Annotated in this window: 55 protein-coding genes and 1 pseudogene (1 of these 56 running past the window's edge); 45 read left to right on the top strand and 11 right to left on the bottom strand. The window is 64.3% G+C overall.

Annotated elements, in window-relative coordinates; all coding sequences use genetic code 11:
• From ASJ79_RS00270 to ASJ79_RS00210, 13 genes are all read left to right on the top strand, one after another.
• Positions 1 to 664, top strand: partial view of a MaoC family dehydratase N-terminal domain-containing protein gene (locus ASJ79_RS00270; protein WP_067952248.1) — the 3' portion only. 503 nt of this gene lie to the left of the window's left edge; the window shows 664 of its 1,167 coding nt (coding positions 504-1,167); the start codon falls outside the window, past its left edge; its stop codon occupies positions 662 to 664.
• An 11-nt stretch (positions 665 to 675) separates the two neighbouring features.
• Entirely contained in the window at positions 676 to 1,938 is a 1,263-nt protein-coding gene (locus ASJ79_RS00265; RefSeq protein WP_156448218.1) for an acetyl-CoA hydrolase/transferase C-terminal domain-containing protein, read from the top strand.
• A gap of 16 nt (positions 1,939 to 1,954) precedes the next feature.
• Entirely contained in the window at positions 1,955 to 2,257 is a 303-nt protein-coding gene (locus ASJ79_RS00260; RefSeq protein WP_369803597.1) for a hypothetical protein, read from the top strand.
• Positions 2,258 to 2,312: 55 nt separating this feature from the next.
• Positions 2,313 to 3,476, top strand: coding sequence for a CaiB/BaiF CoA-transferase family protein (locus ASJ79_RS00255; protein ID WP_082753566.1), 1,164 nt, complete (start codon positions 2,313 to 2,315; stop codon positions 3,474 to 3,476).
• Positions 3,473 to 4,705 carry a CaiB/BaiF CoA-transferase family protein gene (locus ASJ79_RS00250; RefSeq protein WP_067952245.1) on the top strand — a complete coding sequence of 411 codons (1,233 nt, stop codon included), beginning with the start codon at positions 3,473 to 3,475 and terminating at the stop codon, positions 4,703 to 4,705. The genes ASJ79_RS00255 and ASJ79_RS00250 overlap by 4 nt, the downstream gene beginning before the upstream one ends.
• Positions 4,706 to 4,750: 45 nt before the next feature.
• The gene (locus tag ASJ79_RS00245) at positions 4,751 to 6,115 is read left to right on the top strand and encodes an LLM class flavin-dependent oxidoreductase (RefSeq protein ID WP_067952244.1); all 1,365 of its coding nucleotides are present in this window, start codon (positions 4,751 to 4,753) and stop codon (positions 6,113 to 6,115) included.
• A 36-nt stretch (positions 6,116 to 6,151) separates the two neighbouring features.
• Positions 6,152 to 6,571, top strand: coding sequence for a Zn-ribbon domain-containing OB-fold protein (locus tag ASJ79_RS00240; protein ID WP_082753563.1), 420 nt, complete (start codon positions 6,152 to 6,154; stop codon positions 6,569 to 6,571).
• A 20-nt stretch (positions 6,572 to 6,591) separates the two neighbouring features.
• Entirely contained in the window at positions 6,592 to 7,800 is a 1,209-nt protein-coding gene (locus ASJ79_RS00235) for a thiolase family protein (RefSeq protein WP_067952242.1), read from the top strand.
• Entirely contained in the window at positions 7,797 to 8,399 is a 603-nt protein-coding gene (locus tag ASJ79_RS00230) for a MaoC family dehydratase (protein WP_067952241.1), read from the top strand. Before ASJ79_RS00235 ends, ASJ79_RS00230 begins: the two co-directional genes overlap by 4 nt.
• Positions 8,400 to 8,415: 16 nt before the next feature.
• Complete coding sequence (locus ASJ79_RS00225) at positions 8,416 to 8,871, top strand: hypothetical protein (protein WP_197420023.1); 456 nt, start codon at positions 8,416 to 8,418, stop codon at positions 8,869 to 8,871.
• Positions 8,868 to 11,291 carry a CoA transferase gene (locus ASJ79_RS00220; protein ID WP_082753561.1) on the top strand — a complete coding sequence of 808 codons (2,424 nt, stop codon included), beginning with the start codon at positions 8,868 to 8,870 and terminating at the stop codon, positions 11,289 to 11,291. Before ASJ79_RS00225 ends, ASJ79_RS00220 begins: the two co-directional genes overlap by 4 nt.
• A 426-nt stretch (positions 11,292 to 11,717) precedes the next feature.
• Complete coding sequence (locus tag ASJ79_RS00215) at positions 11,718 to 12,107, top strand: nuclear transport factor 2 family protein (RefSeq protein ID WP_067952238.1); 390 nt, start codon at positions 11,718 to 11,720, stop codon at positions 12,105 to 12,107.
• Positions 12,108 to 12,739: 632 nt separating this feature from the next.
• Positions 12,740 to 13,348: a TetR/AcrR family transcriptional regulator gene (locus ASJ79_RS00210; protein ID WP_197420022.1), complete on the top strand. Its 609-nt coding sequence runs from the start codon at positions 12,740 to 12,742 to the stop codon at positions 13,346 to 13,348.
• 25 nt (positions 13,349 to 13,373) lie between these two features.
• Here the strand turns inward: ASJ79_RS00210 and ASJ79_RS00205 are convergent, their stop codons facing one another.
• On the bottom strand, positions 13,374 to 14,393 hold the full coding sequence (locus ASJ79_RS00205) for an NAD(P)-dependent alcohol dehydrogenase (protein WP_067952236.1): 1,020 nt from the start codon (positions 14,391 to 14,393) through the stop codon (positions 13,374 to 13,376).
• Between the two features lie 322 nt (positions 14,394 to 14,715).
• Between ASJ79_RS00205 and ASJ79_RS30590 the strand changes: the two genes are divergently transcribed.
• The 3 genes from ASJ79_RS30590 (at position 14,716) to ASJ79_RS00195 (ending at position 17,619) form a co-directional block, all read left to right on the top strand.
• The gene (locus ASJ79_RS30590) at positions 14,716 to 15,117 is read left to right on the top strand and encodes a TetR/AcrR family transcriptional regulator (RefSeq protein ID WP_082753558.1); all 402 of its coding nucleotides are present in this window, start codon (positions 14,716 to 14,718) and stop codon (positions 15,115 to 15,117) included.
• Entirely contained in the window at positions 15,117 to 16,688 is a 1,572-nt protein-coding gene (locus ASJ79_RS00200; RefSeq protein WP_067952268.1) for an AMP-binding protein, read from the top strand. Before ASJ79_RS30590 ends, ASJ79_RS00200 begins: the two co-directional genes overlap by 1 nt.
• A 109-nt stretch (positions 16,689 to 16,797) precedes the next feature.
• Entirely contained in the window at positions 16,798 to 17,619 is an 822-nt protein-coding gene (locus tag ASJ79_RS00195) for an alpha/beta fold hydrolase (RefSeq protein WP_067952235.1), read from the top strand.
• An 82-nt stretch (positions 17,620 to 17,701) separates the two neighbouring features.
• Here ASJ79_RS00195 and ASJ79_RS00190 read toward each other — a convergent pair whose 3' ends face one another.
• Positions 17,702 to 18,304: a TetR/AcrR family transcriptional regulator gene (locus ASJ79_RS00190; protein WP_067952234.1), complete on the bottom strand. Its 603-nt coding sequence runs from the start codon at positions 18,302 to 18,304 to the stop codon at positions 17,702 to 17,704.
• Positions 18,305 to 18,727: 423 nt separating this feature from the next.
• On the opposite strand from ASJ79_RS00190, the gene ASJ79_RS00185 reads away from it, so the two are divergent.
• The 4 genes from ASJ79_RS00185 to ASJ79_RS00170 all read left to right on the top strand — a co-directional run bounded on the left by ASJ79_RS00185 (position 18,728) and on the right by ASJ79_RS00170 (position 23,695).
• Positions 18,728 to 20,524 (top strand): acyl-CoA dehydrogenase, encoded by a 1,797-nt coding sequence (locus ASJ79_RS00185; RefSeq protein WP_067952233.1) that lies wholly within the window; start codon positions 18,728 to 18,730, stop codon positions 20,522 to 20,524.
• Between the two features lie 156 nt (positions 20,525 to 20,680).
• On the top strand, positions 20,681 to 22,105 hold the full coding sequence (locus tag ASJ79_RS00180) for an aldehyde dehydrogenase family protein (RefSeq protein ID WP_067952267.1): 1,425 nt from the start codon (positions 20,681 to 20,683) through the stop codon (positions 22,103 to 22,105).
• Positions 22,106 to 22,160: 55 nt separating this feature from the next.
• Complete coding sequence (locus tag ASJ79_RS00175; protein ID WP_067952266.1) at positions 22,161 to 22,898, top strand: 3-oxoacyl-ACP reductase family protein; 738 nt, start codon at positions 22,161 to 22,163, stop codon at positions 22,896 to 22,898.
• 11 nt (positions 22,899 to 22,909) lie between these two features.
• On the top strand, positions 22,910 to 23,695 hold the full coding sequence (locus ASJ79_RS00170) for an enoyl-CoA hydratase-related protein (RefSeq protein WP_197420021.1): 786 nt from the start codon (positions 22,910 to 22,912) through the stop codon (positions 23,693 to 23,695).
• Positions 23,696 to 23,766: 71 nt separating this feature from the next.
• On the opposite strand, the gene ASJ79_RS00165 is transcribed toward ASJ79_RS00170, so the two are convergent.
• Both ASJ79_RS00165 and ASJ79_RS31825 read right to left on the bottom strand, forming a co-directional pair.
• Positions 23,767 to 24,237 carry a MaoC family dehydratase gene (locus tag ASJ79_RS00165; protein WP_067952231.1) on the bottom strand — a complete coding sequence of 157 codons (471 nt, stop codon included), beginning with the start codon at positions 24,235 to 24,237 and terminating at the stop codon, positions 23,767 to 23,769.
• Positions 24,234 to 24,461: a hypothetical protein gene (locus tag ASJ79_RS31825; RefSeq protein WP_156448217.1), complete on the bottom strand. Its 228-nt coding sequence runs from the start codon at positions 24,459 to 24,461 to the stop codon at positions 24,234 to 24,236. The genes ASJ79_RS00165 and ASJ79_RS31825 overlap by 4 nt, the downstream gene beginning before the upstream one ends.
• 339 nt (positions 24,462 to 24,800) lie before the next feature.
• Here ASJ79_RS31825 and ASJ79_RS00160 point away from each other — a divergent pair, with 339 nt between their 5' ends.
• From ASJ79_RS00160 to ASJ79_RS00105, 12 genes are all read left to right on the top strand, one after another.
• The gene (locus ASJ79_RS00160) at positions 24,801 to 25,670 is read left to right on the top strand and encodes an oxidoreductase (RefSeq protein WP_067952230.1); all 870 of its coding nucleotides are present in this window, start codon (positions 24,801 to 24,803) and stop codon (positions 25,668 to 25,670) included.
• A gap of 661 nt (positions 25,671 to 26,331) precedes the next feature.
• The gene (locus ASJ79_RS00155; protein ID WP_067952229.1) at positions 26,332 to 27,147 is read left to right on the top strand and encodes an ABC transporter permease; all 816 of its coding nucleotides are present in this window, start codon (positions 26,332 to 26,334) and stop codon (positions 27,145 to 27,147) included.
• A 10-nt stretch (positions 27,148 to 27,157) separates the two neighbouring features.
• Positions 27,158 to 28,003, top strand: a complete 846-nt coding sequence (locus tag ASJ79_RS00150; protein WP_067952228.1) for an ABC transporter permease — start codon at positions 27,158 to 27,160, stop codon at positions 28,001 to 28,003.
• Between the two features lie 5 nt (positions 28,004 to 28,008).
• The gene (locus ASJ79_RS00145) at positions 28,009 to 29,208 is read left to right on the top strand and encodes an MCE family protein (RefSeq protein ID WP_067952227.1); all 1,200 of its coding nucleotides are present in this window, start codon (positions 28,009 to 28,011) and stop codon (positions 29,206 to 29,208) included.
• The gene (locus ASJ79_RS00140) at positions 29,205 to 30,230 is read left to right on the top strand and encodes an MCE family protein (protein WP_082753556.1); all 1,026 of its coding nucleotides are present in this window, start codon (positions 29,205 to 29,207) and stop codon (positions 30,228 to 30,230) included. Before ASJ79_RS00145 ends, ASJ79_RS00140 begins: the two co-directional genes overlap by 4 nt.
• 1 nt (position 30,231) lies before the next feature.
• Entirely contained in the window at positions 30,232 to 31,317 is a 1,086-nt protein-coding gene (locus tag ASJ79_RS00135) for an MCE family protein (RefSeq protein WP_082753554.1), read from the top strand.
• Positions 31,314 to 32,555: an MCE family protein gene (locus ASJ79_RS00130; RefSeq protein WP_067952226.1), complete on the top strand. Its 1,242-nt coding sequence runs from the start codon at positions 31,314 to 31,316 to the stop codon at positions 32,553 to 32,555. Before ASJ79_RS00135 ends, ASJ79_RS00130 begins: the two co-directional genes overlap by 4 nt.
• Entirely contained in the window at positions 32,552 to 33,775 is a 1,224-nt protein-coding gene (locus ASJ79_RS00125) for an MCE family protein (RefSeq protein ID WP_156448216.1), read from the top strand. The genes ASJ79_RS00130 and ASJ79_RS00125 overlap by 4 nt, the downstream gene beginning before the upstream one ends.
• Positions 33,775 to 35,412 carry an MCE family protein gene (locus ASJ79_RS00120; RefSeq protein WP_067952224.1) on the top strand — a complete coding sequence of 546 codons (1,638 nt, stop codon included), beginning with the start codon at positions 33,775 to 33,777 and terminating at the stop codon, positions 35,410 to 35,412. Before ASJ79_RS00125 ends, ASJ79_RS00120 begins: the two co-directional genes overlap by 1 nt.
• Entirely contained in the window at positions 35,409 to 35,912 is a 504-nt protein-coding gene (locus ASJ79_RS00115) for a redoxin domain-containing protein (protein ID WP_231750664.1), read from the top strand. Before ASJ79_RS00120 ends, ASJ79_RS00115 begins: the two co-directional genes overlap by 4 nt.
• Positions 35,909 to 36,481 (top strand): hypothetical protein, encoded by a 573-nt coding sequence (locus ASJ79_RS00110; protein WP_156448215.1) that lies wholly within the window; start codon positions 35,909 to 35,911, stop codon positions 36,479 to 36,481. Before ASJ79_RS00115 ends, ASJ79_RS00110 begins: the two co-directional genes overlap by 4 nt.
• Positions 36,482 to 36,524: 43 nt before the next feature.
• The gene (locus tag ASJ79_RS00105; protein ID WP_067952221.1) at positions 36,525 to 36,893 is read left to right on the top strand and encodes a DUF732 domain-containing protein; all 369 of its coding nucleotides are present in this window, start codon (positions 36,525 to 36,527) and stop codon (positions 36,891 to 36,893) included.
• A 32-nt stretch (positions 36,894 to 36,925) separates the two neighbouring features.
• Here ASJ79_RS00105 and ASJ79_RS00100 read toward each other — a convergent pair whose 3' ends face one another.
• Together ASJ79_RS00100 and ASJ79_RS00095 are read right to left on the bottom strand one after the other, a co-directional pair.
• Positions 36,926 to 37,327, bottom strand: coding sequence for a hypothetical protein (locus ASJ79_RS00100; protein ID WP_197420020.1), 402 nt, complete (start codon positions 37,325 to 37,327; stop codon positions 36,926 to 36,928).
• A 703-nt stretch (positions 37,328 to 38,030) separates the two neighbouring features.
• The gene (locus ASJ79_RS00095; RefSeq protein ID WP_067952220.1) at positions 38,031 to 38,609 is read right to left on the bottom strand and encodes a TetR/AcrR family transcriptional regulator; all 579 of its coding nucleotides are present in this window, start codon (positions 38,607 to 38,609) and stop codon (positions 38,031 to 38,033) included.
• A gap of 230 nt (positions 38,610 to 38,839) precedes the next feature.
• Here ASJ79_RS00095 and ASJ79_RS30585 point away from each other — a divergent pair, with 230 nt between their 5' ends.
• From ASJ79_RS30585 to ASJ79_RS00070, 5 genes are all read left to right on the top strand, one after another.
• Positions 38,840 to 39,526 (top strand): methyltransferase domain-containing protein, encoded by a 687-nt coding sequence (locus tag ASJ79_RS30585; RefSeq protein WP_082753573.1) that lies wholly within the window; start codon positions 38,840 to 38,842, stop codon positions 39,524 to 39,526.
• Positions 39,523 to 40,452, top strand: coding sequence for an LLM class F420-dependent oxidoreductase (locus ASJ79_RS00085; RefSeq protein WP_067952218.1), 930 nt, complete (start codon positions 39,523 to 39,525; stop codon positions 40,450 to 40,452). Before ASJ79_RS30585 ends, ASJ79_RS00085 begins: the two co-directional genes overlap by 4 nt.
• Before the next feature lie 103 nt (positions 40,453 to 40,555).
• On the top strand, positions 40,556 to 41,383 hold the full coding sequence (locus ASJ79_RS00080) for a crotonase/enoyl-CoA hydratase family protein (protein WP_082753549.1): 828 nt from the start codon (positions 40,556 to 40,558) through the stop codon (positions 41,381 to 41,383).
• A gap of 153 nt (positions 41,384 to 41,536) precedes the next feature.
• Positions 41,537 to 42,022, top strand: coding sequence for a flavin reductase family protein (locus ASJ79_RS00075; protein WP_067952217.1), 486 nt, complete (start codon positions 41,537 to 41,539; stop codon positions 42,020 to 42,022).
• 195 nt (positions 42,023 to 42,217) lie between these two features.
• The gene (locus tag ASJ79_RS00070; RefSeq protein ID WP_067952216.1) at positions 42,218 to 43,708 is read left to right on the top strand and encodes a coniferyl aldehyde dehydrogenase; all 1,491 of its coding nucleotides are present in this window, start codon (positions 42,218 to 42,220) and stop codon (positions 43,706 to 43,708) included.
• On the opposite strand, the gene ASJ79_RS00065 is transcribed toward ASJ79_RS00070, so the two are convergent.
• The 3 genes from ASJ79_RS00065 to ASJ79_RS00055 form a co-directional block, all read right to left on the bottom strand.
• Entirely contained in the window at positions 43,695 to 45,347 is a 1,653-nt protein-coding gene (locus tag ASJ79_RS00065) for an acyl-CoA synthetase (RefSeq protein WP_067952215.1), read from the bottom strand. The two genes, ASJ79_RS00070 and ASJ79_RS00065, sit on opposite strands and share 14 nt — an antisense overlap.
• Before the next feature lie 66 nt (positions 45,348 to 45,413).
• A complete protein-coding gene (locus ASJ79_RS00060; protein WP_067952214.1) occupies positions 45,414 to 46,028 on the bottom strand; it encodes an isochorismatase family protein in 615 nt (204 codons plus the stop codon).
• A complete protein-coding gene (locus ASJ79_RS00055) occupies positions 46,025 to 47,059 on the bottom strand; it encodes an aromatic ring-hydroxylating dioxygenase subunit alpha (protein WP_067952213.1) in 1,035 nt (344 codons plus the stop codon). Before ASJ79_RS00055 ends, ASJ79_RS00060 begins: the two co-directional genes overlap by 4 nt.
• A gap of 94 nt (positions 47,060 to 47,153) precedes the next feature.
• Here ASJ79_RS00055 and ASJ79_RS00050 point away from each other — a divergent pair, with 94 nt between their 5' ends.
• The 6 genes from ASJ79_RS00050 (at position 47,154) to ASJ79_RS00025 (ending at position 53,467) form a co-directional block, all read left to right on the top strand.
• Entirely contained in the window at positions 47,154 to 48,782 is a 1,629-nt protein-coding gene (locus ASJ79_RS00050) for an NAD(P)/FAD-dependent oxidoreductase (RefSeq protein WP_067952212.1), read from the top strand.
• A complete protein-coding gene (locus tag ASJ79_RS00045) occupies positions 48,779 to 49,888 on the top strand; it encodes an esterase (RefSeq protein ID WP_067952211.1) in 1,110 nt (369 codons plus the stop codon). Before ASJ79_RS00050 ends, ASJ79_RS00045 begins: the two co-directional genes overlap by 4 nt.
• Positions 49,889 to 50,018: 130 nt before the next feature.
• Complete coding sequence (locus ASJ79_RS00040; protein WP_067952210.1) at positions 50,019 to 51,107, top strand: phosphotransferase; 1,089 nt, start codon at positions 50,019 to 50,021, stop codon at positions 51,105 to 51,107.
• Entirely contained in the window at positions 51,104 to 51,478 is a 375-nt protein-coding gene (locus ASJ79_RS00035; RefSeq protein ID WP_067952209.1) for a nuclear transport factor 2 family protein, read from the top strand. Before ASJ79_RS00040 ends, ASJ79_RS00035 begins: the two co-directional genes overlap by 4 nt.
• Complete coding sequence (locus ASJ79_RS00030; protein WP_067952262.1) at positions 51,475 to 52,518, top strand: TIGR03857 family LLM class F420-dependent oxidoreductase; 1,044 nt, start codon at positions 51,475 to 51,477, stop codon at positions 52,516 to 52,518. The genes ASJ79_RS00035 and ASJ79_RS00030 overlap by 4 nt, the downstream gene beginning before the upstream one ends.
• Before the next feature lie 91 nt (positions 52,519 to 52,609).
• On the top strand, positions 52,610 to 53,467 hold the full coding sequence (locus ASJ79_RS00025) for a type IV toxin-antitoxin system AbiEi family antitoxin domain-containing protein (RefSeq protein ID WP_067952208.1): 858 nt from the start codon (positions 52,610 to 52,612) through the stop codon (positions 53,465 to 53,467).
• A 45-nt stretch (positions 53,468 to 53,512) separates the two neighbouring features.
• On the opposite strand, the gene ASJ79_RS00020 is transcribed toward ASJ79_RS00025, so the two are convergent.
• Positions 53,513 to 55,009, bottom strand: coding sequence for an acyl-CoA carboxylase subunit beta (locus ASJ79_RS00020; RefSeq protein ID WP_067952207.1), 1,497 nt, complete (start codon positions 55,007 to 55,009; stop codon positions 53,513 to 53,515).
• Between the two features lie 74 nt (positions 55,010 to 55,083).
• Between ASJ79_RS00020 and ASJ79_RS00015 the strand changes: the two genes are divergently transcribed.
• Together ASJ79_RS00015 and ASJ79_RS00010 are read left to right on the top strand one after the other, a co-directional pair.
• Positions 55,084 to 56,115, top strand: coding sequence for an LLM class F420-dependent oxidoreductase (locus ASJ79_RS00015; RefSeq protein ID WP_197420019.1), 1,032 nt, complete (start codon positions 55,084 to 55,086; stop codon positions 56,113 to 56,115).
• Between the two features lie 13 nt (positions 56,116 to 56,128).
• The gene (locus tag ASJ79_RS00010) at positions 56,129 to 57,367 is read left to right on the top strand and encodes a cytochrome P450 (protein WP_067952206.1); all 1,239 of its coding nucleotides are present in this window, start codon (positions 56,129 to 56,131) and stop codon (positions 57,365 to 57,367) included.
• 90 nt (positions 57,368 to 57,457) lie between these two features.
• On the opposite strand, the pseudogene ASJ79_RS32970 reads toward ASJ79_RS00010, so the two are convergent.
• Positions 57,458 to 57,671, bottom strand: a pseudogene (locus tag ASJ79_RS32970) (amidohydrolase); the annotation flags it as partial.

Raw genomic sequence — 57,671 nt, 5'->3', positions numbered from 1 at the left:
CACCAAATACGCCCCGCGCGACAAGTACGCGTACTCGCCCGAGGAGCTCGACGAGATCGAGTACACGATTCTCACCGAAACGCCAAGGGGCGCAACACCGCGCCTGTTCGAGGACGTCGCCGTCGGTGAGGAAATGACTCCAATGGTCAAGCCTCCGTTGACCACCAACGATCTGGTCGCCTGGTATTCGGGTGTGAACGGTGCCCGTGCCTATGGCGGCGCCTACGGCGATGTCGTGCGATACCACGCCCGCCATAAGGACTACGAGATCTCGAAGACCACCGGGTTGAAGCAGTCGACGGGCCGAGCGCACATGGAAGCTGAGCTCGCGAAAGACGTTGGTATGGGAGGCATGTACGACATGGGGCCGCAGCGCATCTCGTGGTGTGCGAATGCGGTCACGCACTGGATGGGCGACAGCGGCTTCCTGCACCGGCTGTCGATGCGTGTGTTGCGTCCGAACCTCGTCGGCGACACGTGTTGGACCAAAGGCACAGTCACCGGCAAGTCCGTGCTCGACGACGGTCATGCGGCTGTCGACCTGGAGCTCTGCGCGGTCAACCAGCGCGGTGAGGTCAACGCGACCGGCACCGCGACCGTACTGTTGCCTAGTACTGAACACGGCGAGGTCCGGCTTCCGCTGGCTGGGGCGCAAGCGGAGTGATCGGGTCCACGGTGCCCATCGTCACTCCGGACGAGGCCGTCCAGTGTGTGGGCAAGGGCAGCCATATCGGGCTTCCCATCGGCATCGAAGCCACCGATCTCATCGATGCGATTGTGCGGCGCGCTGGCGTTGTTGGCGGGGTAGAAGTCACGGCGTGCGGCCCGCAGCAGTCCTGGGCTTCTCTACAGAGGGCTGTCGCGGGCGGACACGCCACCGTCGTCCTGGACATGATCACTGGTGCCGCGGGTGCGGCGCTGGCGGACGGCCGGGTCGCCTACGGTCCGACAGCGTTCTCGGCGCTCGCGGCACCTGCACCATCGCAGCGGCGGTGCCGCTTCGACGTCGTACCGGTCGTCGTGTCCGAGCCCGACCAAGACGGCTACGTCAGTCTGGGTCACACCCCGTTCAACAAACTGACCTACATCGAGCAGTCGCGGCACGTCCTCGGCGAGATCGATTCCAAGCAGCGCGACATGTTCGGGTCCGCCAGGCTTCACGTCTCACAGTTCTCCGCGCTTGTTCAGCACTCTGGCGGGCCGAGTTCATATGCGCCGGCCCGGGTTCCAGCGCAGTCAGACGTTGCCAGGCAGATCGCAGACTGGGTGCGGTCGCTAATTCCCGACGGCGCGACAGTGCAGGTAGGTCCCGGAAAGATCCTGTCAGCACTGGCCGGATTCGGCGTGTTCGACGACGCGAACGACTTGGGCATCCATGCACCGGTCATCGACGCCGCGCTGCTGCCTCGAGTCCTTGCCGGACACTTCCCAGGCTCCGCCAAAACCGTCAACAAAGGAAAAGTGACCACTTCGGGTCTGCTGTCGACGGTCGATGCCGACCTCGATGCGGCGAGCCGTACTCCCTCCCTCGAACTACATGACATGCGCTACGTCGTCGACATCGGGCGGATTGCATCGCAGCACCGCATGGTTGCGATCAACGGTGCCCTAGGCGTCGACCTCAAGGGGCAGATTGCCTCTGATTCGTGGGGACAACGCGCATTCGGCGGAGCCGGCGGACAGGTCGAGTTCACGATAGGCGCCGCCCTATCTCCCGGTGGCCGCTCGATCATCGTGCTTCCATCCACTGCGCTCGGCGGATCAACCATCGTCGAGAACCTCCCGACAGGCACCGGAGTGACCGTCACCTCGGCGTGGGCCGACACGGTGGTCACCGAGTTCGGCGTCGCAGAGCTTCGTGGGCGAAGCGCAAATGAACGTCGGGATGCGCTGATCGCGATCGCACATCCCGATCACCGGGCTTCGCTCGGCCAATGATCAACAGGAGCGTCAGTTGAAGCTGAAAGCCGGAGCACGGTGGTATAGCGCAGCATGCACCACCGAGGTCCTCGTCATCCGATCCGTGGACGGCGATCACGATATTCGTTGTGGCGGCAAGTCGATGCTGCCCGAACCGAGCGCCGAATCGTGCCCGCCGGCACCCCCATTCGACGGCGGATCACTGTTGGGAAAGCGGTACGTCGACGCCGCCGAGCAGATCGAGTTGCTGTGCACGAAAGCGGGCGCAGGTTCTCTGTCGCTGGCCGATGAACCTCTCAACGTCAAGGTAGCCAAAGCCCTGCCGTCTTCGGACTGACCAGTGGCCGACCGATCCATGTGTACAACGCCGATTAGCAAAGGAGGCCGTCACATTGCTCGACTCACTACGCGTCGTTGAGCTCGGGGCGCTTGTCTCCGCGCCCTACTGCACCCGGTTGATGGCCGACCTCGGCGCCGACGTCATCAAGGTCGAGGATCCCGCAGGCGGCGATCCGTCCCGCCGACACGGTCCGTTCCCACACGGCGTGTACGACGAAGAGCTTTCCGGGCTGTACCACTACCTGAACATGAACAAGCGTGGCGTCACACTCGCGCTCGAAGACCGCAGTGACAGGGACGCATTGCTGAATCTTCTCGATGAGGCCGATGTGTTGGTCGAAAACCTCGCAGTGGGGTATCTGTCCTCACTCGGCCTTGGCTACCGGGAACTGCACGAGCGCAACCCAAAGCTGATCGTCACCTCCATCAGCCCGTTCGGTCAAACCGGTCCCTACGCGGGATACAAGGGCGAAGACATCAACGTCTGCGCCATGGGTGGCATCTCATTTTCCGTGGGTGCCCCCGGCCGACCGCCGCTCGCGCTGCCGCTTGCTCAGGCGTCCTACCAGGGCGCACTGGCGGGCGCCGCCGGAACGATGGCTGCGCTGATGGCCCGCCGCACCATTGGGCACGGCCAGCACGTCGACGTCTCCTGCACCGAGGTGTTCGCGACATTGCACCAGGCCGGCGCAGTACTCACGTTCTTGACGGAGGGTCTGGCCAACTTCAGAGACGGTCACCGGCGCCGTGACACCTACCCGTCGACGATCCTTCCCTGCAAGGACGGCTACATCTGCCTCACCGGCCCCGACGCCGGCACCTGGAACCGCTTTCTGGACATGATGGGCGACCCCCAGTGGCGCCACGACCCCCGGTTCCGGAGGCGCCGCGACATCGCGGAGAACCACGCCGATGAGGTCGATGCGCTCGTGATCGACCTGTTGCGAGACATCACTCGTGACGAATTCGAGCAGATGTGCATGGATTGGAAGCTGCCGATGGCGCCAGTTCGCCTTTTTCACGAGGTTCTTGCCGACGAACAACTCGCCGCAAGGGACTTGTTCGCCGAGATCGAAGTCGGCGAAACCACGGTGAAGGTTCCCGGTCGGCCGTACGCGATCTCGGGTGCACAGCTTCCGCGATTCCGGCGAGCTCCCATGCTCGGCGAGCACAACCGTGAATTGCTTCCCCGCGCCGATTCGGAGGTGCCGTCGTGACCGCTGCTCTCGATGGGATCCGGGTCCTCGACCTCAGCTGGGTGTACGCGGGACCGGTGCTGACCTCCATCCTCGGCGACTTCGGCGCCGACGTCATCAAGGTGGAGTCCGCCAAGCGGCTGGACTACGGCCGCCTAGGCCGGCCGCTGAACGCCAGTTCGGAATCCGGAGATACCGGCAACGCCCCGAATGCGATCCCCCTGTTTCACACGATCGCCCGCAACAAGCGAAGCGTCTGCATCAACTTCAGTTCCGACGCCGGACGCGAACTGGTTCGGCGCCTGGTTCCGCACTGCGATGTGGTCGCGCAGAATTTCGCGCCGGGCGTGATGGACCGCCTCGGATTCGGCTATGACGCTCTGCGCGAGCTCCGATCGGACCTCGTCATGGTGTCGATCTCCGGGATGGGCCAGACGGGTCCGCGAAGCCGTCGTCCGGCATATGCACCTACCACCAGCGCGTATTCGGGGATGGAGAGCCTCATCGGCTACCCCGGGGAAAAGGTCCTGGGTGCGATGGGCCTCAACTACGGCGACCCGATGGTCGGGCTGTGGGCCTCGTTCGCGGTGATGGCTGCGCTGAACCAGCGTGCGGAGACCGGAACCGGTGCGCATATCGACATCTCGCAGATGGAGGCGACGACCTGCCTGGTCGGCGAGGCGTTCCTCGATCTGCAATTGTCCGGGACCACCCCGTTCCTGATCGGCAACACACACCCGCACCTGGCGCCGCACGGCACCTATCCATGCGACGGTGTCGACTCCTGGATCTCCATCGCGGTCGGCGGCGACGACGAGTGGGCAGCGTTGTGTAAGGCGATTGGCGATCCAGAATGCGTTGACGACGAACGTTTCTCGTCTCGGCCGGCGAGGGTCGCCAACGCCGGTGATCTCGATGTGATCGTGTCAGCCTGGACGCGCCGGTTCGATGCAGAGTCGGCGGCGCTCACGCTGCAGTCCGCGGGAGTGGCGGCCACACCCGTGTACTCGGTCGAGGACCAGTTCTCCGACCCTCACTTCCTCGAGCGCGGCGTGTTCACCCCGGTGGAGCACCCAGTCATCGGTACCGAATGGCTCCCCAGATCGCCATGGGTGCTCAGTGAGACCCCTGGTTCCATCCGAGCACCGGCGCCGGACCTGGGTGAGCACACCGATGAGGTCCTGACCGAGATCCTCGGCCTCTCACCGGACGAGATCGACAAATTGCACGCAGACGACGTCCTCACTTAGCGGCCCAACCCGCCACCGAACCGTTTATCTGACAAGGGAGTTGAGATGATCAAGAACTTTTCCTGGAACTTCTTCGGATGGGTCGACCTGGAAAACATCGGATTCTCGGGTACGCCGGTCGATGATCGCTACTTCACCCCGGAGTACCTGGCAACTGCCTTGACCAGCGCGGAGAAGATGGCCAAGCTCATGGACGGCTTGGGCTATGACGCGTTTTTCACCACCGAGCATCACTTTCAACACGAAGGCGTCGAGGTGGTCCCGAACACTTTGCTCCTCGCATTACACCTGGCCGGGCAAACGTCCAACCTGCGGGTCGGCAGCCTCTTCAACATCATCCCGCAATGGCATCCGATTCGGCTCGCCGAGGATTACGCGATGGCCGACATTCTGACCAAAGGACGGATCATCTTCGGAGTTGGGCGCGGAAGTCAGACCCGTGAAGTCGAGTCATTCGGCGCACCGATGCTCGACCAGGAGAAGAATCGGGACCTGTTCGAAGACCAGATGGAACTACTGTTGAAGGCATTCCGTGGGGACAAGTTCTCCCACCACAGCGACAATTACGACGTCCCGAATGGAGTGCCGTATCGGACCACGACCGTTTCCGAAGTTACGGTTGTCCCGAAGCCGTTGTACAACAAGGACGTGTGGCAGGCCATCGCCAGCGCCAAGCCGCGGGGGATCGAGTTCATGGCCAAACACAACATCAAGGGAGTGTTCGCCCCGTCGCTTCGCGAGGACGGTGGCCCCGCAAGTAGTTCCGTCATCCATACCGGTACCGCCGTTGCCGAGCTCTATCAGGCGTCGGCCGCCAAGTACGGACGTGACCTCGAGTTCGGTGAGAACCTCGCTGCTTACCTGTGGTGCCACGTGGCGGATTCCAAGGAGCAAGCAGCTCAGGAAACTGAGAGCTTCTTCGAGGAAAATTTCAAGCGGGCCGCGGGAATCAGCGGCGTTGAACTGGACGCGTACCTCAGACAGACCAAAGGGGAAGGTCTGGACTACAAAGGCACCACCCTCGACCAACTGCGCCGCCTCGGCGATCCCAAGACAGCCGCACAGACGGCAGCCGAGATGGGGTACGTGCCCGGCTCGGAACGCGTCAAGAAGGATCGCGCCCATCTCTTCGGGCCCGCCGACGAAATCATCGAAACTCTCAAGGAGTTCGAGGCGCAATATCCGGGAATGGACACGGTGATCCTGCACCCGGTGGGCCTGCTCCACTCCGACATCCTGATGGAGCAGATGGAGCGGTTCGCCAAGGAAGTCATGCCGGCATTCCCCAATGCCATTCACACCAACCGCACGTGGCCGGATCTCTACCCCGCCGACAAGATTGCCAAATACCACCCCGAGTTCCACCGCGGTCCCGAGCTCGTCTCCACTGAAGCGGCGGATGCCTCGTGACAGCAACCACATTCAGCGCGGAGGGCGGAGCTCGTCGTGGCTGCTGACTCGACGACAGTGCAGGGCCAGCGGCCGGTCCCTCGCCCGGATGACCTCAGTCAGCCGTTCTGGGATGCGACGCGCGACAAGCGCTTTCTACTGCAGCAGTGTTCGACATGCAGTAAGTACTGGTGGATACCGGAACTGGCCTGCCCGCACTGCCGAACCGAGACACTGAATTGGGTCGAGGGCTCAGGTCGCGGGGAGGTGTATAGCTACGTGGTGATGCACCACTCGCTGACGCCGGGGCTTGCCGCGCCGTACGTGGTCGCCGTGGTGACTCTCGCCGAAGGGCCTCGTTTCCTGACAAACATCGTGGACATCGCCCCAGACGAGGTCGAAATCGGCATGCCGGTGCAAATCAGGTTCGGCCGGGCAGAGCCTTATCGCTTACCCGTGTTCGCGCCGAGTCGTTGAGTAGCTCGAAAGGCAAACCCGTGTCGCACAACCCCTTTCGGGACGCCCGCATCGTCGGCGTACACACGACTGAGCAGGCCAAGCGGCTGCCGGGGCGGACTGGGGTCTCGGTCGCCCTGGAAGCGCTGCACGGTGCGCTCGCTGATGCCGGTCTGACATTCGACGACCTCGACGGTTTCGCCGCGCAGGTTCCGGATGGACCCGCCGATGACCGCGACTGGGGCGCCCTTTTCAACCGACAGTTCAAGTGGTGGGGCAGAAGCGTCAGTCTGTTATCCCTCACCGACGCGGCCTTGCAGATCAGCAGCGGCCGGCTGCGTGCCGTTGCACTCGTCACCGGGGGCGTCCGCCCTACCCGGACAGCGGTCGCGCCCTGGCTCACTCGCGACAGCCAGTACACGGCGTGGGCCGGCGCGCTGCCCGAGCAACCGGTCCAGTTCGGCCTCGTCGCCCAACGCTATATCCACGAGGTCGGTCCCCGAGCTCTCGACGCCATGGCCGAGGTGGCGGCGTCAACGCGCACGTTCGGCGGCCTGAATCCGGATGCCGTGATGTACGGCAAGGGCCCATACACCGCCGCCGAGGTGCTCGCGTCTCGCCCAGTGGCCGGTCCGCTGACACTGCTGATGTGTTCCCTGGTGAGCGACGGCGGAGCCGCAATAATCCTGGCCCACAAGGATCTTGCGGACCGGTCGGAAAAGACGAACGCGACCGTCTTGTGCGGAAACGCTATTGCGCACTACCTGCCATACCATCGTCCACCGGTGCTGGAGGGCTACCACGAGTTGACGCAGCGTTACCGCGACACGATCGCCGAAGCCGGTCTAGGCGTCGACGATATCGACTGCGTCGAGTTCTACGACCACTTCGCCAGCCACAACCTGCTTCAGTACGAGATGTTCGGTTTCTGCGGTAAAGGGGAAGCGGCGGATCTTGCGCTGTCCAAGGAAATGCGGCTAGGTGGGCGATGGCCGACATGTACCGACGGCGGCAACCTGGCTTTCAGCCACCCGGGAAACCCCATCCTCCTTCGCTACATCGAAGCGGTTCGACAGCTGCGCAACGAGGTGAAGGACGACTGCCCCGGATGGCAACAGGGTGACCACACCTACGACCCTGCTCGTTGTCGTAAAGTGCGCGACGCTCAGATCGCTCTGGTGTCGTGTGCCGGCACGCCCACCCTGCACGGATCGTTCGCGGTACTCGCGGCTGACGGGGTGTCCCCGTGACTGCCCCGGCCGGGGACCTCAGTTGGGCCGACCGAGACGATTGGCAGGAGGCATGGCAGCCGCTCGCCGACCAGATCGGCACCGACTTCGCCGACGGTGCCGTCATCAAAGCCGCTGACGCTGTCGAGCCGGGTGCCGTGCGCCGCTACCTGGAGCCACTTGAGTTCGACTGCCCGCTTCACCACGACGCCGAGGTTGCGCGCGCCCACGGCTACGCAGGCATTGTCGCCCCCTACAGCGGGTTGGCCACGTGGACGTCAGCTGCGCTGTGGTCTCCGGGGGAGGCTCCGGTGTACACGTCGGCCGAGCGTGATGCGCAGCCGCAAAAGACCAGCGTTCCCTTTCACCACGTCGGACCCGCCACCAATGGTGGGTTCGCCACCGATGTCGAATACGAGTTCGCCGCCCCGGTCCTCGTCGGCGATCACCTTGAGATCCGCGGTTGCCGACTGCTGTCGGTGACCCCGAAGGAGACCAAGGTCGGCCGAGGGGCCTTCACGACGTGGGAGTTCCTGGTGCTGAACCAGCGGAGAGAACTCGTCTGCACCCAGCGTAGGACTCTTTATCGCTATGTCGCGCGCCGCACTGTCCGGCCATGATCGAAGGAATCGCTCGGTGACCGATTGGTCTGTGCAACGCTCTTGGGAAGATGTCGCCGAAGGCGACGAGATCGGGTCCATCGAGTTCCCGCTGACCGTCCATCGGCTCATTGTGCATGTCGCGGCCAATAGAGATTTTGGCCCCGTTCACCACAACGAAGCGCTCGCTCGCGCAGGCGGCGCTCCTGATATGTACGCCAACAATGTGTTCCACCAAGGAATGTGGGAACGAGTAGTGCGTTTGTTCATCGGTCTCGACGGCGTCATAAAGAAGATCGGACCGATGCGTATGAAGCGTTTCGCGGTCCCGGGCGACACCGCGATCGTGTCCGGTAGCGTCACGGCGAAGTGGCGCGAAGGCACCGAACACCTCCTCGAACTGTCGATGCGCTCGACGGACTCCATCGGTGAGACAGTTGTCGGTTCGGTCACGGTGGCATTGCCCTCCAACGCGAACGCGGCGCACCGATGACGCCGCCAGCGCCGGCTGACCTTCCCTTGCACGGAACGCGTGTCTTAGAAGCGGTCGGCAAGTTCGACCTCGTTGGGCGCATCCTCGCCGACCTCGGTGCCGACGTTGTGAAGCTCGAGCCCGTCGACGACACACGTGCGCGTAAGAAACCGCCATTGGCCGCAGATGGTCAGAGCATCGCGTTCCAGATCAGAAACGCGAACAAACGCAGTGTCAGCCTGCCGGCCGGGGAAGCCGAGAATGATTCTGTCGCCCTGCTTTTGAGTGCAGACGTTCTACTGTGCGACGACAGCGAGACGGGCCGATATGCCCGTGGTCAAGCGTCTGACGTCCGCCGCAGCAATCCCGGCTTGATAGTGATGTCGATCTCCGACTTCGGATCGACCGGACCCAGTAGTGGTCTGGCAGCTACCGACGCCGTCCAGTTGGCCATCGGCTCACAACTGAGCAAATCCGGAATTGCCGGCCATCCACCGCTGATTCCACCGGGCGCTATGGCTTACGACACCAGCGCGGTTCTGGCCGTATGGGCGGTGTTGGTGTCGCTGCACAATCGCAAAGTCACCGGACGCGGTGACACCGTCGACTTTTCCGCACATGAGGCCACGGTGCAGGTCATGGATCCACCTTTTGGCACGATCGGCACCGCAACGCAAGGCATCGCCAAGCGGCAGCAATACTCGCGTGCTGCGCTCGAGCGCGGCCGGCCCGCCACCTCCATATATCCAATCTTCAAATGTGTGGACGGGTACGTGCGTGTCGCCGTGCTCGCTGCACGGCAGTGGCACAGCATGCGGCAGTGGCTCGGAGAGCCCGACGACCTACAAGATCCGCATTATGACACCATCCACGGCCGCCAAGACATTCGCGAGCTCCTCGATGCGCGATACGCCCGGCACTTCGAATCGATGAGCATGCATGAAGCCGCGCGGGAAGGACAGCGCCGCGGGATTCCGGTCAGCCCGGTCCTTTCCGTCCTCGATGTGATGGCCGAGGAACACTTCGCTCAGCGTGGCGTGTTCACCGACGCCATCCTTGCCGAGAATCTTCCCTGTCGCCTCCCCGCTGGATACTTCGAACTCGACGGAACGCGAATCGGATACCGCCATCGCGCTCCGAACCCGGGGGAGCACACCAAGAGTGTTCTCTCGGAATGGGCTGCCAACCCGCCCGTGGTCGCCGATGGTCGCGCCACCGTGCCCCGACGCCCACTGGAGGGCATTCGCATCGTGGACTTCGGGATCGTGGTCGTTGGCGCCGAACTCGGACGAATGTTCGCCGACCTCGGAGCGGAGGTCATCCGAATCGAGAGCGCGCAATTCCCCGACAATGTGCGGGTCGCGGATCATTGGGAGACCGGTGTTGGTCCAGGCTTCGCAATCGGACACCGCAACATGAAGAGCTTCGGTGTGAACCTACGCACCGCCGAGGGCGTTGCTCTGGTGAAGGAGCTGGTGGCCACCGCCGATATCGTTGCCTCGAATTACAAGCCGGGAACCCTCGAAAAGCTCGGCTTGGGTTACGACGATCTGCGCGCTGTGAAGCCTGACTTGGTTTGGGTATCCAGCAGCGGGTTCGGGCACACCGGCCCGTGGAGCAAATGGCTCGGGTACGGTCCGCTCGTCCGCAGCGCATCTGGGCTGACGAGCTTGTGGTCCTATGAGGATGAGCCGGGCGCGTTCGGCGACTGCGTCACCGTTTACCCGGACCATCTGGCAGGGTGCTTCGGTGCGGTCGCGGCCCTTGCCGGGCTGCTCCGACGCGACCGGACGAACGTCGGCGCCGAACTGCGGCTGGCGCAGTGCGAACTGGTCATCAATCAGCTCACCGACGCCTATGTGGAGGCCGCGCTCTCGGGTAGGCCGCCGAAATCCTCCCTGGTGCAACCACCGTGGGGAGTCTTCGAGTGCGACGGAGACGATGCCTGGTGTGTTATCGAGGCAACCGACGACGAGCAATGGACGGCGTTCTGCGATGCCATCGGCCAGCCCCAACTTGCCGGGGAGCCGCGCTACCAATCGCAGCCGGCGCGCGCCGAACACGCTGACGAACTCCGTGCCCTCATCGGCTCCTGGACGCGACAGCACGTTCCCGAGGACGTCGTAGACATCCTGCAGGCGGTATCCGTGCCTTCTGGAGTAGTGCGGCGAAAAGATGAGGTCGCGAAGGATCCGCAACTGACGTCGGCCGGTTTCTTCGTACACCTGGTCCAGCCGAGCATCCCGCAGCCGCTGCTGAGTGCCGGCCGGCCATTCCATTCCGATGGGATCATCGATCCTGACGTTCGCCCAGCCCCAGAACTCGGCGAACACAGCTCGTGGGTCTGCACCGAACTTCTAGGCAAAGCCCCCGCACAGGTTGCCGACCTCATCGACCGCGGAGTGGTCGAGGTCGCCTCCTACCCGCCCGCGTTGATCTGACCCCGTCGGCGGATTCGCGCGCGTCGAGAGCGGGCGTAGCGGTCGACTCATTTCATCCTCGTGCACGAACCATGGTCCATAGCCGTGTTGGCGAGAAGAACCTTCGGGATCTCGTTCAGCTCCATGAGATTTCGCATTTGATTCAGGGGACGTCGACAGCCCACTTCCCGTGCTTAGCGAAGGCTGCCGTCGCTCCGGGACACTTTTCGTGATTCGTTGACAACACCCAAACGGAAAAGTAAGTTCAACTTTGCCAAGTTAGTAATCGCTCACTGTGTATCGGCGGACCTCGAACGCTAGTCCGATCGGAATGGGCGCTCTCTAGCCAACCCGCCGGGACAGTGACAACGACCAACAGCGGAGGACATCTATGATCTCGACTTCGACCCTCGCGGTCTGTCGACCTGCCACCGTCCGGGGGTTCTGATGAGCAACCGCGAGAAGATAAATCGCAGCATGACGCTCGCCTCTGACGGTGATCTCGAAGCTGGCATGCAGGCTCTCATGGACATGTTCGCTCCCGACTTCATCGTCCACGAATCGCCGATGACCCCGTTCGCTGGGGATTATCAGGGGATGGAAGAGTACCTGCCCAACTACGAGAACATTCTGCGGCACACGATTCCCACCGAGCTGAAATTGATCCGAGTGCTCGGCGACGACGAATACGTATGCGCCATGTACACCATTCCGTGGCGGGCGACCCTCGAGTCGGAACCGGTCAGGATTCGCGTCAGCGAATGGTTCCGCTTCAACAGCGATGACAAGATCGCCGAGGTCTGGCCCTTCTTCTTCGAAGTACCCACTGCCCCGTGAGAAAACCGGGTCCCAGGGCGACAGGCGTGCACAGATTCTGAAGCGAAACTCGAGCGTACCCATCGCATTTGATGACTGGCAGCGACAAGGTGCAGGGCAATATGGCCAAGATGTCGGGGCTGCCGTGGTTGTGAGCAATTCTGGTCTCGACCAGCACGCGTGGGTGAAGGATTTGTGCACGGCTACGGTGGTCCGACTCTTGACCGGCATCGGATTCGTCGCGGCTTCGCTGTGCGACCGCGCGCTGAGCACGGTCTGGCCGATGAACGATCTGGGTATGTCTCGCGGCGAGCTGTAAGAAGAAGCTCTACTTGCGAGCCGATCCACCTCGCGATCCGGTGCCATCGGCTTGAATTCCGAGCCCACGAGCACGTCGGATAGCGGTGCGGTTGGCTGCGAAACCGAGAGCCGCACAGTAGCTTCGCCCAAAGCGTGGCTTACGCGACCAGCCCCCAGGGGCAACACGCCCCAGGCTGTGTACCGAACCGCAGTGGCGGACCGCTCAACAGCTGAATGACACTCACCGATCGGAGCCCTGGTAGAGGGCAGAGCCCTGATCCGCAACCGGCGTGAGGCACTGGGCTGTGCTTGGTTAAGATGTCCCGATGGTGTCAGGGGCCGGAAGACCTCGGGTGCATTCGCCTCCCAAGCAGGAGCGTTCGCAGCTGTCGACGCGTCGTCTTTTGGATGCTGCGGCGCATTTGATCAGCGAGGTCGGGTATGACCGTGCGAGTCTGGCGGCGATCGGTGCTCGGGCTGGTTATAGCCGGGGCCTGGTGACTCGCCGCTTCGGGAACAAGGAGAACATGCTCGATTGGCTGGTCCAGTCGATGACCAGTTCTCATGTGGAAGCGATCGCGTTGTATCCGGATGGCTCTGATGGCGGTGACGGGATTGCGCAGATGTTCGACACGACGATCGAGGCATTGGAGCGTTCGCCCGAAGCGATGTGGGCGTTGTATGCCTTGGAGTTCGAGGGTCTGAAGCAGATTCCGGCGTTGCATGACCGGATGGTCGACATTCATTCGAAGCTGCGCGCTGATGCCACCGACCTTGTGCGGCGCAGCGTGGAGTCGGGCTCGATCGAGATTTCTGTCGAGGAGTCGGTGATCGCGGCGCTGTTGGTCTCTGTGATCCGGGGTGCGGCCTATCAGTGGCTGCTGGATCCCGAGAACTTTGACATGGTCGCCGCCATGAAGGCGTTCAAACACTTCTTCCTCGAGGCGCTGCACCCGAGCTGAGAACTGCGCCGGCGTCACGTTGGCTTTACCGCGCGGTTACTACGGCTCGGAAGCGCACGTCACCCGATCGCACTCGGGCCATTGCCCGGTTGATGTCGGAGATCGGGAACGTTTCGATCAGCGGTCGCACTCCGGTGCGGGCCGCGAATTCGAGCATCTGCCTGGTTTCCTGGTTTGACGCCGGTAAGCCTCCGGAGATCTTTTTCTCCGCCATCAACAGGGAAATCGGGTTGACCTGTATCGCGCTGTCGGGCATCCCGACCATCCACAAGGTGCCCTGAGGCTTCAATGCGGCGAGGTACTCGTCCCACGGGAGGTCGCCGGTAACGGTGTTGAGGATGAAATCGAATCTTCCTGCGGCCTGGGCCAATTCGTTGGCGTCACGGCTCACGATGAAGTGGTCGGCGCCCAGCTTGCGCGCCTGGTCGCGTTTGCCAGGCGACGTGGAGATGGCGGTGACCTCGCAGCCCCAGGCGCGGGCGAACTGGATCGCCAGATGCCCGAGTCCGCCGATCCCGACGATCGCGACGTGGTCGGTGGGTTTGATGTCGTACCGGATGAACGGCGCAAAGACGGTGACGCCTGCGCATAGCAAGGGGCCGGCGTCCTGTAGTTCGATGGCGTCGGGCAGCGGGTAGGCGAAGCGCCAGTCGCTGGCTCGCACGGAGGAGGCGAAGCCACCGCGGTCACCGCGCATCACGGTGTCGTCCCTGCGCGCGCAGAGGTGGTGGCGGCCCGTCAAGCAGAACTCACAGCTCATGCAGGACCCGGCGATGGCGCCCACCACCACGCGTTGCCCGACTGCAAGCCGCTCGGTGTCGACCAGTGACCCCACGGCGGACACGATGCCAGCGGCTTCGTGTCCGGCAACCAAGGGAAAGTTCCCGTAGCCCCAGTCGTTGTCGATCATCACGACATCGGTGTGGCAAACCCCGCAGTGAGTGACGTCGACATCTACTTCGAGCGGTCCGAGCTCGCCGGCCTCGTACTCATACGGGGTGAGTTCGGCCCCTGCGGCGGGCGCAGCGAAAGCGTTGACGCGCATGTATCTTCCTTTCGAGGTCGCTTGGCAGAGATCGGCTAGCTGCGGTTATTTAGTTGTGCTAGGTGGACCGAGCCACGTGATCAGCGGCTCGAGCAGTCCGACGACGGCGGTCAAGGCCCACTGCAGTCGAGGTGAAGTGAACCTGCGATGAAGACCGAATGACCGCTACCTGGCTGCACGAGCTTGGGGCGGCGAGGTGGTTGCGTAGGGCGCTCAAACGTGCAGGCTCGAATCTCGTGCTCCAAACTAACTAGTTCGTTACTGGCAAAGTAGCGTTGCCCGAGCGCCTTGTCAAACAAACCAGTTGGTTTACACTCACGTTGTGAACGACGGTCCAGCCACCAGCCGCCGTATTCTCGATGCGGGGACCGCTGAGTTCGCTGCTTACAAAATGACCGGTGCTCGCGTCGACCGCGTCTCTGCTAACGCACAAGCGGACAAAGCTCAGCTCTGTGCATACTTCGGCTCCAAAGATGGGTTGTTCAAGCAAGTTCTTGGTGAGCTTGCCGAGGCGGCAAGGCTTTTCGATACTCGCCTCGCCCGTGATGCGACCGAGGAACCAGCCCACGACATGGTCCGTTTGCATGATGTCTCCGCGTGCCGGTGGATTGTCGGAGCGCCATGGCCATCGGCACCGAAGCGTGGCCCGTCAACATATCTGGGGCGAAGCGTGGCCAGATCGGCTGCTGCTCTATCCATATGTCGAATGTCAGGTTGGGGTTGATGACGCTGTCTGCCGAAGTGGATCAAGACGCAGAATTTTTTGATTTCACCCCGCTATCGCCGGGAGCCTTTTTAACGCGGGCGGCGCAGGTCTTCGCCGGCCGGACCGCCATTGTCGACGAAGCGCGATCGTTTACCTACGGTGAATTTCATGCGCGAGTCTTGCAATTGACGGCGGTGCTCGAGTCGCTCTCGGTGAGCGTAGGGGATCGCGTGGCAGCGATGTGCGCCAACAGCCATGTCATGCTCGAGATACACGCCGCCACGCCTATTCATGGTTCGGTGTTGGTCCCACTGAACGTCCGCCTGTCAGTGCCCGAATTGGAATACATTGTTGGCCACAGTGGCGCCAAGGTACTGATCGCAACTGCCGAATTCGCCCAAGCAGCGGCTCAAGTCGCGACGGCATGCGGAATACGTGTGGTGATCGCAGGGGGCGGCGACGATGAGTACGAACGACTCCTCCAAGCCAGCGCCGCGCCTGTGGTGCGTGAAATAGACGAACGAAGCTTGCTGGCCATCAACTACACGTCCGGCACTACGGGCCGGCCCAAAGGCGTGATGTACCACCACCGCGGAGCATACCTCCAGTCGATCGCGATGGCCTATCACACACAGCTGGTGCCGGCATCGAATTACTTATGGACTCTGCCGATGTTCCACTGCGACGGCTGGTGCTTCACCTGGGCGGTGACCGCCGCCGGCGCGACCCACGTGTGTCTGCGGTCGGTCGATACCGCGCGAATCTGGCATCTGCTCAAGGAAGCCGGCATAACTCATTTCAGTGCAGCACCCACAGTGCTAAACATGATCTCAGCGGATCCTTCCGCTGCGCACCTACCGGATGGTGTGAACGTCACCACCGGAGGAGCACCGCCGTCGCCTACCCAGCTCCGGCGGATGGCTGAATTGGGAATGAGCGTCACGCACCTTTACGGTATGACCGAGACCTTCGGACCCATCATGGTGAACCAATGGCAGCCTGAGTGGGACGAACTGACGCAGGACGAGATCGCCTCGAAACAGGCCCGTCAGGGCATAGGCAACATCATTGCGCGACAACCGCGAGTCGTCGCGTCGGACGGCACGGACGTACCCGACGACGGCATTACGCCTGGCGAGCTCCTGGTTAGCGGCAACGATGTCATGTTGGGCTACTACCGAGATCCCGACGCGACTCGCGCCGCGATGGTTGATGGCTGGCTGTCCTCGGGCGATCTTGCCGTCAAACATGCCGACGGTTACGTCGAACTCAAAGACCGCATCAAGGACGTCATCATCACCGGTGGTGAGAATGTCGCCTCTGTCGAGGTCGAGCGAGTGCTCGACGCACATCCGGCCGTACTCGAGTCTGCCGTCGTCGGACGTCACGACGATCGATGGGGTGAGGTACCGGTCGCCTTCGTGACCCTTCGCGGCGATCCCCAAGTCACCGACGCAGACCTCATTGAATTCGCCAGAGGTCATCTGGCACGGTTCAAGATTCCCAAGCAAATTGTCTTCGGCGTGCTACCCAAGACGTCCACCGGGAAAATACAGAAGCACATCCTGCGCGACCGTCTGAAGAACTGATGTCCGCGCCAGGCGCACGCAGCCAGGTGGTGAGCTCGGCAAGGCCGTGGGATCGCAAGGTGGTGCGAATGCGGCACGCACCGATGACGTTGTGCCATAGAATAATTCAATGCTCAAGTTCATGTTGCCTGACGGCGACACACTGGCCTATGAAGCGTACGGCGACGGGGAACCGTTACTGCTGGTGACCGGAACGACCCTGGCAATACAGCACTGGCCGCAGCCGCTAATCGATGATCTGGCAGTTGATTACCGGGTCATTGTTTACGACCACCGCGGTATGGGCGCCTCCTCACCATCTGACGGGGACGTGTCCATGCGTTCTCTGGCCGAAGACGCGGCCGCCCTCTTGGACCATCTTGAAGTCGGCGCGTCGCACATCATCGGCTGGTCGTTGGGTAGCGCCGTGACTCAGGAACTGGCCCTGGCCCGTCCCGATTTGGTTGCATCGCTTGTTCTGTACGCGACGTGGGGTCGGTCCGACAGGTTTCTTCGCAGTATGTTGGCCGCGATGCGCACGCCGTGGATCTATGGCGACACGGCAAATGCGCTCGCAGCGCTCGGTTTATCGCAATCGCCCGAAGGGCTGGAGAAACCGGAACTGATCGCCGCTTTGGCTGAGGCGCGCCCCTTCATGCCCCATACTCCCGAACAGATCGCAATGACTGTGCGGCAGTGGGCCGCGAACCTCGCGCACGACTCCCTTGATCGGCTTGCAGACATCTCCGCGCCGACGACGGTGATCGCCGGCGAGCAGGATCTCCTCACCCCACCCAGACACGGCCGCGCCGTGGCTGAACGTATTCCCGGAGCCCGGCTCGTGCTCATCGAGGGTGTCGGCTCGAGCCACGGAATGATCTACGAGCGGCTCGACGACTGGCTTCACCATGTCAGGGAACACCTGCGTCGAACTCATGCTGAGCACGCGTAATCGACTGTGCAGCAGGGTGAGATTCGCACCTGAAAGCGCCGAATTGGACAACCGACGGCTTCGGGTTGGATCGACGGTCAGCTCACTCACGTGTTCCCGCCATGAGCAGAGCCAAGTCTGCGTATCTACGAGCCAGATCGTCGGGGTCTGCAAAGGCGTGGGTGGGAAACCAGCGACTGACGTCGAGGCCCACGGAGGTGATCGCGAGAACGGTGGCCTCGGGATCTTGGCAGGAGAACGAGCCGCTTTCGCGGCCGGCGAGCAGGATTTCGCGGAAGGTCTCGGTCGTCTGGCGGCGCAGTTTCACTATTTCGCGATAGTGCTCGTCTGACAGTGAGCGAAGTTCGTACTGTACGACTCGTGCCAGGGCGTTGTTGCGCGCATGCCAGGCGACGTAGGCGGTCACCGCGTGCCGCAGCCTGTCGACGGGATTTTCGAACGGTGCGATTGCATCGGTGACCGCTCGTAGGGACTGTGTGTGACCCCGCAGGCTGATCGCGAACAGCAGAGATTCTTTGGTCTTGTAATGGGGGTAGACGGCCCCGGGACTGAGGTCGAGACTGGCCGCGATGTCTCGCAGAGACGTTGCACCGTATCCCTGCTCGGCGAATAGCACCACTGCCGCAGCCACGATACGAGCCGCGGCCTTCGATGGTGCGACAGGTGTCGCCGGCTGCCTCGTCATGACTCAATCATTACTGCTTGGGCCGCCTGGTTGACAGGCTGCCCTCGAGCGTCGAAGATATGCAACTGCATAGAAAATATGCGTACGCATAGTTCTGTGGCCGCGGGCAAACTGCGCGGCCGCCGTCGAAACAGGAGATCAGGACGTGGCCCAAGCCGTGATGCTTGCTTGTTCGCAAGGAGATCACTCCTGTCGTGCTTGCCGATGGCACGGTCGTCGTCGCCACCGGCGGCGGACCGCGGTTCGGGACGACGTTGGTCGCAGTGAGCAGTGCAAGTCCTCGGCAGCGCCCGAGAACTAGACATTCGGCAAGGTCGGCTCAACGTCTGCGGTGGTGCACCTGCCCTCGCCCCGTCGAGCGACTGTCTTGACGCGCCTCCCCCCCATTCGCCCTGGCTTCCCATAGGACTCGAAAGAATTCTCTTGCCCGAGTTGATCTCTCGCCGTGACCTCGATTTCCTGCTCTACGAGTGGCTCGATGTCGAATCGTTGACCGAGCGGCAACGCTTTGCCGCGCACTCACGCGAGACGTTTGACGCGGTGCTCGACCTGAGCACCGACATTGCCGAGCAGTGCTTCGCGCCACACAACAAGAAGGCGGATGCCAACGAGCCGATCATGCGCCCGGACGGCTCGGTAGAACTGATCGACGAGATCGCTGAAGCGCTGCGGGTATATCAGTCTGCAGGCCTCACCGCGGGGACGTTCGACGACGACCTCGGTGGCATGCAGCTACCCGTCACCATTGGGCGCGCATCGATGATGTGGCTGCAAGCCGCAAACGTCGGCACCGCGAACTACCCCTTCTTGACTATCGCCAATGCGCAACTGCTTGCCAAGTACGGAACGGCCGACCAGGTCCGCCACTACGTCGTACCGATGGTGGAGGGTCGTTACTACGGCACGATGTGCCTGTCCGAGCCACAGGCTGGCTCGTCGTTGGCCGATATCACCACCAAGGCGGTGCCGCAAGGCGATGGTTCCTACCGGATCACCGGAACCAAGATGTGGATTTCGTGCGGTGAACACGACCTCGGCGAGAACATCGTCCATCTGGTGTTGGCCAAGTCGCCGGGCGGCGGCCCGGGCGTCAAGGGCATTTCGCTGTTCGTCGTCCCGAAGTTCCTTCCCGGCGAGGACGGCATAGGCCTCGGCGAGCGCAACGACGTCACCTTGATGGGCCTGAACCACAAGATGGGCGTACGCGGTACAACCAACACCTTGCTGGCGTTCGGCGATGGTACTCACCAACCGGGTGGCCGCGGGGGCGCAGTCGGCTATCTGGTCGGGCAAGAGCATGCTGGCCTGTCGTGCATGTTTCACATGATGAATGACGCCCGGATCGGAATCGGCTTCATAGCAACCGCATTGGGCTACGTCAGTTACCTGAAGTCGTTGGACTACGCGAAAGTGCGTACCCAGGGCCGGCCGCCCGGTGCCAAGGATCCGTCCGCGTCTGCATTGCCGCTGACCGAACACGCCGACGTCCGCCGCATGCTGCTGGCGCAGAAGTCCTATGTCGAGGGCTCGCTCGCACTCGCGCTCTACTGCGCCCGGCTCGTCGACGAACAAGTCACCGGCAATCCCGAGTCGATTCGCGAAGCGTCGGCATTGCTCGACGTCCTGACGCCCGTGGTCAAGAGTTGGCCCTCCGAGTGGTGCTTGAAGGCCAACGATCTGGCCATCCAGATATACGGAGGTTACGGCTACACCCGAGACTACGACGTCGAGCAGCACTACCGCGACAATCGACTGAACCGAATCCACGAGGGTACGAACGGCATTCAGGCAATCGACCTGCTGGGGCGGAAGGTGACGCTGGACAGCGGGTACGGGTGGACGACGCTGCTGGCTCGTGTCGAGAACACCGTCGATCGCGGCCAATCGGCCGGAGGTGATGCCGCACTTCACGCTGCGACGCTGCGTACCGCTTGGTCGACGTTAGCCGAGGTGACAACCGAACTGCTCGCGGAACCCGATGCGCGTCTGCGCTTGGCGAACGCTTCCATCTACCTGGACGCGGTGGGAATGGCGGTGACCGCCTGGATGTGGCTCGAGCAGCTGCTCGCCGCGGAGGGCGGGACGGATGACTTCTACGAAGGAAAGCGCCGAGCGGCGGAGTACTTCTTCACTTACGAGCTACCGCAGATCAACTCGCACATCGGCGTTCTGCGCGCTGGTGGTCAACTCCTACTCGACACCACACCGGAGTGCCTCTGATTCGACTCGGGAACGCGATTCCAACGCCGGTGGTGGTCAACGATCCACCCGCGGGTCTGTTGGTGTCCACTGGTCGCCGACTACGCCTTCGAAAACGCGCGTATTATGTTGAGCAGCAATTGATCTCACGCCGCACAAATATGTATGCTGAATCGCATGTCGAATGAGCAGGGCAAGGTCTGGGCTCCCTACGTCAACGGGAAGTGGTTGTCTGATGACGCTGACGTGATCCGGTTGGTGCACCCCTTTGGGGGTGCGGAGATGGCACGAGTCCGGGTGGCTACCGGCGAGGAAACTGACGCGGCGGTTACCGCGGCGTCGGCGGCGTTCGACGACTGGAGTGGCCTCGCACTCGATGAGCGGACGGCGATACTGGAACGGTATGCCGACGAAATCGACGCTCGTGCAGAGCAGTTCGCACAGGTGATCACGGCCGAGGTCGGCACGCCGATCAAGCTGTCGCGTCGCGTGCAAGTGGGTCTGCCACAGACGACGCTGAGGACCACCCTGCGTCTGGCCGCCGAGTTCGACTGGCAAGAGACTGTAGGCAACTCGCTGGTGGTCTCCGAGCCGATCGGTGTAGTCGCAGCGATCACTCCATGGAATTACCCGCTGCACCAGGCCATGTGCAAGGTCGCGCCAGCGTTGGCGGTGGGCTGCACGGTGGTACTCAAGCCCGCCAGCCTCACTCCCATCCATGCCCTGCTACTTGCCGAGGCCGCCGACGCGGCCGGACTGCCCTCGGGCGTATTCAACGTGCTGCCCGGTGGCGGGGGCACGCTCGGGGAGCGGTTGGCCACTCACCCGGGCGTCGACATGGTGACCTTCACGGGCTCAACAGAGGTGGGCCGTCGGATCGGGGCGCTGGCCGCCGAAACCGTCAAACGCGTTGGATTGGAGCTTGGTGGGAAGTCGGCGTGCGTCATCCTCGACGATGCTGACCTCGAAGTCGCCGTCAAGTCCGCGGTCCGTAACGGACTGCTGAACTCCGGCCAGACGTGCAGTGCGTGGACCCGGATCATCGTCGCGCGTGACCAGCTGCGCGATGCCGAGGAGATCGCACGCGCCACCGCGGCCAAGATGGTCATCGGGGACCCGCTTGACGAGGGCACCCATCTTGGACCCCTGATCTCGGCGGCCCACAAGGCGACAGTGGTCGCCCACATCGAGCGCGCTCGGCAGGACGGCTTGACCGAACTCGAGATACCGTTCGATGCCTCGGCTTTCGAGGGCACCAACTTCGTGGCACCCCACATTTTCACGAACGTCAGCAGCCAGCATGGCCTGGCTCAGGAAGAAGTGTTCGGCCCGGTCTTGGCCATCCTGCCGGCCGATGGTGACGACGACGCCGTGCGGATCGCCAACGATTCCATCTATGGGCTGGCCGGTGGCGTCTTCTCGGCCGACCCGGACCGAGCAATGTCGGTCGCGAAGCGGATGCGTACCGGACAAGTCGACATCAACGGTGGACGATTCAATCCCGAAGCGCCGTTCGGGGGCTACCGGCAGTCGGGCAACGGCCGCGAACTCGGCAAGCACGGATTGTGGGAGTTCCTGGAAACCAAAGCGATCCAACGTTGACCGACGAAATTGCGGCGTGCCACGCCACGGCGCGCCAGCCGAATAGGAGGACGTGGTGAGCGAAGTCGAATTCGACTTCTCCAAGCGAGTCGTAATCACGACCGGTGCGGCGCAAGGGATCGGTTGCGCGATCGCGGACCGGTTCGCGCGCGCCGGCGCCACCGTGGTGATCGCCGACGTCGACGACGTCGTCGGTCCGGAAACGGCCGCCGCCGTCGGAGCCTCCTACATACGCACCAACGTCGCCGACAGCGAATCTGTGCAGGCTCTGGTCGAGCGGACCGTGGCGGATCACGGCCGGGTGGACGTCGTCGTGAACAACGCCGGTATTTTGCGAGACGGAGTGCTGTGGAAGCTTTCGGATCACGACTGGGATGCGGTATTGGCCGTGCACTTGGGTGGCACCTTCCGCTTGACGCGGGCTTGCGTGCCGCACTTCCGCGCTCAACAGTACGGGCGTGTCATCAATGTCACGTCCTATACGGGGTTACACGGCAACCTCGGTCAGTCCGCCTACGCTGCCGCCAAGGCGGGCATCATCGGCTTCACCAAGACGGCGGCCAAGGAATTGGCGCGGTTCGGTGTCACCGTCAACGCGATCTCACCCAACGCCGAGACTCGAATGATCGCCGGTATTCCCGACGAGAAGCGGGCCGAATTCGAGGCGATGACGCCGATCGGGCGATATGGCACGCCGGAGGAGATGAGCGAGGCAGTGGCGTTTCTGGCCTCAGAGCAAGCGAACTACATCACTGGAGTGGTTCTCCCCATCGACGGAGGGTTGGCAATCTAATGACGCACGACATGGCGAAGTACGACGTGAGGGACGGCGTCGCGACAGTGACGATGAACCGTCCTGACCGACTGAACACGATGACCGATGCGTTCCTCGATGACGTCCTGTGGGCGGTGGAGCGGGCTGCCGCCGACGACACGGCCCGCGCGGTGGTATTCACCGGCGAGGGGCGAGCTTTCTGCGCCGGCGGCGACTTGCGCGAAGGCATCGGTGGCGGAGTCGGCGGGGACGGATCGCTGATCGAGGCTAGCGGCAGACTACGGCGCTATATGCGGATTTCCCAACTGCTACACGACATGCCGAAGCCGACGCTGGCGGCGGTGCGTGGCGCATGTGCGGGAGCCGGATTCTCGTTGGCGTGCGCCGCCGATCTACGCATCGTGGGCGAATCGGCAGTCTTCGCCACCGCTTTCGTGGGTGTGGGTTTGTCGGGCGACTTCGGCGGCACTTGGTTGCTGACCAAGCTGCTTGGGTCAGCCAAGGCGCGCGAAGCCTATCTGCTGGGTGGCCGCATCAACGCCGCGCAGGCCCTGGCGATGGGTTTGGCAACCGAGATCGTCGCCGACGACGAGGTAGCAGGACGTGCACACGATGTGGCGGCGCGATTGGCCGCCGGCCCCGACGTCGCAACGCGGTTGATCAAGGCAAACCTCAACGACGCCGAGCACGTCGGATTCAGCGAGGCACTGGAACGAGAAGCGCAGCGCCACATCACCGCAAGCCGTGATCCGCAGGCAAGCGAGGCCACTCAGGCGTTCTTGGAGAAGCGCACACCGGTGTTCGATCGGGGCTGAAAGCCGACAAAGACCGCCCGTCGTCTGTTCGCAGGCAGTAACGGCGCCGACGGGCGGTCTTCGTCTCGGTGTCAAGCCTCGTCGGCCGGGTAGAACAGGCTGATCTGATCGGCGACGCATGCCGGCTTGTCTCCGTCGTCGACCTCGATGGTGAGCCGCGTTGTGGTGCGAATGCCGCCGCCCCGAGCGGTCGCGTCAACCAGTAGCCCATGGGCGCGGACTCGTTGTCCGACGAGCACTGGTCGCGGAAAGCGCACTCCGTCGAGACCGTAGTTGACGACCATGCCGCTGCCGGGTACCGAGAGTAGTTGGTAGAAGAACTGCGAGCACAGCGACAACGTAAAGAATCCGTGCACCACCGCCGCGCCGAACGGACCGGTCTTGGCGCGGTCCGGATCGACGTGAATCCACTGTGTGTCGTGGGTGACCCGGGCGAAGTCCGACACCGAATCCTGTTCGAAGCCAAACCAATCCGTCGCACGAAGCGTGACATCTGAGGCGGTGGCCAGATCCGCGTAGGCGATGGCGGTCGGGGTTCTCATGCCAAGGCCTCTTCGGCAAAACCAACTGCTTGGTAAGCATTTTCGTAAGTCGAGACGGCGAGGACGGCTTCCGTGACGGCTGTTTTGTCCGCTGCAACATTCACAAGACCATCATTCGCACACCGAATGGCGTGCGAATGATGGTTGATCACACGATCTTCTGCGGACGGGGAGTCGATCAAGCGAGCTGACGCGGCGTCGACGACTGACGCATCGTCAACCAAGTCGGGCAATCTCGAGCGCGCAAGCCTTTGTAGTAAGAGGGCGGGACATCGACGCGCACTGCAGTGCTGGCGCCCGCCGTTGAACGCACTTCTGGGTTCCTGCCGGAAAAGACCCCTTATCGGGCGGGTCGGGCACAACTCAGGCTCATGTGGGGCGGAGTCTCCACTAAACCACTTGCGACGGTGAGGTTTTGCACGCTGGGGATTCCAAATCGAGTACAATCTCGTCGGAAAGCGTGCGCACGCGGCGGTGCAAGCCCGATGCGAAGCCTGGCATTGTCCGCGTTCGTCTGTAAGGGCGGTTCAACGTGACGACTGATTTCCGATACGCTGGGCGCCATGAGTCAATGGACCGCTGCCGACCTCCCGAGTTTCGCCGGACGGACGGTCATCGTGACCGGGGCCAACAGTGGGCTGGGCCTGGTCACCGCGCGTGAGCTCGCCCGTGTCGGGGCGAAGACGATTCTCGCCGTGCGCAATACGACCAAGGGCGACGAGGCCGCCGAGTCCATGAGCGGTGATGTCGAGGTACGCAGGCTCGATTTGCAGGACCTGGCATCGGTGCGCACCTTTGCTGACGGGGTGGACAGCGCCGATGTGCTCGTGAACAACGCAGGCATCATGGGGGGCCCGTACGCCCTGACGGTCGACGGGTTCGAAAGCCAGATCGGCACCAATCATTTCGGCCACTTCGCCCTGACGAACTTGCTGCTTCCGAAGCTCGCCGACCGCGTCGTTACCGTCTCCTCTGGAATGCACATGTTCGGCAGAATCAACCTCGAGGATCTGAACTGGAAGGCACGGCCCTATCGGCCATGGCAGGCCTACGGGCAGTCCAAGCTGGCCAATTTGCTGTTCACTCGCGAGCTGCAAAAACGTCTGGATGCGGCGGGGTCAGCGCTGAGGGCGCATGCCGCCCACCCCGGCTATTCGTCGACCAATCTGCAAAGCCACACCGGCCGCAGATTGGCGAACGCTTTCATGGTGCTCGGCAACAAGATAAATACTGACGCAGATTTCGGCGCCCGTCAGACGCTGTACGCGGTGTCACAAGACCTGCCCGGCGATTCATTCATTGGCCCGCGGTTCGCGGCGTGGGGTCCGACCGGCGCCACTTCGTTACGGACCCCGGCGTCGCGTGACGACGCGAAGGCTGCGAGCTTGTGGGAGCTGTCCGAAGAACTCACTGGGATCCGGTTCGGGCTTTGATTTGGGTTGCGCAGCCGCTGTGGCTATCTCGACTGCTAATCACGGCGTGGGTCGCCAGCCACCGTCATTGAGGTATTCGCCTTCACCATGATAGGGATGGCCGTCAGCGGCGGAGCACGCATTCGCCGCCACGCGACGACTGTCCTGACAATTGTTCACCCTCGAAAGTGTTGCGCCACAGCCGCGAAACTCGAACTACGACGTCGAGGCAGCATGGTTGATTAGCCGTCCCGGCATGGGTCCATCGACTTGGCCCATTAGCCATTGTCGCTGACCGAACCCGTTCTCATCGAAGGCGCTTCCAGCGGAGTGCAGGGCATCGAGTCCGCAGCCGTCCCAAAAGCATGGTCACCGCCACCCGCGCACCTCCGCGGCCGCCAACGCCGCCACACTCTTTGCGCTGGGACGACGCCGGCAGTCGACCGCAGCACGGAAACCTCATCTTGTGCCGCCTTGGGCCGGATCGCTGAGTCTCTCGCCGACACAAGGCGACGATCGACTACGGACCCGGCAGACCTATCAGATACAAGACGTTGTTACTCGACAAGGTATTGACGGTCACTTCGCCAGTGCGTTACCGTAGCAAACGTGACCAACCGACAACAATTTGTGACAAGTAGTCACTGGCACACCAGCGGTTGTCCGGGAGGTCAGGACGTTGATGGCTTGGGCTAGCGGTGCCGATCGGTGGAGTTCGGGATTGCCGTTGCTGCAGAAGAACTTGCGTACGCCGATGAGAGTCGTCGGTGGCTTCTTCTCGATGTCCTTCGACGCCGTGCGCTACATCTTCCGCCGACCGTTCTACGCTCGCGAGTTCTGGGAGCAGGCGTGGTTCGTGGCGCGGGTGTCGTTGATGCCGGCTTTTTTGGTGGCCATCCCGTTCACGGTGCTTGTCAGCTTCACCCTCAATGTCTTGCTGCGTGAGTTGGGGGCCGCCGACCTCAGCGGTGCCGGCGCGGCGTTCGGGGCTGTCACTCAGATCGGGCCAATCGTCACAGTGTTGATTGTGGCGGGCGCGGGCGCGACCGCGATGTGTGCCGACCTCGGCGCACGCAGTATCCGCGAGGAAATAGATGCCATGGAGGTGCTGGGGATCAATCCGGTACATCGGCTGGTCACTCCGCGGATCCTGGCGTCTGCTTTGGTGGCGTTGCTGTTGAACAACTTGATTTGCATCATCGGCATTCTCGGCGGCTACTTCTTCGCCGTATTCGTGCAGGCTGTGAATCCCGGCTCGTTCGCTGCTGGGATCACGCTGCTGACCGGTGTCCCCGAACTGGTGATCTCGTGTGTGAAGGCGACATTGTTCGGGATGATCGCCGGGTTGATCGCCTGTTATCGGGGTCTGATCATCAGCGGCGGCGGGGCCAAGGCGGTGGGCAATGCGGTCAACGAAACCGTGGTATTCGCGTTCATGTGTATGTTCGTCGTCAATGTCCTGGTAACCGCAATCGGCATCCGGATGACTGTCGGATGATGGGCACCCAATGATCGTGCGATCCACGTATCCGCGGTTCTATCGCGAATTCATGCGTCCCGTCGAAGGTTTCGGCCGCCTCGGTGACCATGCGACGTTTTATTGCCAAGCCCTCGTGGCAGCGCCCAAGGCGGCGTTGCGCTACCGACGGGAGACCGTTCGACTCATCGCTGAAATCAGCATGGGCGTCGGGACCCTGGCCACGATCGGCGGAACTCTGGTCGTTGTCGGGTTCCTCACCCTGGCCGCCGGCGGAACCCTTGCGGTGCAGGGCTACAGTTCGCTTGGCAACATCGGTGTGGAGGCGCTGACAGGGTTCTTGGCGGCTTTCGCCAACGTGCGCATTGCGGCGCCCGTCATCGCTGGGATCGGCCTGGCGGCGACGTTCGGCGCCGGAGCCACAGCGCAACTCGGCGCGATGCGCATCAACGAAGAGATCGACGCGCTGGAATCCATTGCAATACCGCCAATTTCCTACCTGGTCGGGACGCGGCTGGTGGCCGGCATGGTGGTGATCACCCCGCTGTTTGCCGTGGCCGTGATCTTGTCGTTCGTAGCGAGCCGGTTCGTGACCGTTACCTTGCTCGGGCAGTCCGCAGGGCTCTACGACCACTACTTCGCCACGTTTCTCAATCCCGTTGATTTGATGTGGTCGTTCTTGCAAGCAGTCCTGATGGCCTTGGTGATTCTGCTCATACATTCCTATTTCGGCTTCTTCGCCGCGGGCGGACCCGCCGGGGTGGGCGTCGCCGTGGGTAATGCAGTGCGCACCTCACTGGTGGCTACCGTTTCGGTCACGTTGCTGGTGGCATTGGCGGTCTACGGCACCAACGGCAACTTCAATCTGGCCGGGTGAGACACATGGCCCCCCTTCCGAGGAAACTACGCCGCCCGCTCATCGGGGCGGTCTTCGCTGCCGTACTCGTCACCATCGTCGCGCTCGCACTGACCGCGTTCGCTGGCGGCTTCGCGGGTGGAGTACCTGTCACCGTGGTGACTCAGCGCGCCGGGTTGGTGATGGATCCTGAGGCCAAGGTCAAAATGCTCGGCGTGCAGGTTGGCAGAGTCGTATCGATCGAGAACAGACCTGACGACCAAGCCGTTCTGCACTTGTCGATGGATCCCTCGACGGTGCATCTCGTTCCCGAAAACGTTGTCGCGGACATCGCTTCGTCCACCGTCTTCGGTGCGAAGTCCGTCCGGCTGATGCCACCGCCGGACCCGTCCACGACGAGCATGTATGCCGGACAGGTGTTGCAAGCCGACCAGGTAGTGGTGGAGTTCAATACGGTCTTCGAACGGCTCACCGCCGTGTTGTCGGCAATCGAGCCGGCCAAGCTCAACGAGACGCTGGGCACGATCTCAGGTGCATTGTCCGGGCGGGGCGAGCGGTTCGGTCAATCGCTGGCCGACCTTGATGCTGCGCTGGCCAAACTGGAGCCGGCGTTACCGGAGCTCTCGCACGTATTAGCCACTGCGCCGGAGGTGTTGAGCGTCTACAGCGAAACTGCACCCGATCTGCTGCGCACCGTCGACAATGCGACCCGCATCAGCCAGACGGTCATCGACGAGCAGCAGAAACTAGACGAACTGCTGGTGAGCGTGATCGGATTGGCCGATATCGGCAACGACTTCCTGGCCGCTAACCATTCCGCGCTGGACAACACACTGCAACTGCTTCTGCCGACTACATCGTTGCTCGACCGCTACAGCCCGGCCTTGAACTGCGGTCTTACCGGACTGGCCGTGCAGGACGCCGCAGCTCAGAACCACAAGTGGGAGGGCGGCGCTCCTCAATTGATCAATCTGCTACTCGGACATGAACGCTACCGCTTTCCGTCCGACCTACCCAAGATCGGCGCCACCGGCGGACCGCGATGTGAGGTCTTCCCAGTGAAATTCGGCCAGTCTCCACCATTCGTCGTCGCCGACGTCGGCGCGAATCCTTTCAAATACAACAACCCCGGAATCGTGCTCAACAGCGACGGTCTCAAGCAACTGCTGTTCGGCCCCATCGACGGCCCCCCACGCAACAGTGCCCAGATCGGCCAGCCCGGATGAGCATTCTGCGTAGCGCCGCGTTCCTGAAGTTCATGGTCTTCGCGGTCATCATGGGCATCGCGTCGACCTTTCTGTTCCTGACGCTCAGTGAGGCGCGCACCGGGCCAGGCAAGGCCTATTCGGCGGTGTTCGATGATGTTTCGGACTTGCAGTCCGGCGACGGCGTGCGGATCAGCGGGATCCGGGTGGGCACCGTCTCGTCGGTGCATCTCGGCGATGACGAACAGGTCACCGTCGACTTCACCGTCGACTCGAACCAAGAATTGACTACGGGGACCCGGGCGGTCATCCGGTATCAGAATCTGGTGGGCGATCGCTATCTGGCCCTGCTCGACGGACCTGGTTCCACCCGGCTACTACCGGCCGGCTCAACCATTCCCGTCGACCGCACCGCGCCGGCGTTGGACATCGACACGCTGCTGGGCGGCTTGAAACCGGTCATCCAGAGTCTGAACCCGCAGGATGTCAACGCGTTGACATCCTCGCTGCTGCAAATCGTGCAGGGCCAAGAGGGCACGCTCAATTCACTGCTGTCCAACACTTCGTCGTTCACCGCGCATCTGGCCGACAACAGCCAACTCATCGAACAGCTCATCAACAACCTGCGTGTCCTGATGGCCACCCTGGCCGACAACGGCGGCAAATTCTCGGCGACCGTCGACCGCTTTGAACAATTGATCAGTGGGTTGTCCGGAGACGCCGATCCGATCGGCGATGCCATCACCGCGCTCGAGCAGGGCACCGCGTCGGTGGCAGATCTTCTCACCCAGGCACGCCCGCCGCTGGCGGGCAGTGTCGACCAGCTCGCCCGGCTGGCACCAAACCTCGATGCCAGCAAGGACACCGTGGACACCGCGATACAGAAGACGCCGGAAAACCTGCGCAAACTGATCCGCATCGGATCTTACGGCAACTTCCTCAACTACTGGCTGTGCGAACTGAACCTGCGAGTCAACGATCCGTCCGGAAAGGTGTTGGTGCTGCCGTGGTTCCACTCCGACACCGGGCGATGCAGGGGATAGCATGCTGAAATACCGTGCTGAAGGTCTCATCCGCCAAGGCTTCATCGGAATTGTGCTCGCGGTGCTCGTCGTCGCGGTCGGCTTGGCTCCCGAACGCCTGATGACGTTGGCCACCTCGGTTCCGTACCAGGCCGTGTTCACCGAGGCCGGCGGGCTGGCCGCCGGCAACGACGTAAAGGTCTCTGGCGTCAAGGTCGGTACGATCTCGAAGATTTCGCTGCAACACGGCAAAGTCGTCGTCGACTTCACCGTCAAGGGCACCGTCGGCCTGAGGTCAGAAACCACTGCCCACATCAAGATTGGATCGCTGCTGGGGCGACGAGTGCTGGTACTAGATCCTGCGGGAACAGCGAAACTGCCGCCAAGGTCGGTTATTCCGCTGTCGCGAACCTCCTCGCCGTATGCGGTGACCGATGCGCTCAACGACGTGACCACCAATGTCGCCGGCACTGATACCGACCAGCTCAACCAGGCTCTGGATACCCTGTCGGCCACCCTGGACCAGATCGCCCCTCAACTCGGGCCCACGTTCGACGGTTTGACCAGGCTGTCGAAAACCATCAACGGCCGCAACGAATCCCTGCGCGAACTATTGGAGTCGGCGACGAGCGTCACCGGTGTTCTCGGGCAGCGGAGCGAACAGATCAACAGCCTGATACTCAACGCCAATACGCTTCTCGGTGTTCTCGTCGATCGCCGGCAAGCGATTGTGAATCTGCTGCAGAACACCTCGCTCGTCGCCAAAGAACTGTCCGGGTTAGTGCACGACAACGAAGCCGAACTGGCCCCCACGCTGGACAGGCTGAACGCGGTGACGGCGGTTTTGGAGAAGAACCGCGACAACATTGCCCTTGCCATACCCCGGCTGCGCAAGGTATCCCAGACCAACGCTGAAGCCGTCTCCAGCGGCGGCTATTACAACGCCTTCGTGGGAAACCTCATGCCGGGCCGGTTCATTCAGCCGTTCATGGACTGGGCATTCGGGATTCAGCCGCGCAACTTGGTCCCGATGCCTACCTGTGGGGAGGACGGCGACTGCTACAACCGCGAAGAACCCCCATTCGAAGGTCAGATTCCACATCCATGAGTAGGCCACTGATCCTGCGCCTGTGCGCCTTGACTTTGACAGCGGTGCTGTTAGGAGGTGTCGCTATCGTCGGCTATCACCGCTTCTTCGGCCCGACCGAGGTACGGGCTGTCTTTACCAGCGCCCCATCCATCTACACCGGCGATGACGTGCGGGTCGCCGGGGTGAAAGTCGGAACCATCACTGCGATTCACCCGCAGGGCGCTACCGCAGAGCTGACGTTGGAAATCGATCGCGGCGTGCCGATTCCGGCCGACGCCAAAGCCATCGTGGTCGCCGAGAACCTCATCTCCTCCCGCTATGTCCAGCTCACCCCGCCATACGAAGACCGGGGCCCGACCATGCGCGATGGAGCTGTGATTCCCGTGCAGCGCACCGCAGTTCCGGTGGAGTGGGACGAAGTCAAGGACCAACTCAACAGGCTGGCCATCACGCTGGGGCCGGCGAGCAAGGACGACAGCGGATCACTGGGACGTTTTATCGACAGTGCCGCCGGAGCGCTGGACGGCAACGGCGACAAGCTCCGCCAGACACTGGCCCAGCTATCGGGCACTGCGCGGATACTGGCTGACGGCAGCGGCAACATCGTCGACATCATCAAAGGTCTTCAAGCTTTCGTCACCGCGCTGCGCAACAGCAATGAACAGATAGTGCAGGTCGAGGGCCGGCTCGCGACGCTGTCCAGCGTGCTCGACGGCAGCCGTTCGGATCTGGATGCGGCGCTGACGAATCTATCTGTTGCCGTGGGTGATGTGCAGCGGTTCGTCGCGACGAACCGCGACAAGACGAGCGAACAGGTCACCCGCCTGGTCGCGGTGACACAGACCCTTGCCGATCAAAAGGGCGATCTCGAAGAGCTACTCCATATCTTCCCCAACGCGATTTCGAACTACTACAACATGTACGATCCCTACTCCGGCACCGTGTCCGGCACATTTATTCTGAACAACTTCTCAACTCCGACCCAGTTCCTGTGCTCGGCGTTGGTCGAAGGCAGCAACGGGAACCCTTTGGAAGCGGCCAAGAAGTGCGCCGAATACCTCGGGCCGGCGCTGAACACCCTCAACTTCAACGGGAACCCGGTTCCCTTCAACCTGCTGCTGGCGCCGTCTCCACCACCGCATCGGTTGATTTACACCGACCCGAGCCTGGCGCCTGGCGGCGCCGCCGCTCCGGCCGCTACACCCGCACCCTCCTTGCAGGACATGTTGCTTCCCCCGGAGGTGCCCCACCCATGACGTTGTGTGCCAAAGCAGTTCGACGGTCCATCGCTGTCGTTTGCGCGCCGATGATGCTGGTCGGTTGTCAGTGGCAGGGCGTCAACTCGCTGCCGCTGCCCGGTGCGACGGGGCGCGTTCCCGACGCGACGGTGTATCACGTTCAGTTCGCCGATATCGGCTCGTTGGAATCGAATTCACCGGTTTTGATCAACGACGTCAGCGTGGGCAGCGTCGGTAACATGAACGTGGAGGACTGGCATGCCGAGGTCGAGATCTTCATCAAACCCGGTGTGGTCGTGCCGGCCAACGCGGTGGCCACCGTCGGACAAACCAGCCTTCTCGGCTCCAGCCACGTCGCGTTGAACCCGCCGCAAGGAGTCGCTCCCGCCGGCCGGCTGGCACCAGGTTCGACCATCCCACTCGCGAACTCTTCGACGTACCCGTCGACCGAACAAACCCTGGCCGCGCTGTCGCTGGTCGTCAACGGGGGCGGCCTCGGCCAGTTCGGCGACATCGTCAAAGAGTTCAACGCCGCCTTCTCGGGGCGGGAAGTCCCGATCCGCGACGTGCTCACCCGCATGGACACCTTCATCGGCGTGTTCTCCGACCAGCGTGACGACGTCGTGGCCACCATCGACCAACTCAACAGATTGTCAGCAGTTTTCGCCGGGCAGCGCGACACCCTGGACAGAGCGCTGGACACGGTCCCGCGCGCATTAGATGTCCTGGTTCGCGAACGACCCCGTCTCACCGACGCGCTGAAAAAGCTCGGCACGTTCAGCGACACCGCCACCGGAGTCGTCGCCGACGTCAAGACCGATCTGGTGGATAATCTGCGACACCTCGAACCCATCCTGCGCGCGCTTGCCGACGTCGGAGTCGACATCGGCCGCGCGTTGGGTGCCGCCCTGACGTTTCCCGGCAACCAGTACCTCTATGACCATGCCCTCAAGGGGGACTACCTGAACCTGGCGGGGACGCTCGATATGACCGTGCCGATGCTGAAACGGTCGCTACTGTTAGGTACCCGGTTTGAAGATCCAGACATAATGCCCCAGGCAGCGGTCGGCGATCCGGGCTATGACTGGCAGCAGGGCAACGCACCGCCCCCGCAGGCACCGTTCCAAATCCCTGGAGCGCCAACCCTGGTCCCTCCGCTAACACCTGATCAACAGAGCACACCGGTGCCCGAACCGGTTGCGCCCGAACCTGGTTCACCGGGGACCGGAGGCGGCTGATGCTGACCAGGTTCGTTCGTATCCAACTGGCCGTCTTCACCATCGTCGGTGTGATCGGTCTGGTCGTGATGTTCGTTCAATACATGCAGGTGCAGTCGATTGTCGGCATCGGTCGGGTAACCGTGACGATGCAGCTGCCGGTAACCGGCGGACTGTACCGCTACAGCAATGTGACCTATCGGGGCGTGCAAGTCGGCAGGGTCACCGACGTTGCGTTGGACAAGAGTGCCGACGATCTCGGGGTTACCGCCACACTGTCATTGACGTCGACGACCATCCCTGCCGACTTGCACGCGCAGGTGCGCAGCGTGTCGGCGGCCGGCGAAGTGTATGTCGACCTGCGCCCCGAAACCGACTCGGCACCATACCTGCGCGACGGTTCGGTCATCCTCGCTGACCGGGTCAGTCTGCCCCAGCCGGTCGGGCCGGTGCTCGACAACGTCAGCCGCCTGGTCGGGACGTTCCCCAAAGACTCGTTGCACACCCTGATCGACGAGACTTATCGAAGCGTCAACGGCGCCCAATACGACATGCAGTTCCTGATCGACTCGGCGACCACGATCGCGGGTGACTTCAACACAGTGGGCGACCAGTCACGCAAGCTGATCCAAGACGCCGACCCGCTGCTGGACTCGCAAGCCCGCACCGTCGACGACATCCGCACCTGGACCCGCAGTCTGGCGGGGGCGACTGACCAACTCGTCGTCAACGATCCGCAGGTGCGCACCCTGCTCACAACCGGGCCCGGCACCGCCCAGGAGGTATCGCGGTTGCTCGACCAACTCAATCCCACGCTGCCGGTGCTGCTGGCCAACCTGACCACCGTCGGCCAACTCGCCGTCACGTACAACCCGTCCCTGGAGCAAGTGCTGGTGCTGTATCCGCCGCTGGTCGCCGCGATAAACGCTGCTGCACCCGACCACAATCCGACGGGAATGGCAATCGCATCGTTTCGCATACAGATTTCAGATCCGCCGGCCTGCACCGTCGGGTTCCTCCCGCCCAGTGAGTGGCGGCCGGGTTACGAGACCGATACCGTAGACACGCCCGACGACCTTTACTGCAAACTGCCGCAAGACTCGCCGATCGCCGTCCGTGGCGTTCGCAACTTTCCGTGCGTCACCAAACCCGGAAAGCGCGCTCCGTCCGCTGCGATATGCAACAGCGACGAGGAGTATGAGCCGCTGGCACAACGCAATCCGCCGGTGGGGCCCTACCCGCGCGACCCCAACCTCGAGGCCCAGGGGATTCCGCCCGACACCCGCTGGTTCCCCGACCAGGGGCTCTACGCTCCGCCCGGCCAGGGACCATCAGCGCCGCCGCCGCCGGCCGGTGCGCCGCCGCCGGCTGCGCTGCCCGTTCCCGATCTGCCCCGCGACAACGAGGGCAGCCTGGGCCTCCCGCCGCCTCCCGCGCCGCCGCCAATGGGCCCGGCGCCACAAGATCCCAGCGCGGTTGTGCCAGTCACACCGAATTCGTTGACCACCGCCGCACCGCCGGGCCCGTCGGCGGCCGTCGCCGGCTATAACCCCCGCACGGGCGAATACGTCGGCCCCGACGGGCAGCTTTACCGCCAATCCGAACTCATTGCAACGGGAGAGAAGAGAACATGGCAAGACCTCGTTCTCGGGCAGTGATCCTCGCTGCGTGCCTCCTCCTGGTCGGGGCACTGTTCAGCGCGGCGCCGAGCGCGAGCGCCGATACGGCCCTGGACGGTAATAACCAGCGGCTGCGCTTCTACGGCACCGAGCTATCCGGCGCACTCTTCGACGGCCGCAGCCTGATAGGAAAGCCAGCCGTGCTCTGGTTTTGGACGCCGGCGCCTTACTGTTCGACCTGTCGCGACGAGGCTCCCATCGTGAGCCGGGTGGCCGCTGCTAACCCGGACGTGCGATTCGTCGGGGTGGCAGGGCGCTGGGACGCGGCGTCGATGCGCCGCTTCGTCGACGACCACCATCTGGGGTTCACCAACCTGACCGACGCCAATGGGCAGATCTGGCAAGCATTCTTTGTGCCATGGCCGTCGGCATGGGCGTTCCTGCGCCCGGACGGCACCGGCGATCTGGTCAACAACCCCGCCCTCCCCATGTCCGAGCGGGAGCTCACCAACCGAGTCACTGCATTGGCGGGTCGGTGACGATCGCCATGCCCCTTGCATCGAACACTCCAGTCGACCCGAATATTGCCCCAGTAGTGGATGTTTCACCGGGCAGCGGTTGTCACGCCGTTGTCCGGACGAGCCGGACTTCCGCATGCGTGCGGCTCGTACTCAGTACCACCGTGGTCTGCGCCATCGCTCTTGTGGCCGGCACCAATTTCGGTCTGACCGCCACGGCGCGCGCCGACGACATGGTCAGCGGCACCTACGCGGTCATCACACCCGGCGACAGCGGGTCGACGTGGACGATCCAATCAGCGTGCGCACCTGGCTGTGTCGCTAGGGTTTCCAGCACAGAGGGGTGGCGGGGATATGCCATACTGCGCGACAACACGTGGGAAATGTCGGTTTATCATGGCGACTGGTTGAAATCGTCATATCCAGTCGATATTGCTACCTGTCCCGCGAGCATAGACACCACCGTCGTACAGAACTGGTCGTGGGCCCACGACACGCTGTCGGGCACCCTCGAGACGATCCACGGTGACCAGTGCGGGGGGCCACCCAGCGCCGATCAGGTTCCGATGAGGCTGGTTGAGGAAGCGTAGACAGCTGTACGCCAATGACATCCGCTCGCTAGGGAGAAGATCGATGATCACTCGCATCGCTTCAACGTTGGCTTGTGCTATAACGCTCAGCGCTGTCGCGTTGGGCGGTGCGACGACCGCCCGCGCCGACGCGGCGGAAGACTGGTTCCTCTACCAACTCTACAGAACCCATCAGAAGTGGTACTGGCCGTTTGGTGAGGACTACATCCTTGGCGTTGCGCGGGGCGTCTGCCATGACTGGAGCGTCGGTGTCGGATATGACCAAGGAGTGGAATCGATTGCCGCCACCCGCAAATGGACACACCGCAATTCACGCTACTTCATCGCCCTCGCCACCCGCGCCTTCTGCCCGCAGTACTACACATCGGCCATTCCGGCCGAAGGACGTATCGTCGACTTGCCGGGCCCATGACACGCTGCGACGTCGCCCAATTCGGCGTTGTTCTAGTTGTCGGCCCAGTGATCGCCGCGCACCCAGCGGCTCTGACCACCGGACTCTTCGTTGTCGGTGCCGGGCTGCAGCACCGCCGCACACAGCAGGAACAAGCCGTCGGGCGCTTGGGCCATCTGGCTGTAGGGCTGATCGCAGGGGGTATTGAATTCGCGGATTCCCGCCACCGGCAAAGCTCGGAAGTACCGGGGTGCAAGGCCTTTGGCGGAATCGCAGAACACCACCCGGCCTGCTGGTGTGGTTGCGAACACGTGGTATATCACGTTGTCGCAGTAGGAGCCGAGGTCGACGATCCGGTTGATTCCCGGCACACAGCTTGGGTCGTCGCACGTCGGCACCGGGTCGGCGTGCGCAACAACGGGCGACAACAAACCCACCGTCGACGTCGTGGCCACGACACTGATATTGCGGCGCAATCCCAAGGCTGCTTCCCCTCGTTCAACCCAGCGCAACGTCCGCCGATTCGCGGCCGCACTGTCTCAGTTTGTGGCCACCTAAACGTACTATGTTCGGCTCTTATAGGAGGTCGATTGTGCGACCAATGTGAACTGAATGCGAAGGGCAGTAACGAGATTACGAGGCGGGGCTCTGGGTTCAGTGAATAGGGCGGATGAGGTCGAGCTGGCATGGGCTTTGGTCGATGCGACGGCCCGGTTGGTGAATGTCGGCACACACACGCGTACCTGCGTACTGATCGGGGCCGGAAAGCAAGAATGCGCGATCAAAGACTTGCTTGTCTGGTACGCGAAAACCAACACGGCGCTACCGTCTGATATTGCGGCCCCGGTCCAAGCATGGATACGAGGATACGAAGGAACCGACAGGGAGCCCGTCCTACGAGACCTAACCAGTCGTATCCGCCTGTCCGTTGCGGTGAAGACTGATCGACCAGCGAAAGTCGAACGTCCACGACTCATAGCGAGACGCTCCGAGCGTGCGATGCGACGCAAACCGAAGTAGCGAGACGACTTGCCGTCCGTCGCTTCGGGCTATCGCTTTCTGACTCCGTTCGTCGCGGCCGACTTCGAAAGCCACTCACCGTCGGTGGTGGACAACCTGGATTTCACCGAGCCTCCGCCGACCTGTGACCGTTATCTATTAGGGAGCATCAACGGACAACGCGGCGCGCACCATGTCGACGACGGCTTGTCTGCGCCGCGCGTTGTCCTCGGCAGGATCGTCGCGAGTTGCTGCGTAGAACAGGCTGCCGGGAGACCATGCCAGCGCTGCGGCCATCACCATCGCGAGCACGTCTTCGGGATCGATGCCCGGCTTGACGAGACCGTCGGCCTGCGCCGCTGCAATCAGGCGCAGCTTCTCTTCCGTATCGTCGCGCATTGCTTCGGAAAACTCACCGATGGGCTTGCGCTCCAATCGCGCCCAGGTTGCCAGGCGCACAATCTCGGGGGCATCGAGGCACAGGTCGAAGAGTCTTCCTGCGTAACCGGGTAGGTCGTCTGCGGTGAACGGCACCGCACTCGTGAGGTTGCCGGCAAGTTCACTGAATACCAGCTCGAACAGGGCGTCCTTGTTGCCGAAATACGCGTAGAGCTGAGCCTTGTTCGCCTTCGCGTTCGCCGAGATGCGGTCGACTCGCGCACCGGCGATGCCGTAGGCCGCGAACTCGGCCGCTGCCGCTTCGGTGATCCGGCGTCGGGTGGCTGCTCCGTCGTTCATGAAGGCATTCTAACCAACTAGTTTGTTGGACATTGTTCGCGTGCCGTACTAACCTCAAGCGCAACACAACAAACTAGTTAGTTAGGTCCGTGACCGTGATTGCTGCCAACGTGCGAAGGGTCTGTCGCGCCGATGACCTGAGGCGCCACCCTGGTGGACGCCGAGGCGGTGGGGAGGTGTTGTGCCCAACGCCAGTTGGAAGCCGGGGTCTCTGCCACGCTGTGGCTGAGATGCCGGCGTCGGTCACCTTCCTTGGCGCCTCGTTTCACGACCCAATCGGAATCGGCTCAGTGAAACCCAGCGGACGACGCCTCGTTGAGGCGCTGACAGCCCCCGTCCTCGAACGGGCACGCTCACCCATCAATGTCCTCGAGGTAGGGGCCGGTACTGGACCCGTTACGAGGGCGCTCATCGAAATGCTCGGTCCCGGTAGTCATTTGGACGTCGTTGAGGCCCACCATCCGTTCCTGCCGCGATTGCGCGCGCTGGCTCGCAACAGCGCCGGATGCACATTCGACGTCCATGGATGCAGAGTCGAGGATTTCGAGGTCCCCCGCCGCTACGACGTCATCATCTCCAGTTTGCCGTTCACCAACATGGAACCCTCGCACGTCGATGGCCTGCTGGAGCATTACCTCAACCTGTCCAATCCGGGAGCTGCCATCACCTGGTTCGCATACCGGGGGACCCGTCAGGCCCGCAGATTGACCGCATCTCGGTCTGACGTCGTCCGCCACAGCGCGGTCGAGGGCGTGCTCGCCGAGCGAGGAGGCAGTCGCCGCACCATATGGGCGAATGTGCCTCCGGCAGAGGTCACCCGGATTCAGGTACCGATCGACATCGCATCAAATGACGCGCGGCGAGTAACCGGCCGCACAGCGCCACGGACCAGCTCGTTGCCGGGAGAACATACGTGACGATTCGACTCGGACTGCAGATCCCGAACTTTTCTTACGGGACCGGCGTGGACAATTTATTCCCGACCGTCATCGCGCAAGCCGAGGAAGCGGAAGCCGCTGGCTACGACTCCCTCTTCGTGATGGACCACTTCTACCAGCTACCGGGTCAGGGCCCGCCCGATGCGCCGATGCTTGAGGCCTACACCGCACTGGGCGCCCTCGCTACCGCCACCCAGTCGATCCAACTCGGTGCTCTCGTCACGGGCAACACCTACCGCAATCCCACCTTGCTCGCGAAATCGATCACCACCCTCGACGTTGTCAGTCAGGGCCGGGCGATCCTGGGGATGGGCACCGGTTGGTATGAATTCGAGCACGAATCCTTGGGTTATGACTTTGGCACCGGCGCCGAGCGTTTCAACAAGCTTGCCGAAGCCTTGCAGATCATCGGTCCGATGCTCGCCGGCGAACGACCCACGGTCACCGGCAGGTACTACCGCACCCGGGCGGCCATGGCCGAGCCCCGATTCCGGAACCACATCCCCATGCTCATCGGCGGTAGCGGTGAAAAGAAGACAATCCCGTTGGCTGTCAACCACTTCGACCACCTCAACCTGATTGCGGGCTTTGACGAGTTGCCGCGCAAACTACAGGTTGTAAGGGACCGCTGTGAAGAGATTGGGCGCGACCCGAGCACACTGGAAACCAGCATGCTTGTGGTGGCAATAATTGATGAAAAGCTCACCGCCGATGCCTTGCCCGTGGAGTATCGCGAACACGTTGTCGTCGGCGCTGCTGAGACCATCGCCGAACAAATCAATGCGAAGGTGCTCGACGTCGGCGTCGACGGGGTTATACTCTCTCCTGCAACGCATCTCAACGGCTACCAGCCAGGGCATATCACTGAGATAGCCAACAAGCTCAAACCGATGCTCGGTATCTAAGGCACTAGACCGTCAGATGCGCAGTCGAGCCTCCTGGAACCGTATTGGCGTCGACCGTTTTCGCTGCGCGACAGCATCTCACGCGATTTGAAGGGAGGACGCGATGGGAGCCGGCGCCTTTGACGCAAGCGCCTCGGAGCATGCGGCGATCGGCGGCGGGGTTTACCACAGTGAACCGCCCGTCGTTGTCGAGCAGCGCGACCGCATCCTGCTCATCACAATCAACCGGCCGCAGGCCAAGAACGCCATCAACGCCGAGGTGAGTCGCGGTCTTGCTGATGCGATGGACCGCCTCGACGGCGACTCCGGGCTGTCCGTTGGTGTGCTGACCGGAGCCGGGGGATCCTTCTGCGCGGGCATGGACCTCAAGGCTTTCGCGCGCGGCGAGAGCATCGTGGTCAAGGGCCGGGGCATGGGTTTCACAAAGCGTCCGCCGATCAAGCCTCTGATCGCCGCGGTGGAAGGCTACTGCTTGGCCGGCGGTTGCGAGCTAGCACTGGCGACCGATCTGATCATCGCGTCGAAAGAGTCAGCGTTCGGCATCCCCGAGGTCAAGCGCGGTCTGGTCGCCGGTGCCGGCGGGTTGCTGCGGCTGCCGCAGCGCATCCCGCCCGCCGTCGCCATGGAACTCGCCCTGACGGGTGAGAACCTGCCCGCGGTGCGGGCTCACGAACTCGGGCTGGTCAACGCGCTCGCCGAACCGGGGCAGGCGCTCGGCGCCGCGATCGAACTCGCCGAAAAGATCACCGCGAACGGCCCATTGGCCGTGGCGGCGACGAAGCGCATCATCGTCGAGTCGCGCGGGTGGAGTTCCGAGGACATGTGGCGCAAGCAGAACAGCATTCTGGCGCCGGTCTTCGCGTCGAACGACGCCAAGGAGGGTGCGATCGCGTTCGCCGAGAAGCGTCCGCCAAAGTGGACGGGCAGCTAACGGTTCGGCCCCGCGGCCGTGGACGACAGGTAGGGCATGAAACTACCGCTACCGGACTACGACCAACTGCCGCTCACTGAGATTCGGCTCCGAGATCCGGATTTTCGACGACACCGGATCCGCCACGCTCCATCAGGCGTGAGAAAGGGATAGATGAGTGCAGAGGATTTAAGCCCCACCTTGCTGCGCGAGGCATTCGGGCATTTCCCGTCGGGTGTCATCGCGATAGCTGCCGAGGTCGACGGTGTCAGGGTCGGGCTTGCGGCGAGCACGTTCGTGCCTGTGTCACTCGACCCGCCGTTGGTGAGTTTCTGCGTACAGAACAGCTCCGAGACGTGGCCGAAACTCCGGGACCTGCCTCATCTGGGCATCAGCTTGCTTGGTGAATCGCACGACGCCGCCGCGCGCTCCCTGGCAGCTAAGACCGGTGACAGGTTCGCCGGCCTTGAAACGTCCTCACGCGAGTCAGGCGCCGTTTTCGTTGGGGGAACCAGTGTGTGGCTGGAGAGCGCGATCGAGCAGTCGATCCCCGCCGGGGACCACACCATCGTCATCCTGCGAGTCATGGACGTCACTGTGCACGCGGATGTGCCTCCGATCGTATTTCACCGCAGCACCTTCAGACGCCTGGGCACGTAACGCTCAACGGGATCAACAGCGGGTTGCCAGTTCCTCGCGGTAAAGCAGCCCTGCGTTCAAGATCGAGGCGGGCGCAACTGGTCGCACCTAGCGGGCGGGTGGGCCCGGTGGTGCCTGACGCGCTGCCCGAGACCCCGACAGGGTCCGCGGTGTACCGTTGCCCTTACCGCAAGGGGCGTCAGAAGGGGGTCGGGAATGGCAGCGCTGCTCAGCGGCATGGCCGCCGGTCGGCAGGAGCCGATGTCGGAGATCCTCGATCAGCAGCGGGCGGCGTTCACGGCCGACGGCCCTCCCGATGCGGCCCTGCGTCGCAACCGCATCGACCGGCTGATGGCGCTCGTACTCGACAACGCCGACGACTTCGTCGACGCGATGGCCGCCGACTTCGGCACCCGGCCGCGGACCGGAACGCTCTTCACCGAGATCATGGGCATGATCTCGGTGATCGAGCACACGAGAGCCCATGTGCGGCAATGGATGAAGCCAGTCACGCTGATGCGCCCCGCACGCCGGCTGGGGCTGCGCGCCGAGGTGCGACCGTCACCGCTGGGTGTGGTCGGCATCATCGGGCCGTGGAACTTCCCGCTGAATCTCGTCGTGCTGCCCGCAGCGGCGGCGTTCGCCGCGGGCAACCGCGTGATGATCAAGATGTCGGAGGTGACACCCCGGACCGCCGACCTGATGAAGACCGTGGCGCCCGCCTACTTCGACGCCGCGGAACTGGCGGTGATCACCGGCGGCGCCGAGGTGGCCGCGGATTTCGCCGCGCTGCCGTTCGATCACCTGTTTTTCACCGGGTCGCCGGCGGTGGGGACGCTGGTCCAACGGGCGGCCGCGGCCAACCTGGTGCCGGTCACGTTGGAACTCGGCGGCAAGAACCCGGTGGTGGTGGCGCCGGCGGCCGATCTCGAGCGCGCTGCGAGGCGAATCGCGCAGGGCCGCATGATCAACGGCGGTCAGGTCTGCGTGTGCCCCGACTATGTATTCGTGCCCGCCGACCGGGTGGAGAAGTTCGTCGCGACCGCCCGCGACACGCTGCGGGGCATGTTCCCGGCGATCGTGGACAACCCCGACTACTGCTCCTCGGTCAACGACGCGAACTTCGACCGCGTCGTCGCGCTCATCGAGGACGCCCGGGCCAAGGGTGCGCGAGTCGAACCGGTGGCACCGCCGAACGAGACCCTGCCCGACCGCCGGGCCCGCAAGATCGCGCCGACGATCCTGCTCGACGTCGACGACAGCATGCGCATCGCCGAGGAGGAGACGTTCGGGCCGGTGCTCACCGTCCGGCCCTACGAGCGGCTCTCCGACGTCGTCGACTACGTCAACGCGCGCCCCGCGCCGCTGGTGGCCTACTGGTTCGGGCCCGACGACGCCGACTTCCGGTCGTTCGTCGAACGCACCCGCAGCGGCGGAGTCGCCCGCAATGACTTTGCCGCACAAATGATCCCGTCAGCAGCGCCGTTCGGCGGGGTGGGCCGCAGCGGGATGGGCGCCTACCACGGCAAGGCCGGTTTCGACGCATTCAGCCACTACCGTACGGTGGTCGGCAGCGATCTGCCGTTCACGATCACCGGCCGTGCCGCGCCGCCGTTCCCGCGTTCGATGCGCCTGACCACCACGCTGGCGTTGCGGATGGCGCACCGCCGCACCCATAAAAGGCTCAGCCGGCTCAGGACCCGCTGACGGCCTGCTCCCGGGCCCACCGGTAGTCGGCCTTGCCGGCCGGGCTGCGCTCGATCACCGGCCGGAACACCACCGCCTTGGGCAGCTTGTACCGCGCGATCACCGCCGCCGCGTGCTCGATCAGCTCGTCGGCGGTGGCGCTCGCGCCGCCGGCGAGCGCGACCACGGCCACCACCTCCTGACCCCAGCGCTCGCTCGGCCGGCCCGCCACAACGACGTCGGCGACGGCCGGATGCGACGCGATCGCCGACTCCACCTCCTCGGCGAAGATCTTCTCGCCGCCGGAGTTGATGGTGACCGAATCCCGGCCGAGCAGTTCCACCGCGCCGTCGGCGAGGTGGCGGGCCCGGTCGCCGGGGACCGAGTACCGCACGCCGTCGATGACCGGGAACGTCGCCGCGGTCTTGGCGGCATCGCCCTTGTAGCCGAGCGGCACGAAGCCGCGCTGGGCGAGCCAGCCCATCCCGTCGTGGCCCGGTTCCAGGATGGAGCCCAGATCCTCTGCGGCGACGAAGGTATCGGGCCCGGCGGTGAACCTGCCGGTCGACACCGCGCCCGGCGCCGACATGTGCGTCATCTGGGCGCCGGTCTCCGAGGAACCGACGCCGTCGACGACCATCAGGTTCTGCTTGGCGTCGATCAGGAGCTGCTTGGCGGTCGGGGTCAGCTGGGCCCCGCCGTTGGCGACCACCGCCAGCGACGACAGATCCGCATCCGTGCGCTCGAACGCCTCGGCCAGCGGACGAGCCATCGCGTCGCCGACCACGGTCACCGCCAGGACCTTCTCGCGCTCGATCGTGGCGATCGCGTCGTCGACGTCGAGGTGGCTGGTGACCGGCGAGAACACCACGGTCTGACCGGTGGTCATGGCAGTGAACACCGCCCACTGCGCGGCCCCGTGCATCAGCGGGGGCAACACCATCAGCTTGGTGCCCGGCGCCTCCACGCACCGCTGCGCGACGTCGTCCAGCGATGAGATCAGCTCACCGGTGTAGAGGCTGCGGCCACCGAACGAGGCCATGAAGATGTCGTGCTGACGCCACAGCACGCCCTTGGGCATGCCGGTGGTGCCTCCGGTGTAGAGCACGTAGAGGTCGTCGGGTGAGGGTTCGACGGGCGGAGGATCGGACGGGCCGTCGGCCACGATCGACTCGTAATCCACTGCGCCGGGCAGCAGTTCGTTGCCGGAGTCGTCGGCGATCTGGATCAGGACCTTCAGTTCGGGAAGATCGGCCAGCACCTCGGCCAGTCGCGGCGCGAACGCGGCGTGGTAGAGCAGCGCGGTGGCGCCGGAGTCCGACAGCAGGTACTGCAGCTCGCTCTTGACGTAGCGGTAGTTCACGTTGAACGGGGCGACGCGGGCGCGCCACGCGCCCATCATGCCCTCGACGTACTCGGGACCGTTGTGCGCGTAGATGCCGAGCAGATCCTGACCGACCTCGTGGCCGGGCAGCTCGGAACGCTCGGTGTGGCAGCCCAGCCCCTGCGAGTGCAGCCACGCGCCGAACCGGTTCGAGCGCTCGACGATCTGCGCGTAGGTGTAGCGGCGTCCGCCCTGGACGATGAACTCGCGGTCGCCGATCACGGCCGCGACGGCGTCGGCGGCGGCCGGGACGGTGAACTGGATCGACTCGGTCATGCGAAGGACTCTAGACGGCGCGGCCGCCCGAGTGGACAGATGGCGCAAAACTGTATGCCCATCGGGCTACCTCCAGGCGTGGAGCAGTTCGTCGGTGGTGGTCACCGTCGCCAGCAGTGACAGCGTGTTGTGGATGACGGCGCTCGCGTACTCGGTCGGGATCCCGGCCACGGCGTCCCGGGGGACGACCACCCGGTAGCCCGCGTTGACGGCGTCCATCACCAGGTTGGTGATCGCGACATTCACCGACACCCCCACCGCGACGATGGTGCGCACGTCCAGGTTGCGCAGGATCGGATCGAGATCGGTGCCGCCCATCGGGCCCAGGCCGTGCCAGCGCCGCAGTACCAGATCGGTTGGCTGCAGGTCGATCTCGGCAACCGGTTCGGCCCCGGAGCTGCCCGGGGTGATGTCGACACCCGCGGCGCCGACGGCGAACAGCTTCGCGTTGAGGTTGGAGCCCCGGCCGTCGGCACGCCGCTGGACCAGGCAGTGCACGATCGAGGTCCCTGCCGCTCGCGCCGCCGGCAGCAGGCGGGCGATGTTGGGCAGCGCCTCCCGCCGCGCCTCGTCGGCCAGCGCCGCCAACCCGGCGTCGGGACCCACCACGGCGCCCTGGCATTCCTGCGTCACCACCGCCGTGTGCGCGGGGGCGACGAGTTCGGCCAGCGGGATCCTCATAGGCTGGTCGCCCCTACCGGCGGCACCTCGCCGGGCGGCTGGGCGGGAACCTCGTAGAAGCGCTGGGCCCATTTGCGCAGGGCCATGTACGGTTTGGCGTCGACCTTGGCCAGCGGCGGATTCTCGACGTACTTCTGGTAGCGCCAGATGTCGCAGTCCTCCCACACGGTCTTGAGGAACTGCCGCTCCACCTTGTCGATCACCTGCGGCGGCGGCACATCGGATGTCTCGCCCGGCAGCTTCGGCCACCAGATCGAATAGAACATGTCGGACACCTCGTCGTCGACAGGCGTGCAGGCGAAGATCAACCGGTGGTTCGACTGCCCTTCGAACGCGCTCATCGCGAACCCGAGCCCGGAGAAGTGGCTGTGGATCTTCAGCGCCATCTTGTCGGGGTCGTCGCTGCGGGCGTCCGGCCAGCCGGTCAGGAACCGCCACTCCTCGTCGACGTGTTCCCAGTGCAGGCAGACCGGCGTCACGGACGCGCCGTGCACGTAGCGGAAGTGGGAGCTGTCGGGCCCGTTCTCGGCGACGATCTGCGGGTGCACCGGGATGGCGTCGGCGCGGCTGGAGAACTCCGGGTAGGGCCGGTAGTACGCGTTGGCGTCCGTCTCGAACTGCGGGAACTTCCGGAAGATGTCCGGCAGTTCCCACTGCGGTTCACCGCCCTGTGGCTGGTACCACACGAAGATGCAGCCGTACTGCTCCCTGACCGGGTAGGACCGCAGGCGCAGGCCGCGGTTGGGGCGGTCGGGCTGGTAGGGGATATAGGTGTTGGCGCCGTCGGGGCCCCATCTCCAGCCGTGGAAGGGGCACTCCACGCAGGCGCCGACGACCTTGCCGCCGTGGCCGATGTGCGCGCCGAGATGCTTGCAGTGCGCTTCGAGGACGTGCAGGTCGCCGGATTCGTCCCGGTAGGCCACCAGGTCCTCGCCGAAGTACTTGAGCGCCTTGACCTCACCGACCGCGTACTCCGCCGACCACCCGATCATGAACCACCCGGTGACCTTCCAGGTGAAGGGGACCTTCATTGCGACTCCTCGAGACGGATCGGCCGGATCCACCCGCACGCTCCAGTGGATATCGATACTGTAACAGCGACAGTATGCCGAGCCCGGAGGAACCGTGACGATCGAGGATGGCCCCGCCCGTGTCGACGCACTCGTCGTGGGAGCCGGGTTCTCCGGCCTCTATGCGTTGCACCACCTGCGGGAGCTCGGCCTGCGTGTGCAGGTTCTGGAGCGGGCACCCGACGTGGGTGGTACCTGGCTGTTCAACCGCTATCCGGGGGCCCGCTGCGACATCGAGAGCATCGAGTACTCGTACAGCTTCTCCGAGGAGATCCAGCGGGAATGGGTGTGGACGGAGACCATGCCGGCCCAGCCCGAGATCGAGGCGTACCTGAACTTCGTCGCCGACCGGCTCGACCTGCGCCGGGACATCGCGTTCGGCATGAACGTCGTCGCGATGACGTTCGACGCGGACGCCGGCGAGTGGTCGGTGCGGACCGAGACGGGGGAGTCGTTCGTCGCGCCGTTCGTCGTCGCGGCCACCGGGATCCTGTCGGTGCCGCTGGAACCGGCGATCCCCGGGATGGACACCTTCGGCGGCCGGTCGTTGTTCACCAGCCGCTGGCCCGACGGCGGCGTCGACCTGATCGGCGAGCGGGTCGGGGTGATCGGCACGGGGTCCACGGGCGTTCAGCTGATCCCGGTGGTGGCCCGGGAAGCGGGACATCTCACGGTGTTTCAACGCTCTCCGGCCTACACGCTGCCGTGGGAGGTGCGGAAGTTCGCACCGGGTGAGCTCGACGAGCTGAAAGCCCGTTACCCCGAGATCCGCGCCGCCCAGCGCGAGCACCCGGTGGGGGCGGCGCGGCTGAGCGCGTTCTCGGTCCTGCTGGACATGCTGACCAAACCGGCGCTGAAGACCGCCTCCGAGCAGGAGCGGCTGCGCGCTGTCGAGCAGAACGGCATCATGGGCGCACTGAACTGGGGCGACCTGTTCTTCGACATCGAGGCCAACCGGATGGCCGCGCAGTTGTACGGGCAGGCCGTGGGCCGCATCGTCAAGGACCCCGACACGGCCAGGGCGCTGACACCGAGCCACCCGTTCGCGTGCAAACGGCCGATCATCGACCAGGGCTACTACGAGACCTTCAACCGCGACAACGTGACGCTGGTCGACCTGCGCACCGACCCGATCGTGTCGGTGCGGCCCGGCGGTCTGGAGACCGAGCGCGGCTTGCACGACCTCGACGTGATCGTCTATGCGACGGGATTCGACGCGATGACCGGGGCGCTGAGCCGCATCGACGTCCGCGGCCGCGGCGGGGTGTCGCTGGGCCGGTTCTGGGCCGAGGAGGGCCCGCTGAGCTATCTCGGTCTCGCGGTCGCCGGCTTCCCGAATCTGTTCACCATCCAGGGTCCCGGAAGTCCGTCGGCGGCAGCCAATTTCGTTGCGGCGCTGGAGCAGAACGTGGAATGGATCGGCGCCTGCGTGAGCTACCTGCGCGAGCACGGGTACCGCACCATCGAAGCGCTGCCCGAGGCGCAGCACGACTGGATCGAGGAGGCCACCGCGTTGGTGGCGCCCACGGTGCTCGTCCACCCGTCCTGCAACTCCTGGTACAACGGCGGCAACGTGCCCGGCAAGAAACGCATGTACATGGGCTACACCGCGGGCATCCCGGAGTACCGCCGCAGATGCGACGAGGTCGCGCAGACCGGCTACAGCGGTTTCAAACTCGCGTGAGGGTCACCGAACGGATCCGGCGGATCGCCGGCGATTTCGCCGGTGTGATGCCGCGGGCGCACTCCGCGGTCACCGCCGACGCCGGCTGGAACCCGTTGTCACTGACCGGGGTTCGGCAGTTCGGCGAGGTCGTCCTCGACGAACTGGCGCTGACGGGCATGACGTTGACGGCACCGCCGCCGGCACTCGAGCGTCCGGTGCAGTCGTGCACCGCCGCAGCGGCCGAGCTGTCGTCGCTCGGAGTGGGCGGGGCCAACGTCGACCCGGACCCGCTGCGCGTGCGCTGGTCGCGGCGGCGCCGGCTCGGCCGCCAGGTCTACGAGCAGATCGGGTTCGACCACGAGCCCCGCCTGCCGACGACGTTGGCGCAGTTCGGCGGACCGGCGACCGCGGTGGTGCATCTGTGCCGCGAAACCGACATCCGCAGGCCGTGGTTGGTGTGGGTGCACGGCGCAGGCCAGGGTCAGCCGGTCGATCTGCTGTTCTCACGGGCACGCCGCCTCCAGGACGAACTCGGGTTCAACGTCGCCCTCCCGGTGCAGCCGGGCTGCGGTGTCCGGCGCGGGAAATGGCCGGAGTACCCGAACATGGACCCGCTGGCCAACGTCGCCGGCATGATGCGCGCCGTGTCGGAGGTGCGCGCCCTCGTCCGCTGGCTGCGGCCGCAGGCGGCGGCGGTCGTGGTGGCCGGGGTGTCGATGGGAAGTCCGGTCGCCGGCCTGGTCTCGCACCTCGAACCCGTCGACGCGGTCGCGGTGTACACGCCGATCTTCAACCTCAACACGATGATCGCGGCGCACCTCGGTCGGTGGGGTCCTTCGGTGAACGACACCGTCGCGCTGCTGTCTTCTGACACGGTCGAACAGGTGATGTCCGCGGTCGACTACCAGTCGGTGGAGCCCACCCCCACACGCGAGCGCAGGCTGATCGTGGGCGCGTGGCACGACCGGATGGCCCGGCGCGAACCCGCCCTTGCGCTGCACGACCGCTGGGGAGGGCAGCTGTACTGGCATCGCGGCAGCCACGTCGGACATCTGTTCGCCGGCGGAGTGCAGGCCGCCTCCGAGGAGTTGCTCCGCGGGGTCACCGACCAGGTGACGTCGTGAAATCGGTTGAGCCTGGGGCCGGTTCATCGTGCGCCGTACTCGCGGCACTCTTGCATGTTAAACACCGCGCCTCTAACTTAGTTGCGCAGCGTCAAATAAATGTGGGAGGTCACCGATGACTTCGGGTGGGATGACCGACGCACGCGATTCGACGCCGGTGCCGGGTGATGTCACCGCATTGACGCCGCAATGGCTCACCGAGGTGTTGCGCACCGATGCCGCACTGTCCGGAACGAGCACCGTCTCCGACGTCCGCGCCGAACGGATCGCCGAGGACTCCGGGTTCTCGTCGCTGCTCTACCGCCTGCACCTCACCGGGACCGGCGACGTGCCTGCCACGCTGATCGCCAAACTGCCCGCCGAATCCGAGGCGCGTGGTGCGATGGAGCTGCTGGACGGCTACCGGCGCGAGCTCCGGTTCTACCGGGACGTGGCCACCCGCGCTCCGATCGACACCCCGCGGGTCTACGCCGCACGGATGGCCGAGGACTCCGTCGATTTCGTGCTTCTCCTCGAGGATCTGCGGGACTGGGACAACGCCGACCATCTCGCCGGCTTGTCGATAGACCGCGCCCGGCTGGCCGTGGCGAATCTGGCGGCCCTGCACGCGTGGTCGGTCGACCCTGCCAATGCCGCTGCGCTGCAGGGCTTTCCGAGTCTTTCCACACCTGTCGTACGTGATCTGCTGGTACCGGCCTTCGGGGCGGGCTGGCAGGTCTACCGGGACAGGTCCGGCGCCGCCGTGCCGCGTCGCGTGGCAAGGTTCGCCGAGCGGTTCGCAGAGATGGCGCCGCAGGCGCTGTCGGCGCTGACCGAGCATTCGATGCTGCTGCACGGTGACATCAGGGCCGACAACATGTTCTTCGACGGTGACCGGCTCAAAATCGTCGACTTCCAGTTCGCCTCGGTCGGGTGCGGCGCCGCGGACATCGGCTACCTGGTGAGCCAGGGTCTGCCGACCGGCATCCGCCGGGGCCACGACGAATCCCTGGTGCGGGAGTACCTCGGGATGCTGCGGGACCACGGGCCGGCGCCGTACGGATTCGACGCCGCGTGGCGGCACTACCGGTTCGCGGTGGCCTATCTGATGGTGCTTCCGGTCATCACACTGATCGGCTGGGACACGCTGCCCGAACGCTCCAGGGCGCTGTGCCTGGAACTCACCACGCGTGCGATCGCCACCGCGGACGACATCGACGCGGCGGAGGTGTTCGCGTGACACGGACGGCGCGTGAGGTGGTCGAGCAGTACAACCTCGTCGTCTGGAATCAACGCGACTTCGCACTCGCCCGGGAACTGATGGGCGAGACGGTGATCCGGCACGAGGTGGGGGAGTCGACCACGCTGACCCACGAGCAGGCGGTGGCCCGCATCGTGGACCACTGGGAGATGTTCGAGACCATCCGCTTCGATCTCAACCTGGTGGTCGCCGGCGACGACGGCGAACATGTGGCGATCGTGTACCAGTCGCCGATGAAGCTCAAGGACGGCACCGAGACGACGATCAGCAGTATGGAGATCTTCCGCGTGGTCGGTGGCAGGATCACCGAGGTCTGGAATTGCGGCTACAAGCAAGGAGTTTGGGCGTGACGGAAGCGACGCTGGATGAGCTGGGCTACTACCTGCTGGCCGGGGCCGGCGGCGAGGGTCCCGCCACGCTGGTGGACGAGGCCCGCCGCGGCGAGGAACTGGGCTTCGGAACCGGGTTCATCTCCGAGCGGTGGAACGTCAAGGAGGCGTCGTCGCTGACCGGTGCGGCGCTGGCGGTGACCGGCCGGATGCAGATCGCCACGGCGGCCACCAACCACAACACGCGTCATCCGCTGATCACCGGGTCGTGGGCCACCACCATGCACCGGCTCTCCGGAGGGCGGTTCACCCTCGGGATCGGCCGCGGTATCGGCGCGATCTACAACGCGTTCGGGATACCGACGGTGACCACCGCCCAGATGGAGGATTTCGCGCAGGTGATGCGCAGGCTGTGGCGCGGCGAGCTGATCTTCAACCATGACGGACCCCTGGGCAAGTACCCGGTGCTGTTCCTGGACCCCGACTTCCGCGAGGACATCCGGCTGGCGATCGTCGCGTTCGGTCCGCAGACGCTGGCATTGGGCGGCCGCGAGTTCGACGACGTCATCCTGCACACCTATTTCACCCCCGAGACGCTGCAGCGCGCGGTCAAGACCGTCAAGGACGCCGCCGAACAGGCCGGTCGTGACCCGGCCTCGGTGCGGGTGTGGTCGTGCTTCGCGACCGTCGGCGACCACCTGCCCGAGGAGCTGCGGCTGAAGAAGACCGTCGCCCGGCTGGCCACCTACCTGCAGGGTTACGGCGATCTGCTGGTGAACACCAACGGCTGGGATCCCGCTGTGCTGCAGCGCTTCCGGGACGACAAGGTGGTGCAGTCGGTCGGCGGCGGCATCGACCACAAGGCCACCACCGAGCAGATCGAACACATCGCGACGCTGATCCCGGACGAATGGCTGGAGCCGTCCGCGACCGGATCGCCCCAACAGTGTGTGGACCGGGTGCGCAAGGAATTCGACTACGGCGCCGACGCGGTGATCATGCACGGCGCCACACCCGACGAACTCGAGCCGATCGTCGCCGCCTACCGCGCTTCCCTGTGATTTGGGCGTAGTTGGTCAACGCCTGATTGACGAACTACGCCGAGATCGCGGGGAACGGAACCCGCCGCCGCCCTGGTGCGTCTGATCCGGTGTGCTCAACGAATTGCTTCGTTCCCACGACGGGGTGATCACGCTGGCGCAGGCCAACCGGGCAGGCCTGAGCAGGCAGTCGGTGCACCAGCGGGTGCAGGCCGGGGCGTGGCGCCGGTGCGCGCGTGGTGTCTACTTCGTCGACGACCGCCCGTTCACCGACGCGGCGCGTGTCCGGTCCGCGGTGTGGTCCTTCGGCGAGCGGGCTGCGGCCAGTGGACTGGCCGCGGCGTGGTGGCATGGGCTGACCCGCTTCGCGCCCGACGACGTCGAGGTGACGGTGCCCCGCAGCAGCAGCGGGCGTCAGCGCACCGGTGCGCGCCTGCGCCGGCGCGATCTCGCACCGACCGACGTGGTCGAGTGCAGGGGACTGCAGGTGACGGCTCTGCCCCTGACGGCGATCGAGGCGGCGGTGCGTGGCCGCGGCAACCGCGGGCTCATGGATCGAGCGCTGCAGGGTGACTCGACACTGCCGCAGCTGTGGAGTGCGCATCTGCGGAACAAGGGGCGTCACGGTTCGCCGGCCGCACGTATTCTGCTGCAGGCCGCCGCTGACGGTGCGCGCTCGGAAGGCGAGCGGATCCTGCTGAAACTGTTGCGGGCGGCCGACATCAGTGGATGGCGCAGTAATGCACGGCTGGGGAACTATGTCGTCGATGTGCTCTTCCGCGATGCGCGGGTGGTGATCGAAGTGGACGGCTGGGCTTTCCACGTCGACCAGGAGACCTTCCACAGTGACCGCACACGACAGAACGCCATCGCGTTGAAGGGCTGGCAGGTGCTGCGCTTCACCTGGCTGGATCTCACCGAGTATCCCCAACGGGTCATCGCCACGATCCGCGCCGCGATTCGGGCGTAGTTGGTCAACCAGGCGTTGACAAAGTACGCCCAAATCGCCACCGGGTCAGGGGGTGATCACCGTACGGGTCACCGGTTGCGCAGCGGCCTGGCGGCTGTGGAGGCCGCGCTCAAGCGCATCGAGCAGCACATCCCGGGTCTCCTCGGGATGGATCAGGTCGTCGAACCCGAGGTGTCCCGCCGAGCGGAACGACGCATCCACCTCGGCCTGGCGCAGTTTGGCTTCGACGTCCTCGGTGGCGTGCGAGGCCCGGCTCAGCGCCGCCGCGCTCATCGCCCCCATGGTCGCGCCCGGGTAGGCGAACGTCGCGCTCTGGTTGTCGAAACCCAGCAGCGACATCACCATCGAGCCGAATCCGTACGCCTTGCGCAAGGTCACATGCAGTTTCAGTGTGGTCGCGGCGGTCTGGGCGGCGAACATGCGGGCACCGCTGCGCAGCACTCCGGTCTTCTCCGAGCGGCTGCCGGGCAGCATCCCCGGGTTGTCGGCCAGGAACACGATCGGCAGGTGGAACGCGTCGGCGACCATGATGAAGTGCGCTGCCTTGTCGGCGGCGTCGGCGTCGATCGAGCCGGCCAGCACTTTGGGCTGATTGGCCACTACCGCCACCGGGTGGCCTCCCAGGTGGGCCAGCGCCGTGATCATCGCAGGCCCGAACTTCGGCTGCACCTCGAACCAGTCGGTGTCGTCGAGGACGACGTCGAGCACCGCACGCATGTCGTACACCCGCCGGTTGCCGCGCGGCACGATGTCCAGCAGCTCCGGTGTGGACCGCCGCGCCGTGGCGGCACCGGCCGGGAGCGACGCCGGGTACGACCACGCGCTGGACGGGAAGTACGACAGATAGCGGCGGATGTCGTCGAGCACGGCGACGTCGTCGTCCCCGAGGTTGTGGATCACCCCGCTGGCCAACGCCACCGACGGCCCGCCCAGATCCTCTTTCGAAATCTCCTCGCCGGTGGACTCTTTCACCACCGGCGGACCCGCGGTGAAGATGGCGCCCTGCGTGGTCATGATCGTCCAGTCGCATACCGGTGCCACCAGTGCGCCGTGCCCGGCCGACGGACCGAACAGCCCGCTGACCGTGGGCACCTTGCCCGAGCACTGCGCCTGGGCCAGCAGATCGGTCGGGGTGCGCCCGTAGTGCTCACCGCTGGGCCGGAACCCTGCGCCCTCCAGCAGCATCACCAGCGGAACGCGGTCGCGCAGCGCCAGCTCGGCGAGGCGGTAGCGCTTCGCGTTGCCGCCGGGCCCGATGCTGCCGGCCAGCGTGGTGAAGTCCTCCGCGCCGACCAGCACCGGCCGGCCGTCGACCAGACCGGAACCGGTGACGATGCCGTCGGCCGCGATGTCCCCGCCCACCAGGGTGCCGAATTCGCGGAACGAGCCCTTGTCCAACAGGCGGTCGATCCGGCCGCGCGCGTCGAGTTTGCCCTTGCCGTGATGCTTGGCGAGGCGTTCGTCGCCGCCCATGGACCTGGAGTGCTCCCGCCGGCGCATCAGCTCGTCGAGGGTGTCCTGCCAATCCCTGGCACTGGCCATCCGCAGACTCCTGTCCTCGGCACGCGGTTCGCAACGTTGACCTTACTGAATTGCTTACTGTAGCTTCGTGCAGCATGGGTGCTGGAGGCGGCCTGAAGGTGGACGCGGCCGTCGTCAGTCAACTGTCCCACGTTCCCGCCGCGGCGAGAACCCTGGAACGGCGGGGCTACGACGGTTGCTGGACGGCCGAGATCAACCATGACCCGTTCCTGCCGCTGACGTTGGCGGCCGAACACACCCACACCATCGAACTCGGCACCAGCATCGCGGTGGCGTTCGCGCGGAACCCGATGACGGTGGCCCAGGTCGGTTGGGACCTGCAGGACTACTCGTACGGCCGGTTCATCCTGGGCCTGGGATCGCAGATCCAGCCGCACATCGAGAAGCGGTTCAGCATGCCGTGGGGCAGGCCGGTGGCCCGGATGAAGGAGTTCGTGCTGGCGCTGCGCGCGATCTGGGCGTGCTGGGGAGACGGCGCCCGCCTGGACTTCGACGGCGAGTTCTACACCCACAAGCTGATGACGCCGATGTTCGTCCCGCCGCGGCAGCCGCACGGTGACCCCAAGGTGTTCGTCGCCGCGGTCGGGAACCGGATGACCGAGATGTGCGGGGAAGTCGCCGACGGCATTCTCGCGCATGCGTTCTCGACGCAGCGCTACGTCCGCGAGGTGACGATCCCGACGTTGGCGCGGGGCCTCGAGCGGGCGGGCCGCGAGCGCGGTGACATCGAGGTCGCCAGCCCGTTGTTCGTCGTCACCGGCCACGACGAAAGGCAGCTGGCCGCCGCCGCGGTCGCAGTCCGCAAGCAGATTGCGTTCTACGCCTCCACCCCGGCCTACCGCAGCGTGCTGGAACTGCACGGCTGGGGCGATCTGCAGACCGAGATGCACCGGCTCTCCCGGCAGGGCGACTGGGACACGATGGGATCGCTCGTCGACGACACCATCCTCGAGGAGTTCGCGGTCGTCGCGCTGGTCGACGACGTGGCGGACAAGATCCGGAAACGGTGCGACGGCCTGATCGACCGTGTGCTGGTCGGCTTTCCGCCCGCCATCGACGAGGCGACGGTGGTCGACCTGGTCACCGATTTGCGCAACGGCGCATGACGAAGGAGATGTGATGAGCGTTCGAATCGCCGACGAAGCAGCCGGGGTCTTCGCCGACCCCAGCGCCTACGCCGACGAGGCGCGGCTGCATGCGGCGATGACCCACCTGCGCGCCAACGCACCGGTGTCGTGGGTGGAGGCCCCCGGCTACAACCCGTTCTGGGCGATCACCAAACATGCCGACATCATGGCCATCGAGCGCGACAACACCGTGTTCACCAACTCGCCGCGACCGGTGCTCACGACGGCAGAAGGCGACGCCCAGCACGAGTCGATGGGCATCAGCACCCTGATCCACCTCGACGATCCGCAGCACCGCAAGGTCAGGGCGATCGGCGCCGACTGGTTCCGGCCGAAGGCGATGCGGGCGTTGAAGGTTCGCGTCGACGAGCTGGCGAAGATCTTCGTCGACCAGATGTACGACCGCGGCGGCGAATGCGACTTCGTGCAGGAGGTCGCCGTGAACTTCCCGCTGTACGTCATCATGTCGCTGCTCGGCATCCCCGAATCCGACTTCGGGCGCATGCTGACCTACACCCAGGAGCTGTTCGGCAACGACGACGCCGAACTGCAGCGCGGTGCCTCGATGGAGGAACGCGGGCTGGCGCTGTTCGACATGTTCAACTACTTCAACGAGATCACCGCGGCGCGGCGGGCCCAGCCCACCGAGGATCTGGCCTCGGCGATCGCCAACGCCCGCATCGACGGTGAACCGCTGTCGGACATCGACACGGTGTCCTACTACCTGATCGTGGCCACCGCCGGACACGACACCACCAGCGCGACAATCTCGGGAGGCCTGCAGGCGCTGATCGAGAACCCCGGCCAGTTGCAGCGGCTGCAGCAGAATCCCGAGCTGTTGCCGTTGGCGGTCGAGGAGATGATCCGCTGGGTCACCCCGGTCAAAGAGTTCATGCGAACGGCCCAGCAGGACACCGTCGTTCGCGGCGTGCCGATCGCGGCGGGGGAGTCGGTGCTGTTGTCCTACCCGTCCGGCAACCGCGACGAGGACGTGTTCACCGACCCGTTCCGGTTCGACGTCGGACGGGATCCGAACAAGCACGTCGCGTTCGGGTACGGCGTCCACTTCTGCCTGGGCGCGGCGCTGGCGCGCATGGAGATCAACAGCTTCTTCGCCGAGCTTCTGCCCCGGCTGGAATCGGTCGAACTGGCCGGCAGGCCCGAGCACATCGCGACGGTTTTCGTCGGCGGGCTCAAGCACCTGCCGATCCGGTACACGCTGACACGCTGACCTCCGACTACCCGCCGAAATGGCATTCCAGCAGAGAAAGTTCGAGTGGGCCCCTGCTGGAATGCAATTTCGGCGAAGGGGGGCTGGCCGCTAGTCGGAGCCGGAGTTACCGCGTGCGGCGGCCTTCAGCGCGTCGAAATGCCCTGCACCACCGCCCCGTTCCCCCGCCTTGTGGTGCGAGAGGGCTTGGATGGAGACGTCGTGTCCTTCGGCGGCTTTGCGCAGGGCGCCGACGGTGGCCTGGTCTTTGGGGATGTGGGTGAACGGGTCCCAGTGATACCAGCGCATCGCGTTCTGATAGGTC

This window comes from Mycobacterium sp. NAZ190054 (assembly GCF_001545925.1).
Lineage (GTDB): Bacteria > Actinomycetota > Actinomycetes > Mycobacteriales > Mycobacteriaceae > Mycobacterium.
Note: the sequence above shows the minus strand (reverse complement) of the source record. Positions and strands in the feature narration are given on the sequence as shown.

Bases quoted from the DNA above. Each gene is read 5' to 3' on its own strand.
- ASJ79_RS00140 (WP_082753556.1), top strand. From the start codon at position 29,205: ATGAGCATTCTGCGTAGCGCCGCGTTCCTGAAGTTCATGGTCTTCGCG.
- ASJ79_RS30585 (WP_082753573.1), top strand. From the start codon at position 38,840: ATGCCGGCGTCGGTCACCTTCCTTGGCGCCTCGTTTCACGACCCAATC.
- ASJ79_RS00165 (WP_067952231.1), bottom strand. From the start codon at position 24,237: ATGAGAACCCCGACCGCCATCGCCTACGCGGATCTGGCCACCGCCTCA.
- ASJ79_RS00215 (WP_067952238.1), top strand. From the start codon at position 11,718: ATGAGCAACCGCGAGAAGATAAATCGCAGCATGACGCTCGCCTCTGAC.
- ASJ79_RS00010 (WP_067952206.1), top strand. From the start codon at position 56,129: ATGAGCGTTCGAATCGCCGACGAAGCAGCCGGGGTCTTCGCCGACCCC.
- ASJ79_RS00145 (WP_067952227.1), top strand. From the start codon at position 28,009: ATGGCCCCCCTTCCGAGGAAACTACGCCGCCCGCTCATCGGGGCGGTC.
- ASJ79_RS00170 (WP_197420021.1), top strand. From the start codon at position 22,910: ATGGCGAAGTACGACGTGAGGGACGGCGTCGCGACAGTGACGATGAAC.
- ASJ79_RS00040 (WP_067952210.1), top strand. From the start codon at position 50,019: ATGACCGACGCACGCGATTCGACGCCGGTGCCGGGTGATGTCACCGCA.
- ASJ79_RS00130 (WP_067952226.1), top strand. From the start codon at position 31,314: ATGAGTAGGCCACTGATCCTGCGCCTGTGCGCCTTGACTTTGACAGCG.
- ASJ79_RS00220 (WP_082753561.1), top strand. From the start codon at position 8,868: ATGACGCCGCCAGCGCCGGCTGACCTTCCCTTGCACGGAACGCGTGTC.
- ASJ79_RS00190 (WP_067952234.1), bottom strand. From the start codon at position 18,304: ATGACGAGGCAGCCGGCGACACCTGTCGCACCATCGAAGGCCGCGGCT.
- ASJ79_RS00245 (WP_067952244.1), top strand. From the start codon at position 4,751: ATGATCAAGAACTTTTCCTGGAACTTCTTCGGATGGGTCGACCTGGAA.
- ASJ79_RS00180 (WP_067952267.1), top strand. From the start codon at position 20,681: ATGTCGAATGAGCAGGGCAAGGTCTGGGCTCCCTACGTCAACGGGAAG.
- ASJ79_RS00075 (WP_067952217.1), top strand. From the start codon at position 41,537: ATGAGTGCAGAGGATTTAAGCCCCACCTTGCTGCGCGAGGCATTCGGG.
- ASJ79_RS00120 (WP_067952224.1), top strand. From the start codon at position 33,775: ATGCTGACCAGGTTCGTTCGTATCCAACTGGCCGTCTTCACCATCGTC.
- ASJ79_RS00135 (WP_082753554.1), top strand. From the start codon at position 30,232: ATGCTGAAATACCGTGCTGAAGGTCTCATCCGCCAAGGCTTCATCGGA.
- ASJ79_RS00065 (WP_067952215.1), bottom strand. From the start codon at position 45,347: ATGACCGAGTCGATCCAGTTCACCGTCCCGGCCGCCGCCGACGCCGTC.
- ASJ79_RS00125 (WP_156448216.1), top strand. From the start codon at position 32,552: ATGACGTTGTGTGCCAAAGCAGTTCGACGGTCCATCGCTGTCGTTTGC.
- ASJ79_RS00080 (WP_082753549.1), top strand. From the start codon at position 40,556: ATGGGAGCCGGCGCCTTTGACGCAAGCGCCTCGGAGCATGCGGCGATC.
- ASJ79_RS00015 (WP_197420019.1), top strand. From the start codon at position 55,084: ATGGGTGCTGGAGGCGGCCTGAAGGTGGACGCGGCCGTCGTCAGTCAA.
- ASJ79_RS00155 (WP_067952229.1), top strand. From the start codon at position 26,332: ATGGCTTGGGCTAGCGGTGCCGATCGGTGGAGTTCGGGATTGCCGTTG.
- ASJ79_RS00200 (WP_067952268.1), top strand. From the start codon at position 15,117: ATGACGCTGTCTGCCGAAGTGGATCAAGACGCAGAATTTTTTGATTTC.
- ASJ79_RS00070 (WP_067952216.1), top strand. From the start codon at position 42,218: ATGGCAGCGCTGCTCAGCGGCATGGCCGCCGGTCGGCAGGAGCCGATG.
- ASJ79_RS00150 (WP_067952228.1), top strand. From the start codon at position 27,158: ATGATCGTGCGATCCACGTATCCGCGGTTCTATCGCGAATTCATGCGT.
- ASJ79_RS00160 (WP_067952230.1), top strand. From the start codon at position 24,801: ATGAGTCAATGGACCGCTGCCGACCTCCCGAGTTTCGCCGGACGGACG.
- ASJ79_RS00095 (WP_067952220.1), bottom strand. From the start codon at position 38,609: ATGAACGACGGAGCAGCCACCCGACGCCGGATCACCGAAGCGGCAGCG.
- ASJ79_RS00060 (WP_067952214.1), bottom strand. From the start codon at position 46,028: ATGAGGATCCCGCTGGCCGAACTCGTCGCCCCCGCGCACACGGCGGTG.
- ASJ79_RS00020 (WP_067952207.1), bottom strand. From the start codon at position 55,009: ATGGCCAGTGCCAGGGATTGGCAGGACACCCTCGACGAGCTGATGCGC.
- ASJ79_RS00105 (WP_067952221.1), top strand. From the start codon at position 36,525: ATGATCACTCGCATCGCTTCAACGTTGGCTTGTGCTATAACGCTCAGC.
- ASJ79_RS00205 (WP_067952236.1), bottom strand. From the start codon at position 14,393: ATGCGCGTCAACGCTTTCGCTGCGCCCGCCGCAGGGGCCGAACTCACC.
- ASJ79_RS00055 (WP_067952213.1), bottom strand. From the start codon at position 47,059: ATGAAGGTCCCCTTCACCTGGAAGGTCACCGGGTGGTTCATGATCGGG.
- ASJ79_RS00195 (WP_067952235.1), top strand. From the start codon at position 16,798: ATGCTCAAGTTCATGTTGCCTGACGGCGACACACTGGCCTATGAAGCG.